General features: G+C 71.5%; 52 protein-coding genes, 4 tRNA genes and 1 pseudogene (1 of these 57 only partly in view). 21 read left to right on the forward strand and 36 right to left on the reverse strand.

What is annotated here, in order from left to right; all coding sequences use genetic code 11:
- The first annotated feature begins 137 nt into the window (after nt 1-137).
- From AQJ66_RS14190 to AQJ66_RS14245, 12 genes are all read left to right on the forward strand, one after another.
- Nucleotides 138-974: a hypothetical protein gene (locus AQJ66_RS14190; protein ID WP_061920772.1), complete on the forward strand. Its 837-nt coding sequence runs from the start codon at nt 138-140 to the stop codon at nt 972-974.
- Nucleotides 975-995: 21 nt separating this feature from the next.
- A complete protein-coding gene (locus tag AQJ66_RS14195) occupies nt 996-2,186 on the forward strand; it encodes a hypothetical protein (protein WP_061920774.1) in 1,191 nt (396 codons plus the stop codon).
- On the forward strand, nt 2,183-3,466 hold the full coding sequence (locus AQJ66_RS14200; RefSeq protein ID WP_061920776.1) for a hypothetical protein: 1,284 nt from the start codon (nt 2,183-2,185) through the stop codon (nt 3,464-3,466). Before AQJ66_RS14195 ends, AQJ66_RS14200 begins: the two co-directional genes overlap by 4 nt.
- An 18-nt stretch (nt 3,467-3,484) precedes the next feature.
- Complete coding sequence (locus AQJ66_RS14205; protein WP_061920778.1) at nt 3,485-4,405, forward strand: phage distal tail protein; 921 nt, start codon at nt 3,485-3,487, stop codon at nt 4,403-4,405.
- Nucleotides 4,406-4,481: 76 nt separating this feature from the next.
- A complete protein-coding gene (locus AQJ66_RS14210) occupies nt 4,482-5,669 on the forward strand; it encodes a hypothetical protein (protein ID WP_061920780.1) in 1,188 nt (395 codons plus the stop codon).
- A 27-nt stretch (nt 5,670-5,696) separates the two neighbouring features.
- Nucleotides 5,697-6,716: a hypothetical protein gene (locus AQJ66_RS14215; RefSeq protein WP_061920782.1), complete on the forward strand. Its 1,020-nt coding sequence runs from the start codon at nt 5,697-5,699 to the stop codon at nt 6,714-6,716.
- A gap of 27 nt (nt 6,717-6,743) precedes the next feature.
- Nucleotides 6,744-7,868, forward strand: coding sequence for a hypothetical protein (locus AQJ66_RS14220; protein WP_061920783.1), 1,125 nt, complete (start codon nt 6,744-6,746; stop codon nt 7,866-7,868).
- Nucleotides 7,865-8,569, forward strand: coding sequence for a hypothetical protein (locus tag AQJ66_RS14225; protein WP_061920785.1), 705 nt, complete (start codon nt 7,865-7,867; stop codon nt 8,567-8,569). Before AQJ66_RS14220 ends, AQJ66_RS14225 begins: the two co-directional genes overlap by 4 nt.
- 32 nt (nt 8,570-8,601) lie before the next feature.
- Nucleotides 8,602-8,988 (forward strand): hypothetical protein, encoded by a 387-nt coding sequence (locus tag AQJ66_RS14230; protein WP_061920787.1) that lies wholly within the window; start codon nt 8,602-8,604, stop codon nt 8,986-8,988.
- Between the two features lie 98 nt (nt 8,989-9,086).
- Nucleotides 9,087-9,995 (forward strand): peptidoglycan-binding protein, encoded by a 909-nt coding sequence (locus tag AQJ66_RS14235; protein ID WP_061920789.1) that lies wholly within the window; start codon nt 9,087-9,089, stop codon nt 9,993-9,995.
- Between the two features lie 23 nt (nt 9,996-10,018).
- On the forward strand, nt 10,019-10,306 hold the full coding sequence (locus AQJ66_RS14240; RefSeq protein ID WP_061920791.1) for a hypothetical protein: 288 nt from the start codon (nt 10,019-10,021) through the stop codon (nt 10,304-10,306).
- Entirely contained in the window at nt 10,303-10,578 is a 276-nt protein-coding gene (locus AQJ66_RS14245; RefSeq protein WP_244162822.1) for a hypothetical protein, read from the forward strand. The genes AQJ66_RS14240 and AQJ66_RS14245 overlap by 4 nt, the downstream gene beginning before the upstream one ends.
- Nucleotides 10,579-10,655: 77 nt before the next feature.
- Here the strand turns inward: AQJ66_RS14245 and AQJ66_RS14250 are convergent, their stop codons facing one another.
- The 10 genes from AQJ66_RS14250 to AQJ66_RS14295 form a co-directional block, all read right to left on the reverse strand.
- Nucleotides 10,656-14,555: a DNA-directed RNA polymerase subunit beta' gene (locus AQJ66_RS14250; protein ID WP_061920793.1), complete on the reverse strand. Its 3,900-nt coding sequence runs from the start codon at nt 14,553-14,555 to the stop codon at nt 10,656-10,658.
- A 102-nt stretch (nt 14,556-14,657) separates the two neighbouring features.
- Nucleotides 14,658-18,143 (reverse strand): DNA-directed RNA polymerase subunit beta, encoded by a 3,486-nt coding sequence (gene rpoB / locus AQJ66_RS14255; protein WP_061920795.1) that lies wholly within the window; start codon nt 18,141-18,143, stop codon nt 14,658-14,660.
- A 567-nt stretch (nt 18,144-18,710) separates the two neighbouring features.
- On the reverse strand, nt 18,711-19,100 hold the full coding sequence (gene rplL / locus AQJ66_RS14260) for a 50S ribosomal protein L7/L12 (protein WP_061920797.1): 390 nt from the start codon (nt 19,098-19,100) through the stop codon (nt 18,711-18,713).
- Nucleotides 19,101-19,216: 116 nt separating this feature from the next.
- A complete protein-coding gene (gene rplJ / locus AQJ66_RS14265; RefSeq protein ID WP_053762845.1) occupies nt 19,217-19,747 on the reverse strand; it encodes a 50S ribosomal protein L10 in 531 nt (176 codons plus the stop codon).
- A 321-nt stretch (nt 19,748-20,068) separates the two neighbouring features.
- The gene (locus AQJ66_RS14270; RefSeq protein WP_061920800.1) at nt 20,069-20,974 is read right to left on the reverse strand and encodes an SCO4651 family lipoprotein; all 906 of its coding nucleotides are present in this window, start codon (nt 20,972-20,974) and stop codon (nt 20,069-20,071) included.
- A gap of 197 nt (nt 20,975-21,171) precedes the next feature.
- Nucleotides 21,172-21,897: a 50S ribosomal protein L1 gene (gene rplA, locus AQJ66_RS14275; RefSeq protein WP_061920801.1), complete on the reverse strand. Its 726-nt coding sequence runs from the start codon at nt 21,895-21,897 to the stop codon at nt 21,172-21,174.
- A 97-nt stretch (nt 21,898-21,994) separates the two neighbouring features.
- Complete coding sequence (gene rplK / locus AQJ66_RS14280) at nt 21,995-22,429, reverse strand: 50S ribosomal protein L11 (RefSeq protein WP_061920803.1); 435 nt, start codon at nt 22,427-22,429, stop codon at nt 21,995-21,997.
- Between the two features lie 167 nt (nt 22,430-22,596).
- A complete protein-coding gene (nusG, locus tag AQJ66_RS14285) occupies nt 22,597-23,454 on the reverse strand; it encodes a transcription termination/antitermination protein NusG (protein ID WP_061920805.1) in 858 nt (285 codons plus the stop codon).
- Nucleotides 23,455-23,534: 80 nt separating this feature from the next.
- On the reverse strand, nt 23,535-23,819 hold the full coding sequence (gene secE, locus AQJ66_RS14290) for a preprotein translocase subunit SecE (RefSeq protein ID WP_061920807.1): 285 nt from the start codon (nt 23,817-23,819) through the stop codon (nt 23,535-23,537).
- Between the two features lie 107 nt (nt 23,820-23,926).
- Nucleotides 23,927-23,999: transfer RNA gene (locus AQJ66_RS14295), tRNA-Trp, on the reverse strand.
- A 646-nt stretch (nt 24,000-24,645) separates the two neighbouring features.
- On the opposite strand from AQJ66_RS14295, the gene AQJ66_RS14300 reads away from it, so the two are divergent.
- Together AQJ66_RS14300 and AQJ66_RS14305 are read left to right on the forward strand one after the other, a co-directional pair.
- A complete protein-coding gene (locus AQJ66_RS14300) occupies nt 24,646-25,872 on the forward strand; it encodes a pyridoxal phosphate-dependent aminotransferase (RefSeq protein WP_061920809.1) in 1,227 nt (408 codons plus the stop codon).
- A 145-nt stretch (nt 25,873-26,017) separates the two neighbouring features.
- Nucleotides 26,018-27,058 carry an adenosine deaminase gene (locus AQJ66_RS14305; RefSeq protein ID WP_061920811.1) on the forward strand — a complete coding sequence of 347 codons (1,041 nt, stop codon included), beginning with the start codon at nt 26,018-26,020 and terminating at the stop codon, nt 27,056-27,058.
- 25 nt (nt 27,059-27,083) lie between these two features.
- Here AQJ66_RS14305 and AQJ66_RS14310 read toward each other — a convergent pair whose 3' ends face one another.
- The 7 genes and pseudogenes from AQJ66_RS14310 to AQJ66_RS14335 all read right to left on the reverse strand — a co-directional run bounded on the left by AQJ66_RS14310 (nt 27,084) and on the right by AQJ66_RS14335 (nt 29,863).
- Entirely contained in the window at nt 27,084-28,139 is a 1,056-nt protein-coding gene (locus tag AQJ66_RS14310; protein WP_061920812.1) for a UDP-N-acetylmuramate dehydrogenase, read from the reverse strand.
- Nucleotides 28,140-28,162: 23 nt separating this feature from the next.
- Nucleotides 28,163-28,256 (reverse strand): annotated as a pseudogene (locus tag AQJ66_RS38860).
- A gap of 156 nt (nt 28,257-28,412) precedes the next feature.
- Nucleotides 28,413-28,841 (reverse strand): MaoC family dehydratase, encoded by a 429-nt coding sequence (locus AQJ66_RS14315; RefSeq protein WP_061920814.1) that lies wholly within the window; start codon nt 28,839-28,841, stop codon nt 28,413-28,415.
- 7 nt (nt 28,842-28,848) lie between these two features.
- A complete protein-coding gene (locus AQJ66_RS14320) occupies nt 28,849-29,301 on the reverse strand; it encodes a MaoC family dehydratase N-terminal domain-containing protein (protein WP_061920816.1) in 453 nt (150 codons plus the stop codon).
- A 115-nt stretch (nt 29,302-29,416) separates the two neighbouring features.
- Nucleotides 29,417-29,581, reverse strand: a complete 165-nt coding sequence (rpmG, locus tag AQJ66_RS14325) for a 50S ribosomal protein L33 (RefSeq protein ID WP_003948671.1) — start codon at nt 29,579-29,581, stop codon at nt 29,417-29,419.
- Between the two features lie 90 nt (nt 29,582-29,671).
- Nucleotides 29,672-29,744: transfer RNA gene (locus AQJ66_RS14330), tRNA-Met, on the reverse strand.
- A 46-nt stretch (nt 29,745-29,790) separates the two neighbouring features.
- Nucleotides 29,791-29,863, reverse strand: a tRNA-Thr gene (locus AQJ66_RS14335).
- A gap of 224 nt (nt 29,864-30,087) precedes the next feature.
- Between AQJ66_RS14335 and AQJ66_RS14340 the strand changes: the two genes are divergently transcribed.
- A complete protein-coding gene (locus AQJ66_RS14340; RefSeq protein WP_061920818.1) occupies nt 30,088-31,356 on the forward strand; it encodes an amidohydrolase family protein in 1,269 nt (422 codons plus the stop codon).
- A gap of 54 nt (nt 31,357-31,410) precedes the next feature.
- Entirely contained in the window at nt 31,411-32,067 is a 657-nt protein-coding gene (locus AQJ66_RS14345; protein ID WP_061920820.1) for an SDR family oxidoreductase, read from the forward strand.
- A gap of 10 nt (nt 32,068-32,077) precedes the next feature.
- On the opposite strand, the gene AQJ66_RS14350 is transcribed toward AQJ66_RS14345, so the two are convergent.
- Both AQJ66_RS14350 and AQJ66_RS14355 read right to left on the reverse strand, forming a co-directional pair.
- Entirely contained in the window at nt 32,078-32,290 is a 213-nt protein-coding gene (locus AQJ66_RS14350; protein ID WP_061920926.1) for a hypothetical protein, read from the reverse strand.
- A 93-nt stretch (nt 32,291-32,383) separates the two neighbouring features.
- Nucleotides 32,384-32,465, reverse strand: a tRNA-Tyr gene (locus AQJ66_RS14355).
- A gap of 238 nt (nt 32,466-32,703) precedes the next feature.
- Between AQJ66_RS14355 and AQJ66_RS14360 the strand changes: the two genes are divergently transcribed.
- Complete coding sequence (locus tag AQJ66_RS14360; RefSeq protein ID WP_030174428.1) at nt 32,704-33,192, forward strand: YajQ family cyclic di-GMP-binding protein; 489 nt, start codon at nt 32,704-32,706, stop codon at nt 33,190-33,192.
- A gap of 55 nt (nt 33,193-33,247) precedes the next feature.
- On the opposite strand, the gene AQJ66_RS14365 is transcribed toward AQJ66_RS14360, so the two are convergent.
- Nucleotides 33,248-33,514, reverse strand: a complete 267-nt coding sequence (locus AQJ66_RS14365) for a GlsB/YeaQ/YmgE family stress response membrane protein (RefSeq protein WP_061920823.1) — start codon at nt 33,512-33,514, stop codon at nt 33,248-33,250.
- Between the two features lie 155 nt (nt 33,515-33,669).
- Between AQJ66_RS14365 and AQJ66_RS14370 the strand changes: the two genes are divergently transcribed.
- Complete coding sequence (locus AQJ66_RS14370; protein WP_061920824.1) at nt 33,670-34,923, forward strand: APC family permease; 1,254 nt, start codon at nt 33,670-33,672, stop codon at nt 34,921-34,923.
- A gap of 37 nt (nt 34,924-34,960) precedes the next feature.
- Here AQJ66_RS14370 and AQJ66_RS14375 read toward each other — a convergent pair whose 3' ends face one another.
- The 5 genes from AQJ66_RS14375 to AQJ66_RS14395 all read right to left on the reverse strand — a co-directional run bounded on the left by AQJ66_RS14375 (nt 34,961) and on the right by AQJ66_RS14395 (nt 41,457).
- Nucleotides 34,961-36,220: an MFS transporter gene (locus AQJ66_RS14375; protein WP_061920826.1), complete on the reverse strand. Its 1,260-nt coding sequence runs from the start codon at nt 36,218-36,220 to the stop codon at nt 34,961-34,963.
- Nucleotides 36,221-36,311: 91 nt separating this feature from the next.
- On the reverse strand, nt 36,312-37,298 hold the full coding sequence (locus AQJ66_RS14380) for an aspartyl/asparaginyl beta-hydroxylase domain-containing protein (protein ID WP_061920828.1): 987 nt from the start codon (nt 37,296-37,298) through the stop codon (nt 36,312-36,314).
- Nucleotides 37,299-37,326: 28 nt separating this feature from the next.
- Nucleotides 37,327-39,129, reverse strand: a complete 1,803-nt coding sequence (locus AQJ66_RS14385) for a S9 family peptidase (RefSeq protein ID WP_061920830.1) — start codon at nt 39,127-39,129, stop codon at nt 37,327-37,329.
- Nucleotides 39,126-40,289 carry a cytochrome P450 gene (locus AQJ66_RS14390; RefSeq protein ID WP_061920832.1) on the reverse strand — a complete coding sequence of 388 codons (1,164 nt, stop codon included), beginning with the start codon at nt 40,287-40,289 and terminating at the stop codon, nt 39,126-39,128. Before AQJ66_RS14390 ends, AQJ66_RS14385 begins: the two co-directional genes overlap by 4 nt.
- Nucleotides 40,282-41,457: a cytochrome P450 gene (locus tag AQJ66_RS14395; RefSeq protein ID WP_061920834.1), complete on the reverse strand. Its 1,176-nt coding sequence runs from the start codon at nt 41,455-41,457 to the stop codon at nt 40,282-40,284. Before AQJ66_RS14395 ends, AQJ66_RS14390 begins: the two co-directional genes overlap by 8 nt.
- A 759-nt stretch (nt 41,458-42,216) precedes the next feature.
- Here AQJ66_RS14395 and AQJ66_RS14400 point away from each other — a divergent pair.
- Nucleotides 42,217-42,618, forward strand: a complete 402-nt coding sequence (locus AQJ66_RS14400; RefSeq protein ID WP_061920836.1) for a YccF domain-containing protein — start codon at nt 42,217-42,219, stop codon at nt 42,616-42,618.
- Nucleotides 42,619-42,642: 24 nt separating this feature from the next.
- On the opposite strand, the gene htpX is transcribed toward AQJ66_RS14400, so the two are convergent.
- The 11 genes from htpX to AQJ66_RS14455 form a co-directional block, all read right to left on the reverse strand.
- On the reverse strand, nt 42,643-43,506 hold the full coding sequence (htpX, locus tag AQJ66_RS14405; protein WP_061920838.1) for a zinc metalloprotease HtpX: 864 nt from the start codon (nt 43,504-43,506) through the stop codon (nt 42,643-42,645).
- Nucleotides 43,507-43,720: 214 nt separating this feature from the next.
- Nucleotides 43,721-45,238: an NADH-quinone oxidoreductase subunit N gene (locus AQJ66_RS14410; RefSeq protein WP_061920840.1), complete on the reverse strand. Its 1,518-nt coding sequence runs from the start codon at nt 45,236-45,238 to the stop codon at nt 43,721-43,723.
- Nucleotides 45,235-46,809, reverse strand: a complete 1,575-nt coding sequence (locus AQJ66_RS14415) for an NADH-quinone oxidoreductase subunit M (protein WP_061920842.1) — start codon at nt 46,807-46,809, stop codon at nt 45,235-45,237. Before AQJ66_RS14415 ends, AQJ66_RS14410 begins: the two co-directional genes overlap by 4 nt.
- A gap of 6 nt (nt 46,810-46,815) precedes the next feature.
- Nucleotides 46,816-48,810 (reverse strand): NADH-quinone oxidoreductase subunit 5 family protein, encoded by a 1,995-nt coding sequence (locus tag AQJ66_RS14420; protein WP_061920844.1) that lies wholly within the window; start codon nt 48,808-48,810, stop codon nt 46,816-46,818.
- Entirely contained in the window at nt 48,807-49,187 is a 381-nt protein-coding gene (nuoK, locus tag AQJ66_RS14425) for an NADH-quinone oxidoreductase subunit NuoK (RefSeq protein ID WP_061920846.1), read from the reverse strand. The genes AQJ66_RS14420 and nuoK overlap by 4 nt, the downstream gene beginning before the upstream one ends.
- Nucleotides 49,187-49,765: an NADH-quinone oxidoreductase subunit J family protein gene (locus AQJ66_RS14430; RefSeq protein WP_061920848.1), complete on the reverse strand. Its 579-nt coding sequence runs from the start codon at nt 49,763-49,765 to the stop codon at nt 49,187-49,189. Before AQJ66_RS14430 ends, nuoK begins: the two co-directional genes overlap by 1 nt.
- Nucleotides 49,762-50,256: a 4Fe-4S binding protein gene (locus AQJ66_RS14435; RefSeq protein ID WP_061920928.1), complete on the reverse strand. Its 495-nt coding sequence runs from the start codon at nt 50,254-50,256 to the stop codon at nt 49,762-49,764. The genes AQJ66_RS14430 and AQJ66_RS14435 overlap by 4 nt, the downstream gene beginning before the upstream one ends.
- 113 nt (nt 50,257-50,369) lie before the next feature.
- Complete coding sequence (locus AQJ66_RS14440) at nt 50,370-51,338, reverse strand: complex I subunit 1/NuoH family protein (protein ID WP_061920850.1); 969 nt, start codon at nt 51,336-51,338, stop codon at nt 50,370-50,372.
- Nucleotides 51,335-52,720, reverse strand: coding sequence for an NADH-quinone oxidoreductase subunit C (locus AQJ66_RS14445; RefSeq protein WP_061920852.1), 1,386 nt, complete (start codon nt 52,718-52,720; stop codon nt 51,335-51,337). The genes AQJ66_RS14440 and AQJ66_RS14445 overlap by 4 nt, the downstream gene beginning before the upstream one ends.
- Nucleotides 52,717-53,337 (reverse strand): NADH-quinone oxidoreductase subunit B, encoded by a 621-nt coding sequence (locus AQJ66_RS14450; protein WP_061920854.1) that lies wholly within the window; start codon nt 53,335-53,337, stop codon nt 52,717-52,719. The genes AQJ66_RS14445 and AQJ66_RS14450 overlap by 4 nt, the downstream gene beginning before the upstream one ends.
- Entirely contained in the window at nt 53,328-53,744 is a 417-nt protein-coding gene (locus tag AQJ66_RS14455; protein ID WP_061920856.1) for an NADH-quinone oxidoreductase subunit A, read from the reverse strand. The genes AQJ66_RS14450 and AQJ66_RS14455 overlap by 10 nt, the downstream gene beginning before the upstream one ends.
- Nucleotides 53,745-53,986: 242 nt before the next feature.
- On the opposite strand from AQJ66_RS14455, the gene AQJ66_RS14460 reads away from it, so the two are divergent.
- Together AQJ66_RS14460 and AQJ66_RS14465 are read left to right on the forward strand one after the other, a co-directional pair.
- Nucleotides 53,987-55,177: a sensor histidine kinase gene (locus tag AQJ66_RS14460; protein ID WP_061920858.1), complete on the forward strand. Its 1,191-nt coding sequence runs from the start codon at nt 53,987-53,989 to the stop codon at nt 55,175-55,177.
- A gap of 129 nt (nt 55,178-55,306) precedes the next feature.
- Nucleotides 55,307-55,875, forward strand: partial view of a sensor histidine kinase gene (locus AQJ66_RS14465; RefSeq protein ID WP_061920860.1) — the beginning only. It continues 796 nt past the right edge of the window; 569 of the gene's 1,365 nt are visible here — the first part of the coding sequence; it begins with the start codon at nt 55,307-55,309; its stop codon lies beyond the right edge, outside the window.

Raw genomic sequence — 55,875 nt, forward strand, 5'->3', positions numbered from 1 at the left:
TTACCTCCAGAACCCCGCCCTGACGAAGAGGGTTCTCCCCCTCCCCCGTCCCTGTAGTCACATGAGGCTACCGGCGGCACGCAACCAGAGCAAGAGTGGGATCACGGCAGTGGCCGATTTCGACGAGGAGTCGACGCATGGCAAACCACACCACGAACGAGGTCTACGACGAGCTGAAAGAAGTCAGGCAACAGCTTGACAAGAATACCCAGCAAGAGGTCACGGCCAAGCACTTCGATGACAAAATCGCCGAGCTCAAGCAGGCGATCGAGAAGGGCGGGAAGGGGAAGGGGGAAGGGGAGAAAAAAGAAGAGGAGAAGAAGAAGGAACCGCAGGGCGTTTGGGACCTGATCAAGGACAAGACCCCCATAAAGGAGACCCTGCAGGTCTTCAAGCAGTTCAAAGACGCCATGAGCGGTGGGGACCTCGTGTCGAAGGTGGTCCTGTTCGCCGGTGCGGTTTCCGGCGCCGTGGCTCTCGTCGGTGTCGTCAAGAAGCTGATCGCCGGCTGGTGGACATCGGTCAAGAACATCATGCTCACCTTCACCGGACGTAAGCGGGAGAGGCTCATTCCCGGGATCGGTGGTGCGACGTACACCGACGAAGAGCGCAAACAGAAGCGAAAGTACTACGGCCGAAAGAACGGCCAGTGGGGTTGGCACCAGGAGGAGTCCGAAAACGGCGAGCAGCCGGAGGGCGGGGGCGCCGAGGGTGAGAACTCCCAGCGCCCGAATCTTCCCTCCGTGGAGGAGATCACGCGCGTCAAGGATGCCATGGCCGGCCTCAACACCGAGATGGACACCTACCGCGGCAAAGTGCGCGGTATTGCCACCCCCCGCGCCATGAAGCAGATGGCTTCCGCCGCCAAAAAGCTGGAGAGCGCGGCGAAGAAGGCCCGGAACATCGACAACCTCTCCGAATCGATTGGTCGTCTCGAGACCGCGTTCCGTGGCCTGGCCACGGCGTCGAACTGACCAACCCCTAGGAGACGAAACATGAGCCTCGTCAGTTCACTGAAGAAGGTTTCCGGTTCCCTTCAGGAGTTCAAGGAGAAGGCCTCCGGTGCCGCCACCGCCGCGAAGGGGGTCGGCAGCGCCGGCCAGAAGGGCGCCGGTCAGCTCAAGGGTTTCAAGACGGCCTCCAAGGACGCGGAAAAGGAGCTGAAGGACCTCAGATCGGCGTCCGACAAGGCCGAGAAGTCCATCGGCAAGGCCGGGAAGACCGGCTCCAGTGCCGGTAAGAACCTCGGCAAGTACGAGTCCGGGGCGAGCAAGGCGGCCAAGGGCCAGGACAAGATGAACAAGTCGATGAAGGGCAACTTCTTCGGCCTGCTCATGCAGTTGCTGCAGCCGCTCATCGACAAGGTCATCGACATGGTGACCAACTCGAAGACCATGCAGAAGGTCCTGAAGCAGGCCTTCACCGTCATCAAGACCGTGATCAGCAGCGTCATGAAGGCCATCGGCCCGATCATGAAGAACGCCGGAAAGCTGATCAAGTCGGTCTGGTCCGGCGTCAAGTCGTCGGTCTCGTCCATCTTCAAGGCGATCGTCGGCGTCGTCCGGTCCAGCGTCAACGCCTGGAAGTCCGTCATCAGCGGCACGCTGAAGGCGATCAGGGCGGTCGTCTCCGGTGTCTGGAACGGCATCAAGGCCGTCATCTCACCGGTCGTCGGCTGGATCAAGTCCGCGATCCCGAGCGCCTTCCGGGCCGTCAAGGACCGGCTCTCCAGCATCTGGGGAGGCCTGAAGGGCATCGCGGGCAACGCCTTCAACGGCATCAAGAGCGCGGTGACGGGCCCGATCAACGGTGTCATCGGCATCATCAACCGCGCCATCAGCGCGCTGAACGGCATCCACGTGTCGATCCCGGGCTGGGTCCCGATGGTCGGCGGCAAGACGTTCGGCGTCAGCCTGCCGCACATCCCCGCGCTCGCCACCGGCGGTGTCGTCATGCCCCGCTCCGGCGGTGTCCCGGCGCTCCTCGCCGAGGCCGGTGAGGCCGAGGCCGTCCTGCCGCTCAGCAAGCTCGACCGGCTGCTCCGCAGAGCAGCCGCGCAGGGCCGGGCGCACCACGGTGGCCCCGGCGGGGGCGCACTGCACATCGAGCACTACTACGCGGCCGAGCAGAGCAGCCCGCAGCGGACGGCCGACGCCCTGATGTTCCTGGCGAAGGCACGCGGATGAGTTCCGCGGCGGCGGGCGGCGTTCCGTCCAACCTCCTCGCGGGCTTCACCTCCACCATCCGCTCCCTGCAGTCCCGGGCCAAGGAGAGCGTCACCGCGGCGAAGACGCTCAGCGGCACATTCAAGGACGCCACGACCGGCGTGGACCGTCTGCGCGCGGACCTCGACCAGGCCAAGGGCGCCGTCAGCAGGTCCAAGGCGGGTGCCGAGGCGGCAGCCCGGTCCGTCACCAGGACCGGCAAGACCGCCACCACCGCGGCGAGCGGTGTGAAGTCGGTCGGTGGCCGGACCAGAACGGCCGGCAAGATCCTCGGGAAGCTGCTGGCCGGTCTCGGCGGGACACTGTCGGTGATCCTCGGTCTCATCGACGTCGCAGGCCCCCTCGGCGATCTCCTGGACAAGTTCGGCACCGCCATGATCATCGGCTCCGGCGTGATGACGCTGATCAACCTGGTGACCAAGGCCAACCCCATCGGCTTCGTCACCGGCATCCTGCTCCCGGTCGCCGGCTGGCTGCTGGACCTCGCGATGAACTCCGAGACGGGACAGCGGCTGATGGACCAGCTCGCCAAGCTCGTCCTGAAGTACGTCGAGAGCGTCCTGACCGTCCTCGCGCCCGTGCTCAAGGTCATCGCGAGCGTGGTCGGCACCTACGTGTCCGGCTACCTGCACCTCATCGTCGGCACCCTCAAGGTCCTCAGCGCGCTGATCGGCACCGGCTTCGCCGTGCTCAAGGCGCTCACCACCGGCGACACCCGCGCCCTCGGCGGGAGGACGTCGGCGATCTGGAACGGCTTGAGGAACGCCGTGCAACCCGTGCTCGACTGGCTCGGCAAGCGCGTCCCCCAGATGTTCCAGCGGGTCAAGGACGCCCTCTCGGGCACCCTGCGCGGGATGGGCCGGTTCGTCACCACCGGCGCACAGACCGTCGCCGGCGTCGTCAAGGGCCCGATCCAGGGCCTGGTCGCCTTCGCCAACTGGATCATCGACGGGCTCAACAGCCTCAGCTTCAGCTTCTTCGGCAAGAAGTTCGGCGTCCACCTGAACAAGATCCCGATGCTCGCGGAAGGCGGCATCGCGGTCTCCGGCGCCCACTCCCACACCGGGCGGGTACTTCCCCTCACCGCCCTGGACCGGCAGCGCGCGCTCGCCGCACGGCACCGGAGTGCCGCCGCCCAAAACCCCCACCGCATCAAGGAGTTCCACGAGCGCCAGGGCGCCGGTGCCTTCGGCACGGCGGAGGACCTCCTCTTCCTGGCGACCGCCCACGCCCGCCCCTGACAGCGAGGTGAAGGCCAGATGGCCGAGACGATCACAACCGCATCCACCGACGACCTCCCACCCGGCTCACTCATCACCCGCGACGGGCAGATGCAGTGGGCCGGACTGCTGCTGGGCCCCGGCACCACGTACGAGATCGACAGCGGCGGACTCACCGGCTGGGAGGACCTGCCCGACTACGACACCTCCGACGCCGACCACCCCACCGCGCACGGCGCCTGGCCGGGCGCCCGCTACGCCAAGCCCCGCAAGGTCGGCGGCACGGTGTGGACCGTGCCGCCGCAGGACGACGCGCCGTCCTCGCTCGCCGCGATGCGCGCCCTGCGCCAGGCGCTGCTCCTCGGTGACGAGGAACGCTGGCTCGCGGTGCGGCTGCACGGCGAGACGCTGGCCGTGCGCGCCCGGGTCAGCCAGCGGGTGCTCACCGTCGACCGGACGTACACCACGCAGGGCGTCTCCAAGGCGTCCGTGCAGTGGTACGCCACCGACCCGCGCCGGTACGCGGTCGCCGAGCAGACCACGGTGACCGGTCCGCCGCAGCCGGAGAGCGGGCTCAACTGGCCGCTGACCTGGCCGCTGTACTGGGGGCAGGCGTCCTCCACCGGCGACGTGGCGGTGGACAACGACGGCTCCGCGCCCACCCACCCGGTGCTGATCTTCACCGGGCCGTGCGTCAACCCGACCGTCACCGACCGGGCCTCGGGCCGCCGGCTGCGCTACGAGATCCCGCTCGCCGCCGACGACGAGCTGGCCGTCGACACCGCGGCCGGCACGGTCACCCTCAACGGCAGCGCCTCGCGCCGCCACACCGCCGCGGCCGACAGCAGCCCGGAGGAGCTGTTCGCCGTCGAGCCGGGCGCCGCCCGGCTGGCGTTCCGCCCGGACGGCCACGACGACGGCGCCCGGATGACCGTCCGCTGGCGCGCCGCCGACTGGTGAGCCGGGGCCGTACCCGCCGGCCCCGGCCGACCGGGCCGACCCGCCCGAAGACACCGTCGTACGAAAGGACCCGCGTATGAACACCCGCTCCGCCTGGCTGCCGCTGACCGGCCAGACCCGCGAGGACACCCGGCTGACCGCGCTCGGCGCCCTCACCCCGACCTCGCCCGCGAGCACCCGCTCCGGCGTCCTGCCCGGCTCGTACGACGGCAGGTTCCGGATCTCCGGTTTCTGGCTCGCCGGGAACAAGGGCGCGATGACCGCCGTCGTCAGCTCGGGCCGCGCCGTCGTCCAGGGCGCGGAGAGCCGGGGCGCCTACCCGGTGACCGTCGTGGACGAGCCCACCCTCACCTTCGCCGACGGCGACGCCACGAACGACCGCGTCGACCTGGTCGTCCTGCGGGTCTACGACGACGCCTACGACGGCTCCGGCCGCACCGAGGCCGCCGTCGAGATCGTGCGGGGCGCCCCGGGCTCCCCGGCGACCCCGCCCACCGCGCAGGGCCTCGCCCTGCCGCTGTTCCAGGTCAAGGTCCCGGCCGGGGCCAGCGCCGGACACGGCGGCATCAACTGGGACACCGCCCTGACCGACCTGCGCACCCCCACCGTGTCCCTCGGCGGCATCCTGCCGGCCACCGCCGGCGACACCGTGGCCGGCGCCTACCCGGGCCAGTTCCGGGACCTCGACGGCACGCTGCAGCGCTGGGACGGCACCGACTGGACCGCCTATCCCAAGGGCGTCGGCGGCATCGCCCCGGCCGGCGTCACCACCGGCGGCTACGCCGGCCAGTACCGCGACGCACCGAACGGCGTGCTGCAGCGCTGGAACGGCTCGGCGTGGACGTCGGCCGTGACGACGTCCGCGTTCACCTCGTCCCTGGACGCCGGCACCACCACGTCGACGGCCTACACGCCCACGCTGTCGGGCACCGCCGTCACCTCGCTGAACCTCAACTTCACCGCCCCGCCCACCGGCGCCGTGCTGCTCCACTTCGGCGCGCGCATGTGGACCACCGGCAGCACCACCGCGGGCGCGTACATGGTCCCGAAGATCACACAGGGCAGCACCGTGTACTTCAACCCCAACGACGAGTACGCCGCCATGTACGGCGGTCCCGTGGCCGGCTCGGTCTCCACCATGTGGCGGCTGTACGGGCTGACCCCCGGCGCCACCTACACGATGACCGCCCTGTACCGCTCCACCGACGCCGCGGTCACCTGCGGGTTCGACAACCTGTTCATGCGCGTCGACCCGGCCAACTGACCACCCCTCCCCCCGAAAGGAGCCGACATGCCCGTACGCTCCGGCTGGCTCTCCCCCGACAGTCAGACCCGGGAGGACACCCGGCTCGTGTCGCTCGGCGCCCTCACCCCGGTCTCGCCGGTCGCCACCCGCTCCGGGATCCTGCCGGGTTCCGCCGACGGCCAGACCCGCCTCTCCGGCTTCACCGTCCAGGGCGTCGCCAACTCGATGTCCGCCACCGTCTCCCCCGGCCGGGCGATCGTCCAGGGCACCGACGCGCAGGGCGCCTACCCGGTCGCGCTCACCGAGAGCCTGACGCTCACCTTCGCCGACGGCGACGCCCAGTACGACCGGATCGACCTGGTCGTCCTGCGGATCTACGACGACCCCTACGACGCGTCCGGCCGTACCGAGGGCGCCGTCGAGATCGTCCGCGGCACACCGGCGGCCACCCCCGCCGCGCCGGCCACGCCCGCCCTCGCGCTGCCCCTGTACGAGGCCCGCGTACCGAAGGGGGCGAGCGCCGCCCAGGCGCCGAACTGGACCACGGCCCTCACCGGCCGCCGTACCACCACCGTCGCGCTCGGCGGCATCCTGCCGGTCACCACCGACACGGCGAACGGCGCCCACCCGGGCCAGTACCGGGACCTGAGCGGCGTGCTGCAGCGCTGGACCGGCAGCGCCTGGGCCGACTACCAGCCGCCGGTCGCCGTGGACAGCACCACCACGGGGGCCACCGCGGGCACCGACTGGTCGGTGAACGCGTACGCCGCCCGCCGCACCCACGGCGTGTGCTCCTTCACCCTCGGGCTCACCCGCACCGGCGCCACCATCACCGCCACCGCCGCCGGCACCACCAACCCGGGCAACGTGAACGACGTGCTCATCGCCACCCTGCCGGCGGGCTGGCGGCCCGCCGGCGAGACCTACGCGATCGCCACCGACGGCTTCGCCGACGGAGCCGTCCGCATCGTCCCCGACGGCTCGGTCTACCTGATCACGTGGTCCACCAGCGGTGTCATCCAGACCGGCAACAGCCTGCGGCTCTCCGCCTGCTTCGTGCTGTGACGACCGCGCCGAGGAGCTGACCGCCGCATGACCACGAACGTTCCCTACCGCGCGATCTTCTGCGATCTGCGCACCGACACCACGATCGACATCCTGCCGCTGCGCGACGTCACCGTGGACGACTACATCGGCAAGCCCGGATCCCTCTCCGGCACCGTCCCCGTGCCCGACGCGGACGTGGCCGCCCGGGTCCGCCGCATCGAGGAGGGCCGCACCTCGGTCTACCTCCAGCGCGGCACCGACCTGTGGTGGGGCGGCATCGTCTGGACGGCCACCCTGCAGAGCGACGACCGGGGTGTGCTCACCCTCGGCATCCAGGCGGCGACCTTCGAGTCGTACGCCGGCCGCCGCCGCATCCGCGCGGACCTGTCGTACCCCGCACGGCCGTCGGACCCGCCGCCGGACCAGCTCCAGATCGCCCGCGACCTGTGGCAGCACCTGCAGACCTCGCTGCCCGGCGGGGACATCGGCGTCACCTACGGCACCGAGACCTCGGGGCAGTACCGCTACGTCTCCTACCGGGACGGCGACGAGACCGTCTACCAGGAGGCCATCGAGGCGCTCGCCGCCGTGGACGGCGGCTTCGAACAGCGCATCTCCGTCTACCGCGACCCGGCCACCGGCCGGCGGGTGCGGCGGCTCCAGCTCGGCAGCCCCACGATCCGGATCGGCACCACCGACCTGGTCCTGGACCGCCCGGGCACGATCCTGTCGTACTCCTTCCCGCGCGACGCGACCCGCGGCGGCACCACCGCCCGCACGCGGGGTGCCTCCGTCAACGACAACCAGGCCGCCGAGTCCCGGCCCCAGTGCTCCGACACGCAGGTCGCCACGAACCTGATCGACGCCGGATACCCGCGCATCGACCTGTCCTCCGACCACACCGACGTCACCGACAAGCCCACCCTGAACTCCCTGGCCAGGGCGGACCTGGCCGAGGCGACCGGAGCGGTGGTGGTCCCCGAGATCACCATCCGCCTCGACGACCTGGTGCCGCCCGCGCTGCTCGGCCGGACCGTCCGGCTGCGCATCACCGACGAGTGGTGGACCGAGGGCCTCGACACCCGCTACCGGATCGTCGGCGTCAAGGTCAGCCCCGCCCAGCGCGGCCGCCCGGACACCGCCGACCTGTACCTGGAGGAGCTCCGATGACCCAGCTTCCCGAGGACATCATCGACCGGCTGACCCGGATGGAACGCCGCATCCAGCAGCTGTCCACCGCCGTCAACGGCCTGCCGGCCCTCAACAAGGGCTCCGGCGACAGCGGCTACCTCTCCGTCCGGGCGCCGAACAACGGGCCCGAGGTGTTCCGGGTCGGCAAGTGGAGCGGGAGCGAGTTCGGCCTCGCGATCCGCCGCCAGACCGGCTCCTACGCCCTCAGCCTCTACAACGGCGACGGCACCAGCACCTCGCAGCAGCCGCTGCGGCTCTACGACTCCGCGAGCCGGGAGATCTTCTCCGACGACATCTCCACCGGCGGCCTCGCCCGGCCCTGGCTGAGCATGCTGCCCCCGCAGAACACCGACTACACGCGCTGGCCGCAGACCGGCGCGACCACGTGGACCACGATCGCGATGTCCTACAACGTGGTCTGGCAGCCGTACATGCGGCTGCTGGTGAACACCCGGGCGAGCTCCGGCGCCGCCGGCTACGTCCGGGTGCTCGTCAACGGCGTCCCGTGGGGCAACACCGTCACCGTCCCGGCGGACTTCAACTACACCGGACCGGTCGCAGCCGACTTCGCCTCCGTCTTCAGCACGCAGATCAAGGTCGAGGTCCAGGCGTACGTCTCCAGCACCTCCGGGACCGTCTACGCCAACCCCGTGCTGATGCACGGCCGCCAGACGACCTGACCACCCCAAGACCCGAGGAAGGCAGCGCATCCATGGACATCGACACCAGTCAGCCCTGGGGTCTCGTCATCGACTACGCCGGCCGCGCCACCATCACCGAGGCCGGCCACACCATCCACGTCAACGTCGCCGACACCAGCCTGAGCAGCGTCATCGGGCCGGACTCGATCACCGGCACCTACTCCCCCGTCACCGTCGACGCCCAGTTCACCGAGGACGGCGCGGCCGGTGCCGTCCTGCGCGGCTGGGGGCGCGTGACGGTGATGCCGGTCGGCACCGACCCGGTCGTGCCGGACCAGACGGCCGTCCAGCGCGCGGTCGCCGCCGCCCTGGACGACTTCGCCGCCCACACCGCCGCCTACGCCGACCTGTGCGCCCGGTGGGCGCCCGCGGGAGGCGACCCCGGCACCGGCACCTGACCTCCGCCCCGTCCCCTCGTCCTCCGCTCCCCCTCCGTCCCCCTCAACAGTCCGCCCCGCGGCCACCGGCCCGGGGTTTTCCCATGTCTGGAGTCCCCATGGCCACACCCCTGTCCGCCGACGCCCTCGTCTCCGCCCTGCGGGCCGAGGGCGTCACCGTCGTCGAGGAGCCCGGCTGGCGCGCCAACAACCGTAATCAGCACGGGAGCTGGGGGCCGGTCCACGGCGTCGTCGTGCACCACACCGTCAGCTCCGGCACCGGCTCCAGCGTCAGCCTGTGCTTCCGGGGCGACGCCGCCCTGCCCGGCCCGCTCTGCCACGGCGTGATCGCCAAGGACGGCACCGTCCACCTCGTCGGCAACGGCCGCGCCAACCACGCCGGCGGAGGCGACCCGTCGGTCCTGCAGGCCGTGATCACCGAGACGTACGGCGACCGCCCCCCGGTCCCGCACGAGCACGAGGGCAGCCCGGGCGCCGTCGACGGCAACGCCCGCTTCTACGGCTTCGAGTGCGTCAACCTCGGCGACGGCCACGACCCCTGGCCCGACGCCCAGCTCGACGCCGTCGAGCGGGTCGCGGCGGCCCTGTGCCGGGCCCACGGCTGGGGAGCGAGGTCCGTCATCGGCCACCTGGAGTGGTCGGACTGGAAGAGCGACCCGCGCGGCTTCTCCATGACCGGCATGCGCCGCCGGATCCAGACCCGGCTGTCCGCCGCCACCGGTGGCGGGCACACCCCCGAGCCACCCCGGCCGCCCCGCTACCAGCCGTTCCCCGGCGTCTCCTTCTTCACGGACGGGACCGACTCCCCGATCGTCACGGCGATGGGCCGGCGCCTGGTGGCCGAGGGCTGCGGCCGCTACCGCGTGGGCCCCGGGCCGCGCTGGTCGGAGGCCGACCGCGAGTCCTACGCCGCCTGGCAGCGCAAGCTCGGCTACCACGGCCCGGACGCCGACGGCCTGCCCGGCCCGGCGTCCTGGGCCGCACTGAAGGTCCCCTACGGCTCCTGAACCACCGACAAGCGAGGTCCACCATGTCAGAGGCCGCCAAGCGCACCCTCCGTACCGCCGTGCAGACCGCCGTCGGCCTGTGCGTCCTGCTGCCGGCGGTCGTCGACGCCGCCCGCATCCCCCGCGCCCTGCCCTGGGCCGCCGGGGCGCTGGCCGCCGCCGCGGCCGTGGCCCGGGTCATGGCCGTACCGGGCGTCCAGGCCCTGCTCCCGTCCTGGCTGCGGACGGACGGTTCCGCCACCCGGGACGCCGAGCTGCTCTCCCTGGCCACGGGGCGCCCGGCGTCGCGCACCGAGCGGAGGGACCCGTGACCGAACCCCCTTCCGTCTCCTCCCTGCCCGATCCGACCGCGGTCGCCGTGCAGCTCGAACGGCTGCGCGGGACCGTCGAGGCCGGCTTCGCCCGGGCCGACGGTTCCCTCGCGCTGCTGGTCCAGCGCAGCGACCAGACCGACAAGCAGCTGGCCGACCACGAGCAGCGGCTCGACGCCCTGGAGCGCTCCCGCTGGCCGCTGGCCAGCGTCGGCGCCCTCGCCGCCCTGGCGACCGCCGCCGTCACGGCCTGGCAGCTGACCGCACGCTGAGCACGCCCGCCGGACACGCCGAAGGGCGGCCACCCCGTGCCCGGGGTGGCCGCCCTTCGGATCAGGCGGACGCTCGCTTACTGGTTGTACGGACCGTAGTCGTAGTCCTCCAGCGGAACGGCCTGGCCGGAGCCGGTGCCGAACGGCGAGTAGTCGATGTCGTCGTAGCCGACGGCCGAGTACATCGCGGCCTTGGCCTCCTCGGTGGGCTCCACCCGGATGTTGCGGTAGCGGGACAGGCCCGTACCGGCCGGGATGAGCTTACCGATGATGACGTTCTCCTTCAGGCCGATGAGGCTGTCGGACTTGGCGTTGATCGCCGCGTCCGTCAGGACTCGGGTCGTCTCCTGGAAGGAGGCGGCCGACAGCCAGGACTCCGTGGCCAGCGAGGCCTTGGTGATACCCATCAGCTGCGGACGGCCGGAGGCCGGGTGACCGCCCTCCTGGACCACACGACGGTTCTCGGTCTCGAACTTCGAGCGCTCGACCAGCTCGCCGGGCAGCAGCTCGGCGTCGCCGGACTCGATGATCGTCACGCGGCGCAGCATCTGCCGGATGATGATCTCGATGTGCTTGTCGTGGATCGACACACCCTGCGAGTTGTAGACCTTCTGGACCTCGCCGACCAGGTGGACCTGGACGGCACGCTGACCCAGGATGCGCAGCACGTCGTGCGGGTTGGTGGCACCCACGGTGAGCTGCTGGCCCACCTCGACGTGCTCGCCCTCGCGGACCAGGACCTTGGCACGCTTCGAGATCGGGTACGCCGTCTCGTCGCTGCCGTCGTCCGGGGTGACGACGAGCTTCTTGGTCTTCTCGGTCTCCTCGATCCGCACGCGGCCGGAGGCCTCGGAGATCGGGGCGACACCCTTCGGGGTACGAGCCTCGAAGAGCTCGACGACACGGGGCAGACCCTGGGTGATGTCGTCACCGGCCACACCACCGGTGTGGAAGGTACGCATCGTCAGCTGGGTACCGGGCTCACCGATGGACTGGGCGGCGATGATGCCGACCGCCTCACCGATGTCGACCAGCTTGCCGGTGGCCAGCGAACGGCCGTAGCACATCGCGCAGGTACCGACGGCGGACTCGCAGGTCAGGACCGAGCGGGTCTTGACCTCCTCGACGCCGCGGCCGACGAGCTCCTCGATGAGGACGTCGCCCAGGTCGGTGCCGGCCGGGGCCAGCACCTGGCCGTCGACCACGATGTCCTCGGCGAGGCAGCGCGCGTACACGGACGTCTCGACGTCGTCCGCCTTGCGCAGCACGCCGTCCGCGCCCCGCTCCGCGATCTTGAGCTTGAGGCCGCGGTCGGTGCCGCAGTCCTCCTCGCGGATGATGACGTCCTGGGAGACGTCGACCAGACGACGGGTGAGGTAACCCGAGTCGGCGGTACGCAGGGCGGTGTCCGCCAGACCCTTACGGGCACCGTGCGTGGAGATGAAGTACTCCAGCACGGACAGGCCCTCGCGGAAGGACGCCTTGATCGGACGCGGGATGGTCTCGTTCTTCGCGTTCGACACCAGACCGCGCATACCCGCGATCTGCCGCATCTGCATCATGTTTCCTCGGGCACCCGAGTCGACCATCATGAAGATGGGGTTGGTCTTGGGGAAGTTCTCGTTCATCGCCTCGGCGACCTCGTTGGTCGCCTTGGTCCAGATCGCGATGAGCTCCTGCGTGCGCTCTTCCTTGGTGATCAGACCGCGCTCGTACTGCTTCTGGACCTTCTCGTCCTGCGCCTCGTAGCCCTTGACGATCTCCTTCTTCGCCTCGGGAACGACGACGTCGGAGATGGCCACGGTGACGCCGGAACGGGTCGCCCAGTAGAAGCCGGCCGCCTTCAGGTTGTCGAGCGTCGCCGCCACGATGACCTTGGGGTAGCGCTCGGCCAGGTCGTTGACGATCTCGGAGAGCTGCTTCTTGCCCACCGAGTAGTCGACGAACGGGTAGTCCTCGGGCAGCAGCTCGTTGAAGAGCGCGCGGCCCAGGGTGGTGCGCAGGCGGAACGAGTCACCCTGCTGCCACTCGGGCTCGCCCTCCTCGCGGGCCGGCGGGGTCCAGCCGCGCGGCGGGATGGTGCCCACCGGGAAGCGGATGTCGATCTGCGACTGCAGCGCGAGCTCGCCGGCGTCGAACGCCATGATCGCCTCGGCCGTGGAGCCGAACGCGCGGCCCTCGCCCTTGGTGTCACGCAGCTCGCCGTCGGTGGTGAGGAAGAACAGACCGAGGACCATGTCCTGGGTCGGCATCGTCACCGGACGGCCGTCGGCCGGCTTGAGGATGTTGTTCGAGGACAGCATCAGGATGCGGGCCTCGGCCTGCGCCTCCGCGGACAGCGGCAGGTGCACGGCCATCTGGTCACCGTCGAAGTCCGCGTTGAACGCGGTGCAGACGAGCGGGTGGATCTGGATGGCCTTGCCCTCGACCAGCTGCGGCTCGAAGGCCTGGATGCCGAGGCGGTGCAGGGTGGGCGCACGGTTCAGCAGCACCGGGTGCTCGGCGATGACCTCTTCGAGGACGTCGTACACGACGGTGCGGCCGCGCTCGACCATGCGCTTGGCCGACTTGATGTTCTGCGCGTGGTTCAGGTCGACCAGGCGCTTCATCACGAACGGCTTGAACAGCTCCAGCGCCATCGCCTTCGGCAGACCGCACTGGTGCAGCTTGAGCTGCGGACCGACGACGATCACGGAACGCGCCGAGTAGTCGACTCGCTTGCCGAGCAGGTTCTGGCGGAAGCGGCCCTGCTTGCCCTTGAGCATGTCGGACAGCGACTTCAGCGGACGGTTGCCGGGGCCCGTGACCGGGCGGCCGCGGCGGCCGTTGTCGAAGAGCGCGTCGACGGCCTCCTGGAGCATGCGCTTCTCGTTGTTCACGATGATCTCGGGCGCGCCGAGGTCGAGAAGCCGCTTCAGGCGGTTGTTGCGGTTGATGACACGGCGGTACAGGTCGTTCAGGTCGGAGGTCGCGAAGCGGCCACCGTCCAGCTGCACCATCGGACGCAGGTCCGGCGGGATGACCGGGACGCAGTCCAGGACCATGCCCTTGGGGCTGTTGGAGGTCTGCAGGAACGCGGAGACGACCTTCAGCCGCTTCAGGGCGCGGGTCTTCTTCTGGCCCTTGCCGGTGCGGATGATCTCGCGGAGGCGCTCGGCCTCCTCGTCGAGGTCGAAGGACTCCAGGCGCTTCTGCAGCGCCGCGGCACCCATCGAGCCGTCGAAGTACGTGCCGAAGCGGTCACGCAGCTCGCGGTAGAGCAGCTCGTCGCCCTCGAGGTCCTGGACCTTGAGGTTCTTGAACCGGGTCCACACCTCGTCCAGGCGGTCGATCTCGCGCTGCGCGCGGTCGCGCAGCTGCTTCATCTCGCGCTCGGCACCCTCGCGCACCTTGCGGCGCACGTCGGCCTTGGCGCCCTCGGCCTCGAGCTCGGCCAGGTCGGACTCGAGCTTCTTGGCGCGGGCCTCCAGGTCGGCGTCGCGGCGGTTCTCGATCTGCTGGCGCTCGACCGAGACGTGCGCCTCCAGGGAGGGCAGGTCGCGGGTGCGGCGCTCCTCGTCGACGTACGTGATCATGTACGCCGCGAAGTAGATGACCTTCTCGAGGTCCTTGGGAGCCAGGTCGAGCAGGTAGCCCAGCCGGCTCGGGACACCCTTGAAGTACCAGATGTGCGTGACGGGCGCGGCCAGTTCGATGTGGCCCATCCGCTCACGGCGCACCTTGGCGCGGGTGACCTCGACGCCACAGCGCTCGCAGATGATGCCCTTGAAGCGGACACGCTTGTACTTGCCGCAGTAGCACTCCCAGTCCCGGGTCGGACCGAAGATCTTCTCGCAGAAGAGCCCGTCCTTTTCCGGCTTGAGGGTGCGGTAGTTGATGGTCTCGGGCTTCTTGACCTCGCCGTGGCTCCACTGACGGATGTCGTCAGCGGTGGCCAGGCCGATCCGGAGCTCGTCGAAGAAGTTGACGTCGAGCACTATGCGTCAATCCCTCTCAGGGTCGTAAGTCTGTGGTCTGAAACGGGGGCCTGGGGGTCGGCGGGGGCCTCACACGGTGGCGAGGCCCCTACCGGACTCCCGTCAGACCTCTTCGACGCTGCTCGGCTCGCGCCGGGACAGGTCGATGCCGAGCTCCTCCGCAGCGCGGAAGACATCCTCGTCGGTGTCGCGCATCTCGATGGACATACCGTCGCTGGACAGCACCTCCACGTTCAGGCAGAGCGACTGCATCTCCTTGATGAGCACCTTGAAGGACTCGGGGATGCCGGGCTCCGGGATGTTCTCGCCCTTGACGATGGCCTCGTAGACCTTCACGCGGCCGGTGACGTCGTCGGACTTGATGGTCAGCAGCTCCTGGAGGGCATAGGCGGCGCCGTACGCCTCGAGTGCCCACACCTCCATCTCGCCGAACCGCTGGCCACCGAACTGGGCCTTACCACCCAGCGGCTGCTGGGTGATCATCGAGTACGGGCCGGTCGAACGGGCGTGCAGCTTGTCGTCGACCAGGTGGTGCAGCTTCAGGATGTACATGTAGCCGACCGAGATCGGGTCCGGGAACGGCTCACCGCTACGGCCGTCGAACAGCCGCGCCTTGCCGGTCGGGAGCACCATGCGCTCGCCGTCCCGGTTCGGGATGGTGTGCTGCAGCAGACCCGCCAGCTCGTCCTCGCGGGCACCGTCGAACACCGGGGTGGCGACGTTGGTGCCGGGGGCGACCTGGTCGGCGCCGATGGCCTGCAGGCGCTGCGCCCACTCGTCCGCCAGGCCGGAGACGTCCCAGCCGCGGCTGGCGAGCCAGCCGAGGTGGATCTCCAGGACCTGTCCCGGGTTCATTCGGGACGGGACACCCAGCGGGTTGAGGATGATGTCGACCGGGGTGCCGTCCTCCAGGAACGGCATGTCCTCGATCGGCAGGATCTTGGAGATGACGCCCTTGTTGCCGTGGCGGCCGGCGAGCTTGTCACCGTCGGTGATCTTGCGCTTCTGCGCCACGTAGACGCGCACCAGCTGGTTCACGCCGGGCGGCAGCTCGTCGCCCTCCTCACGGTCGAAGAGGCGGACGCCGATGACCTTGCCGATCTCACCGTGCGGCACCTTCAGCGAGGTGTCGCGCACCTCGCGCGCCTTCTCACCGAAGATCGCGCGGAGCAGGCGCTCCTCGGGGGTCAGCTCGGTCTCACCCTTGGGCGTGACCTTGCCGACGAGGATGTCACCGGCGACGACCTCGGCACCGATGCGGATGATGCCGCGCTCGTCGAGGTCGGCGAGGACCTCCTCGGAGACGTTCGGGATGTCCCGGGTGATCTCCTCGGGGCCGAGCTTGGTGTCACGGGCGTCGACCTCGTGCTCCTCGATGTGGATCGAGGAGAGGACGTCGTCCTGCACGAGGCGCTGCGACAGGATGATCGCGTCCTCGTAGTTGTGACCCTCCCACGGCATGAACGCCACGAGCAGGTTCTTGCCGAGGGCCATCTCGCCGTTCTGGGTGGCCGGGCCGTCGGCGAGGACCTGGCCCTCGACGACGCGGTCGCCCTCGTTGACGATGACCTTCTGGTTGACCGAGGTGCCCTGGTTGGAGCGGGCGAACTTGTGCAGGCGGTACGTGATGTACGTGCCGTCGTCGTTCGCGGTGGTGATGTAGTCCGCGGAGACCTCCTGGACCACACCCGCCTTCTCGGCCTTGACCACGTCGCCGGCGTCGACGGCGGAGCGGTACTCCATGCCGGTGCCGACGAGCGGGGACTCGGACTTGATGAGCGGAACGGCCTGCCGCATCATGTTCGCGCCCATGAGGGCACGGTTGGCGTCGTCGTGCTCGAGGAACGGGATCATGGCCGTCGCGACCGACACCATCTGGCGCGGCGAGACGTCCATGTAGTCCACGTCCTCGCCACCGACGTAGTCGACCTCGCCGCCACGGCGGCGGACGAGCACGCGGCTCTCCTCGAAGCGGAGGTCGCTGGTCAGCGGCGCGTTGGCCTGCGCGATGACGAAGCGGTCCTCCTCGTCGGCGGTGAGGTAGTCGACCTCGTCGGTGACCTGGCCGTCGATGACCTTGCGGTACGGGGTCTCGACGAAACCGAACGCGTTGACCCGGCCGTACGAGGCGAGCGAGCCGATCAGGCCGATGTTCGGGCCTTCGGGGGTCTCGATCGGGCACATGCGGCCGTAGTGCGACGGGTGCACGTCACGGACCTCGAAGCCGGCCCGCTCACGGGAGAGGCCACCCGGGCCGAGCGCCGACAGACGGCGCTTGTGGGTGAGACCCGACAGCGGGTTGTTCTGGTCCATGAACTGCGACAGCTGGCTGGTGCCGAAGAACTCCTTGATGGAGGCGACGACCGGCCGGATGTTGATCAGGGTCTGCGGCGTGATCGCCTCGACGTCCTGGGTGGTCATGCGCTCGCGCACGACGCGCTCCATACGGGCGAGACCCGTACGGACCTGGTTCTGGATCAGCTCGCCGACGCTGCGCAGACGACGGTTTCCGAAGTGGTCGATGTCGTCCGTCTCGACGACGATCGTGTCGCCGTTGGCGCCGGTGGTCTCGGTCTCGCCGGCGTGCAGCTGCACCAGGTACTTGATCGTCGAGATGATGTCCTCGACGGTCAGGATGCCCGCGTCCAGCGGAGCGTCGGCACCGAGCTTCTTGTTGACCTTGTAGCGGCCGACCTTGGCGAGGTCGTAGCGCTTGGGGTTGAAGTAGAGGTTCTCCAGCAGCGTCTGCGCGGCCTCACGCGTGGGGGGCTCGCCCGGGCGCAGCTTGCGGTAGATGTCGAGCAGCGCGTCGTCCTGGCCCTGGGTGTGGTCCTTCTCCAGGGTGGCGCGCATCGACTCGTAGTCGCCGAACTCCTCGAGGATCTGCTCGGTGGTCCAGCCGAGGGCCTTCAGCAGTACGGTGACCGACTGCTTGCGCTTGCGGTCGATGCGGACACCGACCATGTCGCGCTTGTCGATCTCCATCTCCAGCCAGGCACCCCGGGACGGGATGATCTTGGCGGAGAAGATGTCCTTGTCGGACGTCTTGTCGATGGAGGAGTCGAAGTAGACACCGGGGGAACGGACCAGCTGCGACACCACGACACGCTCGGTGCCGTTGATGACGAAAGTGCCCTTGTTCGTCATGAGCGGGAAGTCGCCCATGAAGACCGTCTGGGACTTGATCTCACCGGTCTCGTTGTTGGTGAACTCGGCGGTGACGAAGAGCGGGGCGGCGTACGTGAAGTCGCGCTCCTTGCACTCGTCGATCGAGTTCTTCGGCGGCTCGAAGCGGTGGTCCCGGAACGTCAGCGACATCGACCCGGAGAAGTCCTCGATCGGGGAGATCTCCTCGAAGATCTCCTCCAGACCGGACTTGGTGGGGACGTCCTGACCGTTCTCAAGAGCCTCCTCGACCCGACTCTGCCAGGCGGTGTTGCCGAGCAGCCAGTCGAAGCTCTCGGTCTGCAGCGCGAGCAGGTTCGGAACCTCGAGAGGCTCCTTGATCTTTGCAAAGGAGATGCGCAGCGGGGCGGTGCTGGCGCCGTTGTTCATATTCGCGGTCGAGGCATTGCGCGAGGCGGCCAAGAGGGGGTCCTTCCGAGGGCTCGGACTCACTACGCGCGTACCGGCCCCTCCCCCGCACACAGAGACGGAAACCCCAGGTCAGAGGAGCTCGGTCATCGGTGCTCGAGTGAGGGCAGACCCCTGGTGACGGGCAGGGGACAGCTAACAGGCAGCGCAAAGGGTCAGTGTAGCCACTTGGCACACTGATGTCCAGTGCGGGTAAATCGAGACCCTCGCTGTGCTCACCGCTCTTGTCAACGCCCTCGGCATGCTGCCCTTCAACGCACGTTGATACTGCCCTCTTCGCCGTCGATCCATGCCTCGGATTCGGATCCTTGTGACGACGCGTCCTGAGAATTGCGCGCTGCGTGCGGTTCGTCAAGGCCCCGCAGCCCAAACGAGGCCGTCCGGAGACACGACGAAGATCACCATACCCCTCGCCGTCGCGAGTGCAAGGCAACCGCGGTCCCGCCCCGGATACGCCGAAGAGCGACCACCCGGATGGATGATCGCTCTTCGCGGCGTTCGCGTTACAACCCCAGGGGGATGTTCTCGCCACGCGTCCGGGCCTCGGCGGCCCGGAGGGTGTTACTTGACCTCGACGGAGGCGCCGGCGCCCTTGAGGGACTCGGCGGCCTTCTCGGCGGCGTCCTTGGCGACCTTCTCGAGGACCGGCTTCGGGGCGCCGTCCACGAGGTCCTTGGCCTCCTTCAGACCCAGGGAGGTCAGCTCACGCACGACCTTGATGACCTGGATCTTCTTGTCGCCGGCACCGGTGAGGATGACGTCGAACTCGTCCTTCTCCTCCTCGGCCTCGGCAGCGGCGCCACCGGCGACACCGCCGGCCATGACGACCGGGGCGGCGGCGGCAGCGGTGACGTCGAACTTGTCCTCGAAGGCCTTCACGAACTCGGAGAGCTCGATGAGGGTCATCTCCTCGAACTGGGCAAGCAGCTCGTCCTGGGTGAGCTTCGCCATGATGGCGGTCCTTCCACTCAATCGGCAGGTGCCGGATGTACTGGGTGAGGCGGGCGTACGTCGGCCCGCTGCGATCCGTGCCGCCTCATGCGGCGCGGATCAGAAAGCGAGCCGAGTTACTCGGCACCGCCCTGCTCGGCCTGCTTGGCGCGCAGCGCGTCCACGGTGCGGACGAGCTTCGACGGCAGCGCCTGGAAGACGGAGGCAGCCTGGGACTGCTTCGCCTTGAAGGCACCGGCCAGCTTGCTGAGCAGAACCTCGCGGGACTCGAGGTCCGCAAGCTTCTTGATCTCATCGGCGGACAGCGCCTTGCCGTCAAGGACACCGCCCTTGATGATGAGGTTCGGGTTGTCCTTGGCGAAGTCACGGAGACCCTTCGCCGACTCCACCGGGTCACCGGTGACGAAGGCGACCGCCGTCGGACCAGCGAAGAGCTGGTCGTCCAGCGTGATCCCGGCCTCGTTGGCCGCAATCTTGGTCAGCGTGTTCTTCACCACGGCGTACTGGGCGTTCTCACCGAGCGACCGGCGCAGCGTCTTGAGCTGCGCCACGGTGAGACCGCGGTACTCGGTCAGCACGGCGGCGTTGGAGCTGCGGAACTTGTCCGTCAGCTCGGCAACCGCGGCAGCCTTGTCGGGCCTCGCCATAGAGCCTCGGCCTCCTTCCGGGTGATTCTGACCGCGCGGACCCGAAGGAGGACTGGGTAAAACGAAACGCCCCGGCGCAGGCGCACGGGGCGGACTCGACCGGCTGCACACGCGTCGAGGCGCGCGCTCCGGGAGTTCTTCCACAGTCACCTGCGCGGGTCGCCCACTTTTCAGCGGATCCTTCGGCCACCGCACCCTTGGAAGAGCGCGGCAACGACCAGCGGTCTTTGGCTTCTGGTTGAGAGTACGGGACCGGGGCGCCGTCGAGCAAATCGGGCCTCGCGGCCCGTCCCCGGTCCCGTCGGGACGGGTCCTCCGGGCTCAGGAACTGATGCCGGAGCCGCTCGACGAGCCGGCGCCGGAGGACTTCATCAGGTCCTTGAAGTCCTTGGTGTCGCTCGCCGGGGGCGCCACGGCGGTGACCTGCACGCCGTAGTCGCTGTAGTAGGCCGTGCTGGTCATGGCGCCGGTCGCCATCTGCGCCTTCTCGACCTTCTTGACCAGCAGGCTCTGGTCGTTGATCCAGATGTCGACGGTCTCGGTGGTGACGCCGGCCTGGCTGAGCTGCTTCTTCAGGTCGGCCAGCTGGCCCGCGCTGAGGTTGCCGTTCTTGCCGGCGAGGTCCGCGACGTCGACCGTGCCGGAGTAGTGGGTGGTGTGGACGCCGGAGACCGTCTCCTCGCCCGCCTTCTTCACGTCCCCGGACGCCAGCAGCAGCTTCACCGACTGGTTCGGCGTGGTGTTCTGCATCTGGTCCTTCATGTACGCCCCGGATCCGCCGCCGAGCTTGGCGAGGTCGTCGTAGGCGTAGCGGATCCAGTGCTTGCCGCCCGACTGCTGGGCGAACTGCTCGCTCATCTTCGCGTAGTACGCGTCCGGCAGGTACCGGGCCTGCATCGACGCCGTGCCGGCCTTGCGCATCGCCTCGGCCAGCTTGCCGCCGGTGTAGGTGATGGTGAGGTTGCCCTTGAGGCCGTCACCCCAGGTGAGGGCGCCGTTCGCCGTCATGGACATGGTGTCGCCGAGGGTCGTGCTGGAGCGGACCTTGGCGGACTCGGCCTTGTCGGTGGACTTCTCGGCCGAGCGCAGGGCGGCGAGGGGGGTCAGGTGCGTGACGCTCTTGCCGACCGCCTTGTCCGCCTTCTGAGAGCCGCAGGCTGCCACCCCGGTCAGCGCGGCCACCAGCGCGACGGAAAGGGCCACCTGGCGTGCGGTCGTGCTCTTCATTCGTCATACCCCCATGCGAAGTCCTGTGCCTGCACCGTAGCCCAGGCCACTGACAGTCGTGCGAAATCCCGTACGGAGGAAGGCAGTACGGCGGAAAAAGGTCGCACAGGGAAAAGGACGGGCCCCGCACCGTGAAGGTTGCGGGGCCCGTCCTCTGCTTTGCGCGCAGGACGCGGCTACCGGGGTGAGCGCGGGGCTCAGACGGCGGCCGGGTCCTCCTCGACGAGGAGGTTGCGGGTGCGGTTCGGGTCGACCGGGATGCCGGGGCCCATGGTGGTGCTGATGGCGGCCTTCTTGATGTAGCGGCCCTTCGCGGCGGACGGCTTGAGGCGGGTGATCTCCTCGAGCGCCGCGGCGTAGTTCTCCACCAGCTGGGCGTCCTCGAAGGACGTCTTGCCGATGATGAAGTGCAGGTTCGAGTGCTTGTCGACGCGGAACTCGATCTTGCCGCCCTTGATCTCGGTGACGGCCTTGGCGACGTCGGGGGTGACGGTGCCGGTCTTCGGGTTCGGCATCAGACCACGCGGGCCGAGGACGCGGCCGAGGCGGCCGACCTTGCCCATGAGGTCCGGGGTGGCGACGACGGCGTCGAAGTCGAGACGGCCCTTGGAGACCTCGTCGATCAGCTCGTCGGCACCGACGATGTCGGCGCCCGCGGCACGCGCGGCCTCGGCACGGTCACCGGTCGCGAAGACCAGGACCCGGGCGGTCTTACCGGTGCCGTGCGGAAGGTTCACGGTGCCACGGACCATCTGGTCGGCCTTGCGCGGGTCGACACCCAGGCGGAAGGCGACCTCGACGGTGCCGTCGAACTTGGTCGTGGAGGTCTCCTTGGCGAGACGGACGGCCTCGAGCGGGGCGTACTGCTTCTCCCGGTCGATCTTGGCGTCCGCAGCGCGGAGAGCCTTGCTGCGCTTGCTCACAACTGCTCCTGTGTGGTCTGAAAGGAGTCGTGGTACGGGCCGAGCAGGCCCTGCCACGTGCGGCTTTTCACGGCCGCATGACTACGGGGTGGGAGGATCAGCCCTCGACCGTGATGCCCATGGAACGGGCGGTGCCGGCGATGATCTTCGACGCGGCGTCCAGGTCGTTGGCGTTGAGGTCGGGCATCTTCGTCTGGGCGATCTCGCGGACCTGCGCCTCGGTGATCTTGGCGACCTTGGTCTTGTGCGGCTCGCCGGAGCCCTTCTCCACGCCCGCGGCCTTGAGGATCATCTTCGCGGCCGGCGGCGTCTTGGTGATGAAGGTGAAGGAGCGGTCCTCGTAGACCGTGATCTCCACCGGGATCACCCAGCCACGCTGCGACTCGGTCGCGGCGTTGTAGGCCTTGCAGAACTCCATGATGTTGACGCCGTGCTGACCCAGCGCCGGGCCGACCGGCGGGGCCGGGTTCGCCGCACCGGCGTTGATCTGGAGCTTGATGAGCCCCGTGACCTTCTTCTTCTTGGGAGGCATAGCTCTCCGGGTCCTTTCGGTTCGGGTCCTGCCCGCATCCGGGGACCACCCGGACGCAGGCATACCGCACAACGATAACGGGTATAGATGCGCGGCCAAAAACCGTGCAGGTCAGACGGACGCTCGCGCGCCTGCCTGACCTGCACGGAAGCGGTGGTCCGGAAGAATCAGTTCTTCTGGATCTGGTCGAAGGACAGCTCGACCGGCGTCTCCCGGCCGAAGATCTCCACCAGGCCCTTGACCTTCTTCGAGTCGGGGTTGATCTCGTTGATGGTCGCCTGGAGCGTGGCGAACGGGCCGTCGGTGACGGTGACCGAGTCGCCGACCTCGAAGTCCAGCACCTGGACCTCGACCTTGCGCTGCGGGGCGGGCTTGCCCTCGGCCTCGGCGGCCTCGCGGGCGGCCTTCTCCTCGGCCTCCGGGGCGAGCATCTTGACGATCTCGTCCAGGGTCAGCGGGTACGGGTCGTAGGCGTTGCCCACGAAGCCGGTGACGCCGGGGGTGTTGCGGACGACGCCCCAGGACTCGTTCGTCAGGTCCATGCGGACCAGGACGTAACCCGGCAGCTTGTTCTGCTTGATCGTCTTGCGGTCGCCGTTCTTGATCTGGACGACCTCTTCCTGCGGCACCTCGGCCTGGAAGATGTAGTCCTCGACGTTCAGCGAGACGGCGCGCTGCTCCAGGTTGGTCTTCACGCGGTTCTCGTAGCCGGCGTAGGTGTGGATGACGTACCACTCACCGGGCAGCGCGCGCAGCTCGTCACGCAGGGCCTGGACCGGGTCGACGGGCTCGGCGGGCTCCTCCTCGGCGGCTTCCTCCGCCTCGGCGGCCTCGTCCTCGGGGCCCTCGGTGTCCTCGTCCTCGACGTGCAGGGCGGCCTCCTCGGCCGGCTCCCCCGCCTCGGCCTCGGCAGCCTCGAACTCGTCCTGCTCGTCCGCGCCCTCGACGATGTCGAGCTCGTCGTCCACCGTCTCGGCGGCATTCTCGCGAGGCTCGGTGGCGTCGTTCAGGTTCGGGTCAGACACGATGGCTGCTTCTTCCTGGATACATAGGGGTGGAACATGCGAAAAGGGGCGCCGGTACCACGGCGCCCTTCGCTCTTGGCTCAGCCGAAGACGTACTTGGCCGCGTGGTTGAGCCCATAGTCAATCACGGTCACCACAGCGATCATGATGGCCACGAAGAAGATCACCACGGTGGTGTACGACGTCAGCTGGTTGCGGGTCGGCCAGACGACCTTGCGGAGCTCCGCGATGATCTGGCGGTAGAAGATGGCGAGGCGCTTCAGCGGGCCCTTCTTGGCGCGCTTGCCGCCCTTGCGGGCCTTCTTCGGCTCGGACACCTCGTCCTGGGCGTCAGGCGTGTCGATGGAGCCCACGGCGTCCGTCATTCGTCCTCACCTGGTCCCGGGTCGTGGCCGTGCCGCGCCCGGTTTCTGAGCCGCACGGCGGTGCATTGCTGTACGTACATGCGCACACATCCTGGCGGTGTGTGTAGCAGGGCCGGAGGGACTTGAACCCCCAACCGCTGGTTTTGGAGACCAGTGCTCTACCAATTGAGCTACGACCCTTTGTGTGTCCCCAACGTACCGCATCCGGCCGGGTGCTCGGTGTGCACCGGCCGTGCGCGGCCGCTGAAGGCCAACGAGGTGAGAGTGTACGTGGTCCGGGGCCCGGCGTCGAACAGAAAGTGCCCGCACGGGACGACGGGACCGAAGATCGTCCTGGCGGGAGGCGCTATTCGGACACACGTCCACGCCCCGCCCCCGGCTGCCCGCTCAGCCGCCTCCCGCCCCCCGGACCAGCCTCTTCGCACGCCCTGCCACGCCCCCCTGTCACCGCCGGCCGCGCGGCCGAGACGGCGTCCGCCCCTGCTCAGCGCGGGACCGGGCGTCCGGCCGGCAGCGGCTCCGCCCGTGGATCGTCCCGACCGGGACGAATTCGGACACCCGTCCACCCCCGCCCCCCGACCACGGCCATGACCGGCCCCTCCGCCCGCCCCGGCCGCCCTGCCCCGCCGCGCTCCCATGCCACCGCCGGTCGCGCCGCCGAGACGGCGCCCGTCCCTGCTCAGCGGGGGAGCGGGCGTCCGGCCGTTGCCGGCACCGCCCCTGTCCCCGGGCCGGCCGGGTCGTGGCGCCGAGGGCGTGCGGACGGGCGGGACCGGCATGTGAAACCGGCGTGCCGTTCCGGTTTCCGGTCTGAAACGATGGGCGCATGAGCGCTGCAACCCCTCCCACCGAGCGCCGGGTCTCCGCCCGAGTCGGCGCGATCTCCGAGTCCGCCACCCTCGCCGTGGACGCCAAGGCCAAGGCCCTCAAGGCCGCCGGGCGTCCGGTGATCGGCTTCGGCGCCGGTGAGCCCGACTTCCCAACCCCGGACTACATCGTCGAGGCGGCCGTCGAGGCCTGCAGGAACCCCAAGTACCACCGCTACACGCCGGCCGGCGGCCTGCCCGAGCTGAAGGCCGCGATCGCCGCCAAGACGCTGCGCGACTCCGGCTGGGAGCCGGACGTCTCGCAGATCCTGGTCACCAACGGCGGCAAGCAGGCCATCTACGAGGCGTTCGCCGCGATCCTCGACCCCGGCGACGAGGTCATCGTCCCTGCGCCGTACTGGACGACGTACCCGGAGTCGATCCGGCTGGCCGGCGGCGTCCCGGTGGAGGTCGTCGCCGACGAGACGACCGGCTACCGGGTGTCCGTGGAGCAGCTGGAGGCGGCGCGCACGGAGAAGACCAAGGTCGTCCTCTTCGTCTCCCCGTCCAACCCGACCGGCGCGGTGTACTCCGAGGCCGAGACCGAGGCCATCGGCCGCTGGGCCGTGGAGCACGGCCTGTGGGTGCTCACCGACGAGATCTACGAGCACCTGGTCTACGGCGACGCCTCCGCCGTCTCCCTGCCGGCGCTGCTGCCCGAACTGCGCGACAAGTGCGTCGTGGTCAACGGCGTCGCGAAGACGTACGCGATGACCGGCTGGCGCGTGGGCTGGGTCATCGGCCCGAAGGACGTCGTCAAGGCCGCCACGAACCTGCAGTCGCACGCCACGTCGAACGTCTCCAACGTGGCCCAGGTGGCCGCGCTCGCCGCCGTCTCCGGTGGTCTCGAAGCCGTGGCGAAGATGCGCGAGGCGTTCGACCGGCGCCGCAGGACCATCGTGCGGATGCTCAACGAGATCGACGGCGTGGTCTGCCCGGAGCCGGAGGGCGCCTTCTACGCCTACCCGTCGGTGAAGGCCCTGCTCGGCAAGGAGATCCGCGGCAGGCGCCCGCAGGACACGGTCGAGCTGGCCGCGCTGATCCTGGAGGAGGTCGAGGTCGCGGTCGTCCCGGGCGAGGCCTTCGGCACTCCCGGCTACCTGCGGCTGTCGTACGCCCTCGGTGACGAGGACCTCGTCGAGGGCGTGAGCCGGATCCAGAAGCTTCTGGCGGAGGCCCGGGACTGAGCCTCCGGTTCCCCTCTCCCGCGCTCCACGCGCGCGTGCGGGCCGTCTCCCTTCTCAAGGGAGGCGGCCCGTTCGCGTGTGCGAGCAAGACCACGTTCGGGGAAAGAGCTTCCGGGACGCGGGGCCGTTGCGGCAGGATCCTGGGATGGAGCCTGTACGTGATCTCTCCGAGCTGCCGAAAGCACATCTGCACCTGCACTTCACCGGCTCGATGCGGCCGGCGACCGTCCTGGAACTGGCCGACAAGTACGGCGTGCGCCTGCCCGAGGCGCTGACGGACGCGCTGACCAGTGGGGAACCGCCCAAGCTGCGGGCCACGGACGAGCGGGGCTGGTTCCGCTTCCAGCGGCTCTACGACGCGGCGCGCTCCTGCCTCAGAGAGGCGGAGGACATCCAGCGGCTGGTCCGGGAGGCCGCCGAGGAGGACCTGCGGGACGGTTCGGGCTGGCTGGAGATCCAGGTCGACCCGACGTCGTACGCGCCGCGTCTGGGCGGTCTGATCCCGGCTCTGGAGATCATCCTGGACGCGGTCGAGACGACCTCCCGGGACACCGGCCTCGGCATGCGCGTGCTGGTGGCCGCGAACCGGATGAAGCACCCCCTGGACGCGCGCACGCTGGCCCGGCTCGCGGTGCGCTACGCCGACCGGGGCGTGGTCGGTTTCGGGCTGTCAAACGACGAACGCCGGGGCATGGCGCGGGACTTCGACCGCGCCTTCCACATCGCCCGCGAGGGCGGCCTGCTGTCGGCCCCGCACGGCGGCGAGCTGACCGGCCCGACGTCGGTGCGGGACTGCCTGGACGACCTGCACGCCTCCCGGATCGGGCACGGCGTGCGCGCGGCGGAGGACCCGCGGCTGCTGAAGCGGCTGGCCGACCGGGGGGTGACCTGCGAGGTGTGCCCGGCGTCCAACGTCGCGCTCGGCGTGTACGAGAAGCCCGAGGACGTCCCGCTGCGCACCCTCTTCGAGGCGGGCGTGCCGATGGCGCTCGGGGCGGACGACCCGCTGCTGTTCGGTTCCCGGCTGGCCGCGCAGTACGAGATCGCCCGCCAGGAGCACGACTTCACGGACGCGGAACTGGCCGAGCTGGCCCGGCAGTCGGTGCGGGCGTCGGCGGCGCCGGCGGAGGTCACGGCGCGGCTGCTGGCCGGCATCGACGCGTGGCTGGCCCGCCCGGCCGCCTGACGCGCCCGGCCGTCCGGCGCGCCCGCTACAGGCTGACGCCGACCGTCACCGGTTCGTTGACCAGGGTGACGCCGAAGGCCTCGCGGACCCCGGCGACGACCTCGCGGGCCAGGGCGAGCAGGTCCTCGGTGGTGGCCTCGCCACGGTTGGTGAGGGCGAGGGTGTGCTTGGTGGAGATGCGGGCGGGTCCGGTGCCGTAGCCCTTGGCGAAGCCCGCCTTGTCGATGAGCCAGGCGGCCGAGGTCTTCGTGCGGCCCTCCCCCGCCGGGTAGGCGGGCGGTTCGGCGGCCTCGCCGAGGCGTTCCCGCACGCGGGCGCGGAAGGCGGCGAACTGCTCGTCGGTGAGGATCGGGTTGGTGAAGAAGGATCCGGCGGACCAGGTGTCGTGGTCCTCGGGGTCCAGGACCATGCCCTTCCCGGCACGCAGCTTCAGCACGGTCTCGCGGGCGACGGCGAGCGGCACCCTGTCGCCCGGCTCGACGCCGAGCGCGCGGGCGGCCTCGGCGTACTTGACGGGCGCCGACAGGCCGCCCGCGTCCTCCAGCCCGAAGCGGACGCGCAGGACGACGTAGCGCTCGGGGTCGGCCTTGAAGCGGCTGTGCCGGTAGGAGAAGGCGCACTCCTCGTTCGTCAGCGTGACGGTCTCGCCGGCCCGGCGGTCGTAGGCGGTCACCTCGGTGATCGTGGCCGAGACCTCCTGGCCGTAGGCGCCGACGTTCTGGATCGGGGTGGCGCCCGCGGAGCCGGGGATGCCGGCCAGGCACTCGATCCCGGCGAGGCCGGCCTCGACGGTGCGGGCGACGGCGTCCGTCCACACCTCGCCGGCCGCCAGCTCCAGCGTGGTGCCGCGCAGTTCGGCGCCGCGGGTGGCGATGCGCAGGGCGGTGCCGTCGAAGCCCTTGTCGCCGATGACCAGGTTCGAGCCGCCGCCGACGACCAGCAGCGGCGTGCCGCCGGCGTCCGCCTCGCGGACGGTGTCGATCACCTCGGCGTCGGTCGTGGCGGTGACCAGCCGGGTCGCGGGTCCGCCCAGCCGGAAGGTGGTCAGCGGGGCGAGGGGGGCGTCGTGGAGTACCTGCACGGGCCCAAGACTACGAGACCGAGCGGAGAGGGCAGGATTCGAACCTGCGTGGGCCGCATGGGCCCGACCTCGAGGCGTGCTCGCCGGTCCCCGATCAACCACTCCGGGCACCTCTCCCTGTTCCCGGCTCCGGTTTCCCGTGCCGTTCACATGCATCACTGTGGCAGCACCCGCTGACAGCGCGCTGACGGCCGGCCGGCGGCTCGCGGCACGGACGAGGGGCGCCCCCGCGACGGTGGCGCCCCTGTGCTGATCCGTTGCCCGGCCGCGCTCTCAGGCCAGTCGTACGACCGCGCGGGACATGCCGAGCACCTTCTGGCCGCCGCTCGTCGCCGTCAGGTCCACGCGCACCGTGTTGTCGTCGAGCTTGGCCGCGACCTTGCCGCTGACCTGGATCTCGGCGCCCTGGTCGTCGTTGGGCACGACGACCGGCTTGGTGAAGCGGACGCCGTACTCGACGACGGCGCCCGGGTCGCCGGTCCAGTCGGTGACCACGCGGATCGCCTCGGCCATCGTGAACATGCCGTGCGCGATGACGTCCGGCAGGCCCACCTCCTTGGCGAACCTCTCGTTCCAGTGGATCGGGTTGAAGTCCCCGGAGGCGCCCGCGTACCGCACCAGCGTGGCGCGGGTCACGGGGAAGGTGCGGGCCGGGAGCTCGGTGCCGACCTCGACCTCGTCGTATGTGATCTTCGCGGTCATCGGTCGCTCACGCCTCCCCGGCCGCACGGGCCACGAGCTTGGTCCAGGCGGTGACCACGTGTTCGCCCGCCTCGTCGTGCACCTCACCGCGGATGTCCAGGATGTCGTTGCCCGCGAGGGACTTGATGCCCTCGATGGTGGAGGTGACGGTGAGCCGGTCGCCGGCGCGCACCGGGCGGGTGTAGGCGAACTTCTGGTCGCCGTGCACCACGCGGCTGTAGTCGAGGCCGAGCTGCGGGTCCTCGACGACCTGGCCGGCGGCCCGGAAGGTGATGGAGAACACGAAGGTCGGCGGGGCGATCACGTCGGAGTGACCGAACTCCTTCGCGGCCTCCGGGTCCGTGTACACCGGGTTGGCGTCGCCGATCGCCTCGGCGAACTCGCGGATCTTCTCCCGGCCCACCTCGTAGGGCGCGGTGGGCGGATAGCTCCGCCCCACGAAGGACTGGTCGAGCGCCATGCCCGGCACCTCCTGGTCTCAGCGGCGTGTCTGGTCAGCAGCGTGTGCGGCGGCTGGTGAAACGACGTGAGGCCGCCCCCCGGTTGGCGGGGGCGGCCTCACGTACGAGCCTGATTTATCGCGTTTCGCGGTGCGCGGTGTGCGCGTTGCAACGCGGGCAGTGCTTCTTCATCTCAAGACGGTCCGGGTTGTTACGCCGGTTCTTCTTGGTGATGTAGTTCCGCTCCTTGCACTCCACGCAGGCCAGCGTGATCTTCGGGCGGACGTCGGTGGCAGCCACGTGAGTGCTCCTAAGACGAACGGATGGACTGATTCAACGCAAGAAAGAGTAGCCGATCGAAGGACCGACCCCGCAATCGGCTACTGTCAGTAGCGGTGACCGGACTTGAACCGGTGACACAGCGATTATGAGCCGCTTGCTCTACCGACTGAGCTACACCGCTGTGATGCGATCGGGCCCCGCCTTGCGGCGGGAACCTCTCACACCAGAGCCCCAATACGGAATCGAACCGTAGACCTTCTCCTTACCATGGAGACGCTCTGCCGACTGAGCTATTGGGGCGAGCGATGAAGACATTACACGGTCCGCCGCCCTTCGCCCAAATCCTTTGGCGCGGGCCCTCCGGACCCGGATCCCGGGGCGGGCCACGCCGGTACGACTATTGCGCTCCTGCGCGTCCCGCACGGCTCGCCGTCCTAGGCTCGAGTCACTCTGCGTGATCTTGGGTCCGTCGCCGTCCGGGCCGCTCACGCCGTCCCCCGTGCCGGCCCGACCCCTGGAGTCCGATGCCCGACAGCCAGTCGCAGCCGTCCCCGTGGCCGCCGCACTCGTCGGGGCCCTCCGGGCAGCCCGACCCGGCCCCCCTGCTGCTGTGCGGGGCGCGGCTCACCGACGGCCGGACGGTGGACGTGCGGGTGGGCGGCGGGCGCATCGAGGCGGTCGGCACGGCCGGCAGCCTGACCCCCGGTCCGGCGCGCACGAGCGCCGCGCGCGTGGACCTCGGCGGCTACCTGCTCCTGCCGGCCCCGGCCGAACCGCACGCCCACGGCGACACCACCCTGTCCGCCGAGCACCCCGGACCGGTGTCGTACGCCCCGGAGGTCGTGCAGCGCCGGGCCACGGAGGCGGCGTTGCTCCAGCTCGGCCACGGGGCGACGGCGGTACGCGCGCACGTGCGCGTGGGGGATGTGCAGGGTCTGGGGGCGCTCGGCGCCGTCCTGCAGGCCCGGCGCTCCCTGCGGGGGCTCGCCGAGCTGACCGCGGTGGCGATGCCGCGCCTGCTGACGGGGGTGGCCGGGGCCGACGGGCTAGCGATGCTGCGGGACGCGCTGAGGATGGGTGCCTCCGTGGTGGGCGGCTGCCCGGACCTGGACCCGGATCCCACCGGGTACGTGGAGGCGGTCCTGGAGGTGGCCTCGGAGCACGGCTGCCCGGTGGACCTGCACACCGACGCCGCCGACCCGGCCCGGCTGTCCCGGCTCGCGGCGATGGCCGGCGGTCTGCGCCCCGGTGTGACGGTCGGCCCGTGCGCCGGTCTGGCCCGGCTGCCCGGCGAGGCGGCCGCCCGGCTCGCGGAGCAGCTCGCGGCGGCCGGGGTGGCGGTGGTGTGCCTGCCCCAGGGCGGCTGCGGGGCCGCCGACCGGCGGGGCGCGGCCCCGGTCCGGCTGCTGCGCGCGGCCGGGGTGCGGGTGGCGGCCGGAAGCGGCGCGCTGCGGGACGTCGCGAACCCGGTCGGCCGAGGCGACCCGCTGGAGGCCGCCTACCTCCTCGCCTCGGCCCACGGCCTGCGGCCCGAGGACGCCTACGACGCGGTGAGCGGCTCAGCGCGCGCGGCCCTGGGCCTGCCCGAGGTCCGCGTGGAGGCCGGGTTCCCCGCCGAGCTCCTCGCCGTGCGCGGCGACCGCCTCTCCGGGGCCCTGTCCCTCGCCTACAGCCGTGTCGTGGTGCACCGGGGGCGCGTGGTGGCCCGTACGAGCGCGGTCCGCGAGTACTGCAACTCGGCGGCCGCGGCCGAGCCGGGGCTCCCGCGCCAGGGGCGGGGCGAGTTGTCCTGAGGGTCGTCCCGAGCCGTGCGGCGGATACGCCCGTTCGGGCGTACGGTCGGAATCATGCGCATTGTCATCGCTGGTGGTCATGGTCAGATAGCGCTGCACCTGGAGCGGCTGCTCTCCGCGCGGGGGGACGAGGTCGCGGGGATCATCCGCGACGCCGGGCAGGGCGACGACCTGCGCGCGGCCGGCGCCGAACCGGTCCTGCTCGACCTGGAGTCCGCCTCGGTGGAGGGCGTCGCGGCGTACCTGCAGGGCGCCGACGCGGCGGTCTTCGCGGCGGGCGCGGGCCCCGGCAGCGGTGCGGGCCGCAAGGACACGGTGGACCGGGGCGCGGCGGTGCTGTTCGCCGACGCGGCCGTACGCGCGGGCGTGCGCCGTTTCGTGGTGGTGTCCTCGATGGGCGCGGACCCCGCGCACCGGGGCGACGACGTGTTCGACGTGTACCTGCGCGCCAAGGGCGAGGCCGACGCGTACGTCGCCCGGCAGCAGAACCTGGACTGGACGATCCTGCGCCCCGGCGCGCTCACGAACGACGAGGGCACCGGCCTGGTCCGCATGGAGGCCCACACCGGGCGCGGCTCGATCCCGCGCGCGGACGTGGCGGCCGTCCTGGCGGAACTGGTGGACACCCCGGCGACGGCGGGCCTGACGCTGGAGCTGATCAGCGGTTCGACGCCGGTGTCGGTGGCGTTGAAGTCGGTGGCGGGCAACTGAGCGGACCCGCTCAGAAGAGCGGCAGCTGGCCGGGGAAGTCCGGCAGGACGTAGCCGTCCAACCCCGGCTGGACCGCTTCGAGTTGCGCCGGCCGCCGCGACCCGGAGCAGGAGACCAGCTCCCCGCTCTCCCGCCCCGCGGGCGGATCGTGCCGCGCGAACCGCCCGGCGACGACGGCGATCTCACGCCGGCACACAGGACACCTTCTACGACGAGACCCCATGCGGCCAGTGTGCCCCGGCGGCATCCCCCCGGAAGCACGAAGAGACCCCCTCCGTTCTGCGACTTGGCAGATCGAAGGGGGTCTTCCCCAGTGTGGCGGCGCCAGGATTCGAACCTGGGAAGGCTGAGCCGGCAGATTTACAGTCTGCTCCCTTTGGCCGCTCGGGCACACCGCCGGGGTTTTGCTGCCGCTCGCACCCCCTTTCGGCGGTGCTCCGTGGCAACGACGTAAACAATACCCGATACCGGGGGGTGGTTCGCCACCCGGTTGATCTCCACCTCCCGGGGCGTGGGGTGGCTAGGCTGGTGCGGATACGGCCCGGCGGCACGCCGGGCACGGCGGCCGCCGCCTCACACGCCGGCGCGCTCCCGATTCGCACCTATTTCGCACCCCGATACAAGGAGCCACAGGACATGGCCGACTCCAGTTTCGACATCGTCTCGAAGGTCGAGCGGCAGGAGGTCGACAACGCCCTCAACCAGGCCGCCAAGGAGATCTCGCAGCGCTACGACTTCAAGGGCGTGGGTGCCTCGATCTCATGGTCCGGGGAGAAGATCCTCATGGAGGCGAACTCCGAGGACCGGGTGAAGGCCGTCCTCGACGTCTTCCAGTCCAAGCTGATCAAGCGCGGCATCTCACTCAAGGCGCTGGACGCGGGCGAGCCGCAGCTGTCCGGCAAGGAGTACAAGATCTTCGCGTCGATCGAGGAGGGCATCTCCCAGGAGAACGCGAAGAAGGTGGCGAAGATCATCCGCGACGAGGGCCCCAAGGGCGTGAAGGCCCAGGTCCAGGGCGACGAGCTGCGGGTGAGCTCCAAGAGCCGTGACGACCTGCAGGCCGTGATCGCCCTGCTGAAGGGCAAGGACTTCGACTTCGCGCTGCAGTTCGTGAACTACCGGTAGGAGGACGCGTGGGCACCCGTCCGGGTGCCCACCCTGCCGTTCCGCCGGCGGCCGGTCAGTCCCGGGAGTTGCCGAACAGGATGCGGTAGACGATCAGCAGGACGAGCGAGCCGCCGATCGCGGCGGCCCAGGTCGCGCCGTCGTAGAAGTGCTTGCTGACCGGGTGGTCCAGCCAGCGGGACGAGATCCAGCCGCCGATGAACGCGCCCGCGATGCCGATGAGGGTCGTGCCGATGAAGCCGCCCGGGTCCCGGCCCGGCAGCAGGAACTTGGCGATGGCTCCGGCCAGAAGCCCCAGGATGATCCAACCGATGATGCTCATGCCGTGAACCTGCCCTTCCGCGCTGTGTCCGCACTGTCCGGCCCCTGAGAATCCGGTGAGGACCGGCTGTCCGCCGCGCGCGTGTTCGTGCCGTGTCGATGGAGGGGACGCCTGCGGTCCACCGCGCGGTTGCGTCGCTCAGTAGGGTGCGGCGCATGACCTCCACCGGCACCGGCCTGCGGCGCACCCTGGGCGTGCGGGACGCCGTGGTCGTCGGCCTCGGCTCCATGATCGGGGCCGGTGTGTTCTCCGCCCTGGGCCCCGCCGCCCGCGCCGCCGGCACCGGGCTGCTGCTCGGGCTGGCCGTCGCCGCCGCGGTGGCCTACTGCAACGCCATGTCCTCGGCCCGGCTGGCCGCCCGCTACCCGGCGTCGGGCGGCACGTACGTGTACGGCAGGGAGCGGCTCGGCCCGTTCTGGGGGTATCTCGCCGGCTGGGCGTTCGTGGTCGGCAAGACGGCCTCCTGCGCGGCCATGGCGCTGACGGTCGGCTCGTACGTGTGGCCGGGGCACGAGCACGTGGTGGCGGTGGCGGCCGTGGTGGTGCTGACCGCCGTGAACTACGGCGGCATCCAGAAGTCGGCGTGGCTGACCCGGGTGATCGTGGCCGTGGTGCTGGCCGTCCTCGCGGCCGTGGTGGTCCTCTGCCTGGCCTCCGGGCGGGCCGACGCCGGGCGGCTGGACGTCGGGCTGCCGTCGGGCGTGGGTGGCGTGCTGCAGGCGGCCGGTCTGCTGTTCTTCGCGTTCGCCGGGTACGCGCGCATCGCGACCCTCGGCGAGGAGGTGCGGGACCCGGCGCGCACCATCCCCCGCGCCATCCCGCTCGCCCTCGGCATCACCCTGGTGGTGTACGTGGCGGTGGCCGTGGCCGCTCTGGGCGTGCTCGGCGCCGGCCGGCTGGGGCACGCGGCGGCGCCGCTCGCCGACGCGGTGCGGGCGGCGGGGGTGCCGTCGCTCGTGCCCGTGGTGCGGGCGGGGGCCGCGGTGGCCGCGCTCGGGTCGCTGCTCGCGCTGATCCTCGGGGTGTCCCGGACGACGCTCGCCATGGCCCGCGACCGCCATCTCCCCGCGGCGCTGGCCGCCGTGCATCCGCGGTTCCAGGTGCCGCACCGGGCGGAACTGGCGGTGGGCGCCGTGGTCGCCGTGCTGGCCGCGACGGTGGACCTGCGCGGCGCCATCGGCTTCTCCTCCTTCGGCGTCCTGGCCTACTACGCCGTGGCCAACGCCTCCGCCTGGACGCTGGACCCGGCCCCGCGGGCCCGGCTCGTACCGGCCGTGGGCCTGCTGGGCTGCGCCACGCTGGCGTTCGCCCTCCCGGCGCTCTCGGTCGCCACGGGCGCGGGCGTGCTGGCCGTCGGCGTGGCGGCCTACGGCGTACGGCGGTGGTGGGGAGGCCGGAACGCCGCGTGACGTCACCGGGGCTGCGGCCACGTGCGGTCCGGGCCGGTCAGCCCTCCACCAGGTGCTCCTCGGCGGAGTCCGCGGGCCGGTCCGGGCCGGCGGGCGGGGCCGGGACCCGGACGGCGCACAGCAGCAGGCCGGGGACGACGGTGACGCCCGCCATGACCAGCACGGTCGCGGTGTAGCGGTGGGCGGCGAGCAGCGGGCCCGCGACCAGGGAGCCGAGGGGGATGGCGCCCAGCATCAGGGTCCGCATCAACGTCATGGTGCGGGCGAGGAGTTCCGGTGGCGTCCGGGCGTACCGGACCACCTGGGAGGAGACCGTGGCGAGGGCACTGCCCGCCCCGAACACCAGCTGGCCGGCGAGGACGGCGGGCAGGTGGCCGCCCAGGAGCAGCAGCAGGCCGGTGCCGGCGAGCAGCTGGCAGGCGCCGATGCGCAGCATCGGGCGGGTCGCCGCGTCGAGGGTGCCGCCGGCGAACGAGCCGATCAGCTCGGCCGCGGCGAGGCCGGCCACCAGCAGGCCCAGGACGCCCGCGCCGTCCCGGAGCCGGTCGTGGGCCAGCCACGGCTGGACCACCATGAGCATGCCGGCGGCGGTGTTGAGTGCGCTGAAGGCGACGGTGATGGCGAGCAGGGGCCGGTCCCGCAGCACCAGCCGGACGACCGGGAGCCAGCTGCTGCGGGAGCCGTCGGCGCGCGCGCCTGCGGGCCCTGACGGCCGGGGCAGCCGATGGTCCATCCGCAGCACGAACAGCGGGAAGGCGAGGAACGTCGCCGCGTCCAGGGTGAGCACGGCCTGGGCGCCGAGCAGGGGGATCAGCGCGCCGCCGATCGCCGGTCCGACGAGACTGGCCACGCCCTGCGCGATCGTCTCCAGGGCGGTGCCCGCCGCGAACCGGTCGCGCGGCACGAGTTCGGGGACGACGGCGGGGGTGATGGCGATCGGCAGGATCTTGAAGAGGCCGCAGACGGCGGCGGCCGCGTAGAGCTGCCAGAGGTGGAAGAGTCCGGCGAGTGCGAGCAGCGGAACGGCTCCCATGGCGCCGCCGCGGCACAGCGAGTCGACGATGAGCAGCATCCGGCGGGAGTAGCGGTCGACGACCACGCCGCCGAGCACTCCGCCGACCAGAATGGGTGCCGTGTAGCACAGCCCGAGCAGGGAGAGCGAGGCCGCGCCGCCGTGCGTGACGGCGAGCCAGGCCATCGCGGTCCAGCTCGCCCCGTCGCCGAGCAGGCTCAGGGTGGAGCCGGTCCACAGTCGCCGGAAGTCGGCGATCCGCAGCACGTCGAGGTACTTCCGCATGCCCCTCCTCAGGACGGCGGGCACCGCGGGGGCACCGCCTCCATGAGCCGCTTCGTCCACGGACAGTTCGAGAGAATCTAACCCGTGGCCGTCAACTCGCGTGCACCGGATCGGAGTTGACGATCAGTTCGCGCACGGTCCGGCCGGTGCGGGTACGCAGCGCGACGCGGGGCCGGGGTCCGTCCAGGAGCTGGAGGGTCCGCTCCTGGCTCCAGCCCGCGAAGCGGAACTCGGCGTCGTCGACGTGGACGAGGGGGAAGCTCTGGTCGGGGGCGACGCGGAGTTCCACGCCGTCGGGCGTGACGGTGATCTCGGCCGGGACGCGTTCCGGGGTGTCCGGGAACAGCCCGTCCTCCTCCCAGTCGGCGAAGGGCGGCGGCACCTCGAAACGGCGTGCCAGCCGGCCGGGGTCGCCGGTGAAGGGGGTCTCCGGGCGGTTGAACAGCACCTCGCCGTGGGCGAGGTAGTCCTGCCACTCGGCGGGGAACACCTTCGCCAGTTCCGGCACCACCAGGCAGTCGACGACCATGTGCACCCGTGACTGCGCGCCCGTGTTCTCGACCTTGTGCATGCGGGAGAAGTCGCCGAACCAGAACTCGCCGGGCTGCCACCGGTGCGTCACGCCGTCCAGCACCAGGGTGGCGTCGTGGTGGGTGGTGATCGGCACGTGCAGGCGGGCCACGCCCCAGGCCGGGCCGTACTTGGTGTCGTTGTGCACGTCGCTCACGGCGCCCGGTCCGAGGGCCATCAGCCGGACCGCGCGCAGCGGTGCGGGAACCGAGGCGAGCACCTGACGCAGGTAGGGGGTGCGGGCCAGCCATTCCGTGTCCGCGCAATCCGCGCTTCCCGGCCCGCCCGGGTCGGTGCGCGAGGAGTCGCCGCCGGGGCTGCGCAGCGGCAGGATGCGCCAGTCGACCTCGGTCTGGGCGCCCACCCCGTCGCCGAAGTAGCGCTGGAGCTTCCATTGGTGGGTGCGGACGGCGTCGAGGTCGGCCAGGAGCCGCGCGGTGTCGAAGCCGGCCGCCAGCCGTGCCGCCTCCGCGGGCATCGTGGGGGCGGCGTTGTCGGTCACGGTCATGCGGTGTCTCCAGATCGGTGCGTGCGGGTCAGACGTGCTTGCGGGCGAACCCGATGGTGGCGGCGATCTGACGGATGCGTTCCTCGGCGACGAGGGAGCCGTGGCCCGCGTCGTAGCGGTAGACCTCGTGCGCGAGACCGAGGCCGGCGACGCGTGCGACGTAGTTGTCGATCTGCCGGATGGGGCAGCGGGGGTCGTTCTCCCCGGCGATGACCAGGAGGGGGGCGGTGACCCGGTCGGCGTAGGTGAGCGGGGAGGAGGCGCGGTAGCGTTCCGGGACCTCCTCGGGTGAGCCGCCGAACAGGGAGCGGTCGTAGGCCCGCAGCTCCTCCGTCTCGTCCTCGTAGGCGGCCAGGTAGTCGGCCACCGGCATGGCGGCGACGCCGACGGCCCAGTGCGCGGGGCGGGTGCCGAGGCCGAGCAGCGTCAGGTAGCCGCCCCAGGAGCGGCCGGCCAGGACCAGCCGGCGGGGGTCGGCGAGGCCGGACGCCACGGCCCAGGCGCGGACGGCGTCGATGTCCTCCAGCTCGGTCAGTCCCGGGCGTCCCTCGATGGCGTCGCGCCACGGGGCGCCGTACCCCGTGGAGCCGCGGTAGTTGACCTGCACGACAGCGAAACCGTGGTCGACCCACGCGGCGACGGAGGGGTCGAAGATGTCGGCGTCGAAGCCGATGGGACCGCCGTGCACCTCGAAGACGCAGGCGCCGGGGGCGGACCAGCCGGGCGGCCGGGACACCAGGGCGTGCACCGGGCCGCCGGGGCCGTCCACCCAGACGTCCTCGACCGGTACGGAGGGCGGACAGGGCGGTCCGGGCGGGGTCAGGAGGACGCCGGTCGCCGTGGAGCGCACCACGGGGGGTTCCGCCGCCGACGACCAGGCGTACTCGACGGATCCGTCCGGGCGCGCCGCGGCGGCGTCGGAGATCCGGTCCAGGGGGACGCCGACGGAGCCGGGCGGGGTGGGGATCCGGGTGAGGTCTCCCGACCGCACGTCGTAGCGGTACAGCTCGTCGCGGGCGTGCCGGGTGTGCGAGACGAGGAGGGCGGAGCCGTCCGGGTACCAGTCGGCGGCCGTCTCCCCCGGCAGGCCGAGCGCGATCTCCCGTACCTCTCCGGTGCGTACGTCCCACAGCAGGGGCTCGGTCCGGCCGTGGCGCTCGTGCTCCACCAGGAGGCGGCCGTCCCCGGGGGCGGGGCCGAACGCGCCGGCGGTGAGTCCGAGGCCGGGGCCGTCCCAGAGGTCGGCGACCGTGGTCCCGTCGGTGCGCAGCACCCGCAGTGCGGGGTGGCGGCTGTCGCCGTGCTCGTCGTGGGCGACGGCGATCAGGGTGCCGTCGCGGGAGAGCGCGGCCACCCGGGCGTCCCCCGGATGCTCGGAGACGGTCACGGGGTCGGCGCCGGGGCGGCAGAGGTGGACCGAGGTGCCGTCGGCGGTGGCGCGACCGACGACGGCGAGCCCGCCGGTGCCGAGGGCGAGGCCGGCGGGGTAGGCCGGGCCCAGCGGGGTGGCGGGCTCGTCGGGGCCGCCGTCGAACGGCTGGCGCGTCCACACGCCGAACTCGCCGCCGTCGCGGTCGGCGAACCACCAGATCCAGGCGCCCTCGGGGTCCACCGCGCCGGTCCAGGTGCCGTGCGGGCGGCGGGTGACCTGGCGGTGGGTGCCGGCGGTCCGGTTCCAGGCGTACAGCTCCCAGGTGCCCGAGGCGTTGGACCGGTAGAGGCAGCGGTCCGGGGCGTCGCGGGCCCACCGGGGCAGGGTGACGCGCGGGGCGCGGACCCGGGCCTGCCAGCGTTCCTCGCCGGGTCCTGCCGCGGGTGGGGTGCCGGTCACCGGACGACTTCCGCCGGGAGTTCGGCGAGCGTGCGGACGGTCGCCAGGCGCTTGTGCACGGCGGGGCCGGTCAGCCGGATCTCCATGCCCCGTTCGGCGAGGACGGTGAGGAGTTCCCGCAGCAGCAAATGGGCGAGCATGGATCCGGTGCAGGCGTGGGCGCCGTATCCGAAGGAGAGGTGGTGATTCGCCTTTCGTTTGAAATCCAGCCGGTCGGGGTCGCTGAATTGCGCCGGATCCCGGTTGGCCGCGGCGAACAGCATGAGCATTCCCTGACCGCGCCGCACGGGAACTCCGGAGAATTCGGTGTCGGCGACGGCGAGCCGGGTCGTGCCCTGAATGGGAGCCTCGTACCGGAAGAACTCGTGCGGTGCCTTTTCCAGGGTCTCCGGGGCGTCGAACAGCTCTTTCGGCGGTGCTTCCAGGCGGGCCAGGGCGTTCAGGGCGTTGCCGAGCGATGCCGGGACCGCGGTGAAGCCGTTGACGACCAGGGTGCGCAGCGAGTTCATGGTGAGCTGGTGCGGGACGCCCGCCTCGCCGGCCCGGTCGACGAGGTCCCGGATCGGTTCGCCGGGGGACATGGCGGCGACCCAGCCGTCGATGAGGGCGGCCAGTTTGCGCTGGGCGGCGACGCCGGGCTCGCGGGCCTCGGGTACGAGCCCGGAGTCCATGGCGCGGGTGATCGCCTCGGCGACGGGCCGGATCTCGGTGAGGTCGAAGTGCGGCAGGCCGACGGCCTCGGGGATGAACCAGCGGGCGAGCGGCTCGGTGAAGGTGGTGATCAGGTCCACCGGGCCGGGCGGCAGCGCGTCGAGCCGGTCGGAGACGTGGGCCCGGACCCGGGCGGCCAGGGCGGGGGACGTCATGTCGCGCAGCGCCTCGGCGAGCACGCCGTAGATCGCCGTGTGCTCGGGCGGGTCGACCGTGTGGACGTCCAGGGCGGGCTCGGGCACGGTCTCGCCGGCCCGCCGCCAGTCGGCGGCGAAGCGCTCGTGGTCGAGGAGCACCTGCCGGCAGTCGTCGTAGGAGGTGAGGACCCAGCTGTCCAGCCGTTCGCTCCACAGCGGGGTCCCGGCCGCACGGAGTTCCGCGTACACCCGGTAGGGGTCGTCCAGGGTGGCGGGGTCGAGGGGGTTGTACTCCGTGGTCAGCTCAGGCATGGACGGCGCTCCCAGCGGGTCGGAGGGTGACGGGAAGGGTGTCGGGGTAGCGGAGGGTGGCCCGCGGGGCGCGGGTCGGCGCGGCGGCGAGCCGCATCGGCGCGGGCGCCTTCAGCAGGGCGGCCACCAGGGCGCGGATGATCAGGCGGGCCAATATCGCCCCGGAGCAGGCGTGCGGGCCCCAGCCGAGCGACAGGTGCCGGTTCGGGGTCCGGTCTAGGACCAGGGCGTCCGGGTCGGGGAAGCGCTCGGGATCGCGGTTCGCGGCGGCGAAGAGCGCCAGCACGACCTGGCCGCGCTCGATCACGGCTCCGCCGAGCTCCGTGCGGGTCACACAGGCGCGGCTCGTGCCCTGCACCGGTCCGTCGTAGCGCAGCAGCTCGTCCACGCCGGTGGCGAGGAGCGCGGGGTCCCGCATGCGTTCGAGGGCCTCGGGGTGCTCCAGCAGGGCGAGGACGGCGTTGGCCGCGGCACCCACGGTGGTGCTGAACCCGGCGAGGAACAGGACCCGGACGCTGTTCCACACCGCCTCCTCGGACACCCCGGCCGGTCCGGCGCCCGCCAGGACCTCGCGCAGCAGGCCGGGGCGGGGCGCCTCGGTGTGCCAGGAGGCGATCAGCTCGTTGATCTGCCGGCGGGCGGCGAGGGCCGGTTCGAGCACCTCGGGCAGCAGGCCGGCGTCCATCCCGCGCACCAGCGCGTCCGACAGGGCCGCGAAGGAGGAGACGGGCGGCTCCTGGACGCCGATCAGGCGGCAGACCGCGGACAGCGCGACCGGACGGGCCACCTCCGCGGTGAAGTCGAACGACGTCCGGTCGGCGCATCGTTCGAGCGCGGCGATCGCTTCGGCGGCCGCGCGCTCCCCGATGGCGTCGAGGTCCTGGTCGCGGAACGCCGTGGTGAACAGGCGGCGCAGCGGGGTGTGCTCCGGCGGGTCGAGTTCCTGCATGCTGGCGACGGAGGCGGGGCCTCCGTCGTGCCCGGCGCGACGCCAGTCCGCGGCGAACCCCTCGGTGTCGCCGAGCACCCGGTGGCAGTCGGCGTAGCGGGTCAGCACCCACGCGTCGAGCCGCTCGCTGAAGAAGACGGGGGTGTTCTCGCGCAGCCGGCGGTACACCGGGTGGGGGTCGGCGACAGTCGCCGGGTCGAGCGGGTCGTATCCGTCCATACCGTGGCCCCATGAATTCGTTTGACATACCGGGTGGGTATTGCGTATCGCCGGCACTCGGAAGAGCAGCGGCCCGGGTCGGAAAAAGACCCGGGCCGCCGGCAGCTTTTATCAGTAGGCGTAGCGCATGGCGGCACCTCCAGACGACTTTCGGTTCACACCGGGACCCGCCGAGCAGCGAGCCGAAGTGAATGTAAGTAGCCGCCATGGCCCCGTCAACGACACTCGGTTGTTTTCGGCAGGCCCGGATTAACGGAGTTTGTCCGCTTGCCAATGACGCCCGGACAGCCATGGTCCCGGTGATTGCCCTCGGGCGGGATGTGGCCGAAAGAGGCGGCACGTGAATGTTTGACCATCCGTCCGGGGCAGCTGCCCCGGGCACTTGCCGCGGTCTTCTCCCGCTGGCAGTGCAGGAGGGACGCGGGTGCGCGGACGGGTGGGACGGCATCGACGGCTCCAGCGGTGCCGGCAGTCAAGGGTGAGGAGTGGCCGCTTCGCCGCCACGCCCGGGACGTGCGTGACGGCGCGTGCCGCCTGCGCCCATCGGCGCGGACGCCTCTGCGGCGTCCGTACCCGGATTCCCCGGTTCCGGCAGGTCCGGCGGGCCCGGCCGGGCCTCATGCGTCCGGTGCCGGACAGGTGGTGTCCGAATATGCATGCCCTCGGCCCGCGGAGACACTGCGTTCGGCCCCGCGCCCCTCGTCAGCCGATACTGGGGCAGCAGGCATGCCGGCGGAGCGACCCCGAGAGGTAGCGATCATGAAGGTGTTCAACCTGCTGCTCAACGTGCTGTGGCTCGTCTTCTGCGGCCTCTGGATGGCGATCGGTTACCTGATCGCCGCGCTGATCTGCTTCATCCTGATCATCACCATCCCGTTCGGCATCGCGTCGCTGCGCATCGCCGGGTTCGTGCTGTGGCCGTTCGGCCGGACCACCGTGGACCGGCCGGGCGCCGGGGCGGGGTCGTTCCTCGGGAACGTGATCTGGGTGATCTTCGCCGGGTGGTGGCTGGCGCTGGCCCACCTGGTGACGAGCATTCCGCTGTTCGTGTCGATCATCGGGATCCCCTTCGGGTGGGCCAACCTGAAGCTCATCCCCATCTCGCTCATGCCGCTCGGGCGGGAGATCGTCCCCACGGACCAGCGCTTCGGGGCCCGCTGACACACCGTCCGGGAGGTGGGCGGCTCAGCGGTGGCGACCCGCCATCGCCTCGAGCCGGGCGATGCGCTCCGCCATCGGCGGGTGCGTGGAGAACATCTTCGACAGGCCCCGGCCGGGACGGAACGGGTTCGCGATCATCATGTGGCTCGCGGTCTCGATCCGGGGCTCGGGGGGCAGCGGGAGCTGCTGGGTGCCCGTCTCCAGCTTGCGCAGGGCGCTCGCCAGGGCGAGGGGGTCGCCGGTGAGCTGGGCGCCGGAGGCGTCCGCCTCGTACTCCCGGGAGCGGCTGATGGCGAGCTGGATGAGGCTGGCGGCCAGCGGGCCCAGGATCATGACCAGGAGCATGCCGAGCAGGCCGGGGCCGTCGTCGTCGTCCGAGCGGCCGACCGGGATGAGCCAGGCGAAGTTGACCAGGAACATGATCACGGAGGCGAGGGCGCCGGCCACGGAGGAGATCAGGATGTCCCGGTTGTAGACGTGGCTCAGCTCGTGGCCGATGACACCGCGCAGCTCGCGCTCGTCGAGCAGGCGCAGGATGCCCTCCGTGCAGCACACCGCCGCGTTGCGCGGATTGCGGCCCGTCGCGAAGGCGTTGGGGGCCTCGGTCGGGGAGATGTACAGGCGGGGCATGGGCTGGCGGGCCTGCGTGGACAGCTCGCGGACCATCCGGTACAGCCCGGGGGCCTCGAACTCGCTCACCGGGCGGGCGCGCATCGCGCGCAGCGCCAGCTTGTCGCTGTTCCAGTACGCGTAGGCGTTCGTGCCGAGCGCGATCAGGACGGCGACGATCAGCCCGGTGCGGCCGAAGAAGCTGCCGATGACGATGATGAGTGCGGACAGTCCCCCGAGGAGTACTGCGGTCCTTAGCCCGTTGTGCCGGCGGTGCACGGTACGCCCTCCAAGTCGTGCAGCAGGGGAACGCTTTCGGTCCAGTGGACCCTCCCGCTCTGGTCAACGCCAGGCGGCCGCCGCGAGTTCCCTGGTCCGGGCGGCGGCGCGCGTCGGCCGTCCGGGTGACGTGCTCCCACGGCCTCTCGCGCGCGTGGGAGCACGGGTGCCCCGCGCGGGCGGGGCGAGTCCTCCGGCGGGCTGCCGCGGGGGCTCAGAACAGCCCGGTGGCGGCGAAGCGCAGGACCAGCTGGGGGGCGCCGGACAGGGCCACGCCGAGGACGCCGGTGAGGGCGAGCGCGGCGGTGAGGGGCGCGGGGACGCGGTGCCGGGCGGGTTCGCCCTCGGGAGCGCGGAACAGCAGCGCGGTCCACTGCAGGTAGTAGAAGAGGGCGATCACCACGTTGACGGCCATGACGACGGCGAGCCAGCCGAGGCCCGCGTCCACGGCCGCCGAGAACACGGTGACCTTGGCGAACAGCCCGATGACACCGGGCGGGAGGCCGGCGAGGCACAGCAGGAAGAAGGCCAGGAGGAGGGCGGCCGCCGGGTTCGCGGCGTACAGGCCCCGGTAGTCGCTGATCCGGTTGGCGGTCCGGGTGCGGCCCACGAGGGCGGCCACCGCGAAGGCGCCGAGGTTCACGGCGGCGTACATGAGGGCGTAGGCGACCGTGGAGCCGATGGCCTTCCGCGGGTCGTCGGCGTACCCGGCGGCGGCGATCGGCACGAGGAGGTAGCCGGCCTGGCCGACGGAGGACCAGGCGAGCAGGCGTACGGCGCTGTACGCGCGCGTGGCCTGCTGGCGCAGGGCGCCGACGTTGCCGACGGTCATGGTCAGGGCCGCCAGTGCGGCGAGCGCCGGGCCCCACACCCCCGCGTACGACGGGAAGGCGACGACGGTGACCAGGATCAAACCGGAGAAGCCGACCGCCTTGCCGACGACCGACAGGTAGGCGGCGACGGGCAGCGGCGCGCCCACGTAGGTGTCGGGCACCCAGAAGTGGAAGGGGACGGCGGCGGTCTTGAACGCGAAGCCGACCAGGGTGAGGACGACGCCGGTCTGGGCGAGGGTGGTCAGCTGCGCGCCGGTGTGCGGGAGGCGCTGGGCGACCTGGGTGAGGTAGAGGGTGCCGGTGGAGGCGTAGACGAAGCTGACGCCCATCAGGCTCACCGCGGTGGCGGTGACCGAGGACAGGAAGAACTTCAGCGCGGCCTCGGAGGACCGCTTGTCGCCGTGGCGGATGCCGACGAGCGCGAAGGCCGGCAGGGAGGCGACCTCCAGGGCGACGATCAGGGTGGCGAGGTCGCGGGAGGCGGGCAGCAGGGCGGCGCCGGCCGCCGAGGAGAGCAGCAGGAACCAGAACTCGCCCGCGGGGACGCGCTCGTGGTCGTCCTTGAGGTTCGTCACCGACAGCAGGGCCGCGAGGAGGGCGCCGCCCAGGACGAGGAACTGGATGACGAGGGTGAAGTGGTCGGCGGTGTAGCTGCACGCGCGCGCGTGGCCGGTCAGGCAGAAGGTGCTGCGGTCGCCGTCGAGCAGGGGCAGCAGCAGGACGGCGGCCGCGGCGAGCCCCGCGACCGAGACCCAGCCGAGGACGGCCTTCCTCGCCTCGGGGACGAACAGGTCGGCGACGAGGACGGCGAGGCCCACGACGGCGGTCAGGGTGGGCGGTGCGATCGCGAGCCAGTCGACGGACTGGACCAGCGACGCGGCAAGCGGCTGGGCGCTCATCGGGTCCCTCCTGCGAGGAGCTGCTGCACGGCCGGATCGGTGAGGCCGAGCAGGGCCCGGGGCCACAGTCCGGCGACGACGGTGAGGGCGACGAGCGGGGTCCAGGCCGCGAACTCGTACCCGCGCACGTCGGCGAGTCGCGGGACCTCCCGCTCGGCACCGCCCATGCAGACCCGGCGGACCACGACGAGCATGTACGCGGCCGTCAGCAGGGTGCCGAAGGCGCCGATCGCCATGAAGGTGAGGAACGCGGGCCGGCTGAGGTCGCCGGCGGGCCGGAAGGCGCCGAACAGGGCCAGCATCTCGCCCCAGAACCCGGCGAGGCCGGGCAGGCCGAGCGAGGCGACGGCGCCGAAGGCGAGCAGTCCGCCGAGCCGCGGTGCCCTGCCGTACAGCGCGGCGCCCGTCTTCTCGGACAGGGTGTCGAGGTCGGTGGTGCCGGTGCGGTCCTTGATCCCGCCGACCAGGAAGAACAGCAGGCCTGTGATGAGGCCGTGGGCGATGTTGGCGAACAGGGCGCCGTTCACGCCGGTCGGGGTCATGGTGGCGATGCCGAGCAGGACGAAGCCCATGTGGCCGACGGAGGAGTAGGCGATGAGCCGCTTGAGGTCGCCCTTCGCGCCCCGCCTGGCCAGGGCCAGGCAGGCCAGGGACCCGTAGATGATCCCGACGACGGCGAACGCGGCGAGATAGGGCGCGAAGGTGTGGAAGCCCTGCGGGGCGACCGGCAGCAGGATGCGCACGAACCCGTACGTGCCCATCTTCAGCAGGACGCCGGCCAGCAGCACGGAGCCGACGGTCGGGGCGGCGGTGTGCGCGTCGGGCAGCCAGCTGTGCAGCGGCCACATCGGTGTCTTGACCGCGAGCCCGATCCCGATCGCCAGTACGGCGACGACCTGCACGGACGTGGTCAGCGACCGGCCGTTGTCAGTGGCGAGTGCCACCATGTCGAACGTGCCCGCCTTGAGACCGATCAGGAGCAGGCCGAGCAGCATGACGACGGAGCCGAGCAGCGTGAAGAGGATGAACTTCCACGCGGCCCGGGTCCGGCCCTCGCCGCCCCAGCGGGCGATGAGGAAGTACATCGGGATGAGCACGGTCTCGAAGGCGAGGAAGAACAGCAGCAGGTCGAGGACGGCGAAGGTGGCGAGGGTGCCGGACTCGAGCAGGAGCAGCAGGGCGACGAACGCCTTCGGGGACGGGCCCGTGGGCGGCTTGAAGTACGAGTAGAGCGCGCAGAGGAAGGCCAGCAGCGCGGTCAGGACCAGGAGGGGGAGGGAGATGCCGTCGATGCCGAGGTGGATCCGCACGTCGAGTGCGGGGATCCAGCTGATGTCGGTCGTGGCCTGCATCCTCGACGGGTGGTCGTGGTCGAAGCCGAGCGCGAGGGCGATCGCGGCGACGAGGATCACGCCGGTCACGGTCACGCCGTGCCGCAGCACGGCCTGTTCGGGCGACTTCCCCTTCAGCCCGGGCGGAGCCGGGAGGAGGGCGGCGGCGGCACCGAGGAGCGGGCCGGCGACGACGAACGCCAGAAGGAACTGCATCACGGACTCGCTGATATCGATCACGCCTGCTCACGCTCCCGTGGCGACGAGGACGACGGCGACCGCCAGGACGACGGTGCCGGCGAGCAGCGCGCTCACATAGGTCTGCACATTGCCGGTCTGCGCGCGCCGCACGGCGGCCCCGAGCAGCCGGGGCAGGGCGGCCGCGCCGCGTACATAGGTGTCGACGACCTCGCGGTCCAGGAACCGGACGAGACTCGCTCCGCCCTGCACCGGGCGGACGAACAGGGCCGCGTACAGGGCGTCCAGGTGGAAGCCGGCGGCCGCGTGCCGGTGCAGCGGGCCGAGCAGCCGCCGTCCGGGGTCGGCGGGGTCGGGGGCGGAGGCGAGGCTTCCGTAGGCCGGCTCGTGGCTGGCGATGGCCTCGGCCTCGACCAGGCCGGCGTCGCCCTCCGGGTGGGCGGCGACCGCGCCGAGCGGTGTCCGGGCGGCGAACGCGGGGGTGCGCTGCCAGACGCCGTAGGTGAGCAGTCCACCGACGACGGCCAGGCCCGTGCCGAGGATGGAGGTGAGGAGGCTCGGGGTCAGGTCGCGGCCGTCGAACCAGCCGGGCAGGGCGCGGTAGGCGAGGCCGCCGAAGGCGAGCGACGGCACGGCGAGGACCCACAGCACCACGGTCATGGTGAGGGGCTGGCGGCCGTGGTCGGAGGCCTCGGCGCCCCGCCCGTAGAAGGCCAGCAGCCACAGGCGGGTGGCGTAGGCGGCGGTGAGCAGGGCCGTGAGCAGGCCGGCGACGAGGACGATCCAGCCGGCCGCGCCGGGGGCTTGGCCGGTGTGGCCGGAGGTGACGTGCTCGGCGGCGCCGAGGACGGACTCCTTGGAGAAGAAGCCGCTGAAGGGCGGGATCGCGGCGAGCGCGAGCAGGGCCACGGTCATCGTCCAGTAGGCGTCCGGGACGCGGTCGCGCAGGCCGTGCGTGCGGGACATGGCGGCGAGCGAGTTGGTGCCCGCGGCGTGGATGACCACGCCGGCAGCGAGGAACAGCAGCGCCTTGAAGGCGCCGTGGGACAGGAGGTGGAAGACGGCGGCGCCGCGGTCGCCGACGGCGAGGGCGCCGGTCATGTAGCCGAGCTGGCCGATCGTCGAGTAGGCGAGGACGCGCTTGATGTCGTCCTGGGCGAGCGCGGCGAGACCGGAGCCGGTCATGGTGACGGCGGCCATGACGGCGAGGACCACCATCGCGGCCGCGGAGGCCTCGAAGAGCGGGAGGAGACGGGCGGTGAAGTAGACGCCGGCGGCGACCATCGTCGCGGCGTGGATGAGCGCCGAGACGGGCGTGGGGCCCGCCATCGCGTCCGGGAGCCAGGTGTGCAGCGGGAACTGCGCCGACTTCCCGGCCACGCCCGCGAGCAGCAGCAGGGCGATGACGGTCGGGTGGTCGATGCCACCGCTCGCCACGGCACCGAGGACGCGGGTGATCTGGAACGACCCGGCCTCGGTGGCCAGGGCGAACAGGCCGATGAGGAACGGCACGTCGCCGAGCTTGGTGACCAGGAAGGCCTTCAGGGAGGCGGCGCGGGCCTCGGGGGTCTCCCAGTAGTGGCCGACCAGGAAGTAGGAGCAGATACCCATGACCTCCCAGCCGACCAGCAGCACGATCAGGTCGCCGGAGTAGACGACCAGGAGCATCGCGGAGGTGAACAGGGAGACGAGGGCGGCGTAGGAGGGGTAGCGCGGGTCGTCGCGCAGGTAGCCCGTCGAGTAGATCTGCACGCAGGAGGCGACGAAGGCGACCAGGACGGCGACGAGCGCGGCGAAGCCGTCGATGTGCAGGGCCAGTTCGATCGGCACGGAACCGGTGGGCGTCAGCTCGGTGTGGGCGTCGACGGCCTGGCCGCCGCCCTGGCGTACGGCGACCAGCGCGGCCAGGACGAGCGCGGCCAGCGGCGGCAGGACGGCGAGCGGGCGGACGAACCCGGGCGCGGTGCGGCCGAGCAGCAGCCCGGCCGCGGCGCCCAGGAACGGCAGCAGCGGGACGAGGACGGCGAGGGTGGTCGTGGTCACGCGGTGGCCTCGGCCTTCTCGGCCGCGGGGGTGCCGCCGTCGGGGCCGTCGCCGCCGTGGCCCTCGGCGGTGTCGCGGAGCCGGTCGATGTCGGAGGTGCCGCGGTTGCGGTACACGGCGAGCACGATCGCCAGGCCGATGCCGATCTCGGCGGCGGCGACGGCGACGGTGAACAGGGTCAGCGCCTGGCCGGAGTGCAGGGTGTCGCGGGCGGCCCGGCTGAGCCAGACGTCGAAGGCGACGAGGTTGAGGTTGACGGCGTTGAGCATCAGCTCGACCGACATCAGGACCAGGATCGCGTTGCGCCGGGCGAGGACGCCGTACAGGCCGGTGCAGAAGAGCAGGGCGGAGAGGACGGCGGGGTAGGCGAGGTGCATCAGCGGGCGCCTTCCTTGGCACCGGGGGCGCCGGCCGTGTCCGCCTTCGCCTTGCGGGACAGGACGATCGCGCCGACGAGGGCCGCGAGGAGCAGGACGGAGAGGGCCTCGAAGGGCAGGACCCAGTTGCGGAAGAGGCTCTCGCCGGTGACGCGGGTGGTGCCGGCGGGCGGGCCGTCGAGGTCGATCCAGGTGGTGCGGAAGGCGTCGACGACCACCCAGACCAGGGCGCCCGCGGCGGCGGCCGCCACGGTCAGGGCGACCCAGCGGTTGCCGGAGTCGGCGTCCGGGGAGCGGCCGATGGGGGCCTTGGTGAGCATCAGGCCGAACAGCAGGAGGACGACGACGGCGCCGACGTAGACGAGGACCTGCACCCAGGCGATGAACTCGGCCGTGAGCAGCAGGTACTCGACGGCGAGGCCGCCGAGCGCGACCACCAGCCACAGGGCGGCGTGCACCAGCTGCCGGGTGGTGACGGTGACGAGCGCGGCGCCGAAGGTGACGAGGCCGACGAGCAGGAAGGCGATCTCGACGCCGGTCGGGGACAGGAAGCCGTGGGGTGCTGCGGCGAGGTTCACGCGTCCGCCTCCCCGGCCTCGGCGCGGGCCGCGGCGAGCTTCTCGGCGCTCTTGCGGGCGGCGGCGATCTCCTTCGGCTCCTCCGCGCCCGGGTCGAGGGCGGGCGGGGCCGGGACGGTCCACATCCACTCGCGGAGCTTGTCGCGTTCGTGGGTGAGGTCGCGGATGTCGGTCTCGGCGTACTCGAACTCCGGGGACCAGAACAGGGCGTCGAACGGGCAGACCTCGATGCAGATGCCGCAGTACATGCACAGGGAGAAGTCGATGGCGAACCGGTCGAGGACGTTGCGGCTGCGTTCGCGGCCGCCGGGGGCCGCCGCCGGGACGGTCTCCTTGTGGGAGTCGATGTAGATGCACCAGTCCGGGCACTCGCGGGCGCACAGCATGCAGACCGTGCAGTTCTCCTCGAACAGGCCGATCACCCCGCGGCTGCGGGGCGGGAGCTCGGGGAGGGTGTCCGGGTACTGCTCCGTGACGGTCTTCTTCGTCATCGTGCGCAGGGTGACGGCCAGGCCCTTGGCCAGGCCGGAGCCGGGGAACGACGGGCGGGGCCGCCCGGAGGGCGTCGTCGAGGGGCGGTGGTCGGGCGACGGGCGGGACATGATTAGGAGATCACCACCTTGACGATGCCGGTGAGGGCGATCTGGGCGAGGGAGAGGGGGACGAGGAGGGTCCAGGAGAGCTTCTGGAGCTGGTCCTCGCGCAGCCGGGGGTAGGTGACGCGGAGCCAGATGACGACGAAGGCGAGGACCGCCGTCTTCAGCAGGGTCCACAGCCAGCCGAGGCCGTCGGCGCCCCACGGGCCGTGCCAGCCGCCCAGGAAGAGGACGGTGGTCAGGCCGCACAGGACGACGATGCCGGCGTACTCGGCGAGCAGGAAGAGCGCGAACCTGAGGCCGGTGTACTCGGTGTACGCGCCGAAGATGATCTCCGAGTCGGCGACGGGCATGTCGAAGGGGGGACGCTGCAGCTCGGCGAGGCCGGCCACGAAGAACACGACCGCGCCGACGATCTGCCAGGGCAGCCACCACCAGTGGAAGGCGTGCAGGATGCCGGGCAGCGAGACGGTTCCGGCGGCCATGGCGACGGAGGCGGCGGCGAGCAGCATCGGAAGCTCGTAGGCGAGCAGCTGGGCGGCCGTGCGCAGGCCGCCGAGCAGGGAGTACTTGTTGGCGCTGGCCCAGCCGGCCATCAGCGAGCCGAGGACGCCGACGCCCATCACCGCGAGCACGAAGAACACGCCCGCGTCCAGCACCTGCCCGACGGCGCCCTCGCCCGGCCCGATCGGGATGACGAGCAGGACGAGCAGGTACGGGAGCAGGGCCACGGCGGGGGCCAGCTGGAAGACGCGGCGGTCGGCGTCCGCCGGGACCACGTCCTCCTTCTGCGCGAACTTCACGCCGTCGGCGATGAGCTGGGCCCAGCCGTGGAAGCCGCCCGCGTACATCGGGCCGAGGCGGCCCTGCATGTGGGCCATCACCTTGTGCTCGGTCTGACCGACGATCAGGGGGAAGGTGAGGAAGACGACGAACACGGCGAGGAGTCGCAGGGCGACGTCCAGCACGTCGTTCACTGCGGGCCTCCTGAGGGGTCGTCCGAGGGGTCGTCCGGGGTGGTGGGCCGCGGGGCCGGCTCGGGCTCCGGGGCGGGGCTCGGCGGCGCCGGCTCCCCGGCTCCCTCCGGCTCCTGATCCGCTTCGGGTGTCCGGGGTGTCTCCGGGCGCGGCCCGGTCTTCTCCTCCGGCTCCTCGAACGCCGGGCGGGCGTGGTGCCAGGGGGCGTCCGAACCGCGGCGGGCCGTGGGAGGGGAGGCGGGGCGGGCGGTGCCGTCCGGCTCCGCCGCGTCGGCCGGCGCCGGCTCGGGGGCCTGGGACCGCTGAGTGGCCGACCCCTCCGAGGCGCTGCGCGCGCGACGGGGCCGTGCCGGCGCGGGCGCCGTACCGGGCTCGTGCGCGAGGGAGGCCTCACCGGGGGTCTTCGCCGCCTGGGAGGCGTCGCCCTCGGCCGCGTCCCCGCCCGGGGCCGCCGTCCGGCTCGCCGAGCCCTCGCTCGCACTCCGCGTCCGATGCGGACCGGCAGGGGCCTCCGCCGCCGTCTCGGCGGTCTCGCCGGCGGAGCCAGGGGCTCCGGCCGGACCGGGGGCCGGCGCCTGCGTCCCCTCGGCCGCGTCCCCACCGAGGGCCGCCGTCCGGCTCGCCGAGCCCTCGCTCGCACTCCGCGTCCGACGCGGACGGGCAGGAGCCTCCGGCCCCGCCGTGCCGGGGGTCTCGCCGGGGGCGGGGGTCTGGCTTGCCGAGCCCTCCGTGGCCGTGCGGGTCCGGCGTACCGGGCGCTCGCCGGGTGCGGCTCGTCCCGCGCCCCGGGCCGGGCGTGCGGGTGCGGCGGGGAGCCGGCCCTTCAGCGGGCCCCACTCGTTCGGGTCCGGAACGCCCGGTGGCAGCATCTGGCGGCGCTTCGGTCCGCCGTGGTCCGACTCGCCCGGTTCCTTCGCTCCGGGCCAGGCCTTGGCCACGCGGGCGGCGAGGACGAAGTCCTTGCGCAGCGGGTGGCCCTCGAAGGTCTCCGGGAGGAGGAGGTGGTCCAGGCCGGGGTGGCCCTCGAAGACGATCCCGAACATCTCGTGGGTCTCGCGCTCGTGCCAGCCGGCGCCCGCGTACACGCCGACGGCGGAGGGCAGCGCCGGCGCCTCGTGCGGGACCGTGGTGCGCAGGAGCAGCCGGCGCACCGGGCGCAGGGCGACGACGTGGGCGCAGACGCGCAGGCCCGTGCCGGGTTCGTCGACCGCGCTCAGCCAGTCGAAGTAGCTGCAGGACAGGGCCGTACGCGCGGTCTCGAGCGCGGTGAGCCAGGAGGACGGCGGGACGTCCACCGTCAGGACCTCGTACGCCTCCTCGACCGTGGCCTCCGCGCCGAAGAGCTCGTCGGCGGGGGCGGGCAGCCAGCCGGCCGTGCTCATCGCGCGTCCCCCTCGGGAGAGCCGGCGACGGGCGGGACCGGCGGCCGCACCAGGCCGCTCTGCAGGGCGGCGGCCGAGGGCCGGACCGGCGTGCCGTACCGCTCCCCCAGCGACTCGCGGGCGATCTTCTCCTGGAGCTTGAGGATGCCCTGGAGCAGGGCCTCGGGGCGCGGCGGGCAGCCGGGGACGTACACGTCGACCGGGATGATCTGGTCGACGCCCTTGGTGACGGAGTACGAGTCCCAGTAGGGGCCGCCGCAGTTGGAGCAGGCGCCGAAGGAGATGACGTACTTCGGCTCCGGCATCTGCTCGTACAGGCGCTTGACGGCCGGGGCCATCTTGTCCGTGACCGTGCCGGAGACGACCATCAGGTCGGCCTGGCGGGGGCCCGGGGCGAACGGGATGACGCCGAGGCGGATGAAGTCGTGGCGGGCCATCGACGCGGCGATGAACTCGATCGCGCAGCAGGCGAGACCGAAGTTGAAGACCCACAGCGAGTAGCGGCGGCCCCAGTTGAGGACCACCTTCATCGGCTCGGGGGCGAGCCGGGCGAGCGTCCCCAGCCGCCTGGGCTCGGGGAGCGGCAGGGGCTCGGGAGCGGACGGGTTCACGTCCATTCCAGGACCCCCTTCTTGTAGGCGTACAGCAGGCCGACGGCGAGGAAGCCGAGGAAGACGAACATCTCCACCAGGGTCGCCGCGCCGTAGCCGGGGGCGGCGAAGACGGTGGCCCACGGGAACAGGAAGACCGAGTCGACGGCGAAGATCACGTAGAGGAAGGCGTAGACGTAGTAGCGGACCTGGGTGTGGGCCCAGCCCTCGCCGACGGGGTCGACACCGCACTCGTAGGTCAGCAGCTTCTCGGGGGTCGGCACGACCGGCCGCAGCAGGCGGCCCGCGCCGAAGGCGACCGCGACGAACAGCACGCCGATCAGGGCGAGCAGTCCCACGGCCGAGTACGACCGGAAGTAGCCGGCCGCGACGTCCGCCGCGGCGATGGTCGAGTGCCCCAACGTCTCCCGCACCGTCCGCCCCTCGCTCCCTGACCTCGTGACGTGCCGAACTCTGTGATGCGACTGATTCGAGGATCTGTACGCACGGGAGTCTAGGCCCTCATAAAGACACGGTAAGCGGGCAGTCACACCGTGGGACTCGGGGGGCCCGCCGGGACGGGTGCCGCTTTCCCCGGACGGTGGGGTTTTCCCCCGTCCCACAGGGCGGTGAACCGCATGGCGCGACGGGTGCCGGGCACGGCAGGCTGACCCGTATGACCGCTCCCGCCTCCGTCGCCGACCGGGCCGACGGGTCCGACGACCGCCTGCCTCCCGCCCGGCTCGCCTACCCGGCGCACACCTGGAAGGAGATCGGGCACCTCCTGCTGAACCTGCCGGTGGCGGTGTTCGGCTTCGTCTACGTGATGACGGCGGTGTTCGTCAGCGGACTGCTCACCCTCACGGTGATCGGGCTTCCGCTGCTGGCCGCCGCTCTGCTCGGCGCCCGGCAGCTGGGCAAGCTGGAGCGGGCCCGGGCGCGGGCCCTGCTCGGGGTGCGCGTCGAGGAGCCGACGCCGCTGCCGCTGGTCAGGGGCGGCGGGCCGGTGCAGCGGCTGTGGCTGGCGCTGAAGGACCCGGTGGGCTGGCGGACGCTGCTGTACGACCTCGTCCGGCTGCCCTGGGGCATCCTCACCTTCTGCACGGTGCTGATCTCGCTGTTCGTGCTGTGGCCGGTCCTGCCGTTCGTCGCGCGGGGGCTGGCCAACGTGGACCGGGCGATGGTGCGGGGCCTGCTGTCCCCCTCCGACGAGCTGGAACGCCGTATCGCCGAACTGGAGTCCGACCGCGGGGTCGTGGTGGACACGGCCGCCGCCGACCTGCGCCGCATCGAGCGCGACCTGCACGACGGGGCGCAGGCCCGGCTGGTGAACCTGGCGATGGGGCTCGGTCTGGCCAAGGAGAAGCTGCTGGAGGGCCGGGCGGACGACGACGTCGCGGCGATGGTCGACGAGGCGCACGGCGAGGTGAAGCTCGCCCTGCAGGAGCTGCGCGACCTCGCGCGCGGCATCCATCCGGCCGTGCTGACCGACCGGGGCCTGGACGCGGCCCTGTCCTCCGTCGCCTCGCGCTGCACGGTGCCGGTGAAGGTGACGGCGGACCTGCCGGCCCGGCCTGCGGCGGCCATCGAGGGCATCGCCTACTTCACCGTCTCCGAGCTGCTGCAGAACATCAGCAAGCACAGCCAGGCGCGCACGGCGTCGGTCGAGGTGTGGCGCGCCAGGGACCGGCTGCTCGTCCAGGTCCGCGACGACGGCCGCGGCGGCGCCGATCCGGACGGCGGCAGCGGCATGCGGGGGCTCGCGGAGCGCCTCGGAGCGGTGGACGGCCTCTTCGTCGTCGACTCACCGCCCGGCGGCCCGACGGTGGTCACGGCGGAGCTGCCCTGGCGGGACCGCACCGAGTAGCGGGCCGGGGGTGGGGAAAACCCCCGCCCGAAGAGACCGACGGCCTCCATGGCCCGCCCGGCCGCCCGACACCACCCTGGGAGAGGACGGCGGCACCGCCGTCAGGACGAGGAGAACGGGACTTCACCCATGGCCACGGAGTACGGACAGGAGTACGGGCGGCGACCGGGGAACCCGGCCGGATCCGGCTTCCCCGACCACGACGGGGAACGGCACCACCTGCTGCCCGCCGCCCTGCGGGCCCCCGTCGAGCCGCGCGCCTGGCGCGAGCTCGGCTATGTGCTGCTCAGCCTGCCGATCGCCATCGCCCTGTTCACCTGGACGGTCACGATGGCGTCGCTCGGCGCCGGTCTGCTGGTGACCTTCCTCGGCATCCCGGTGCTGGCGGCGGCGCTGGCCGGCTGCCGGGGCTTCGGGGTGCTGGAGCGCATGCGGGCGCGCGCCCTGCTCGGCCTGGAGGTGGCCGACCCGGAGCCGCTGCGGACGGGCCGGTCCGGCCTGTTCGCGTGGATGGGCGCGGTGCTCAAGAGCGGTACGTCGTGGCGCCACCTGCTGTACGCGCTGCTGCAGTTCCCGTGGGCGGTCTTCTCGTTCGGCGTGTCGGTCGCGTTCTGGACCTCGGGCTGGTCGCTGCTGACGTACCCGCTGTGGCGCTGGGTGTTCCCGATGTACGCGGGCCAGGGCGGCCTGCAGCTGTA

Origin of the sequence: Streptomyces bungoensis (assembly GCF_001514215.1) — a bacterium.
In the GTDB taxonomy this organism is placed as follows: Bacteria; Actinomycetota; Actinomycetes; order Streptomycetales; family Streptomycetaceae; genus Streptomyces; species Streptomyces bungoensis.

Excerpts from the sequence above, each read along its gene's own strand:
- rplL (WP_061920797.1), bottom strand. The coding sequence starts at position 19,100 with ATGGCGAAGCTCACCCAGGACGAGCTGCTTGCCCAGTTCGAGGAGATG.
- AQJ66_RS14450 (WP_061920854.1), bottom strand. The coding sequence starts at position 53,337 with ATGGACGTGAACCCGTCCGCTCCCGAGCCCCTGCCGCTCCCCGAGCCC.
- AQJ66_RS14225 (WP_061920785.1), top strand. The coding sequence starts at position 7,865 with ATGACCCAGCTTCCCGAGGACATCATCGACCGGCTGACCCGGATGGAA.
- AQJ66_RS14235 (WP_061920789.1), top strand. The coding sequence starts at position 9,087 with ATGGCCACACCCCTGTCCGCCGACGCCCTCGTCTCCGCCCTGCGGGCC.
- AQJ66_RS14320 (WP_061920816.1), bottom strand. The coding sequence starts at position 29,301 with ATGGCGCTCGACCAGTCCTTCGTGGGGCGGAGCTATCCGCCCACCGCG.
- AQJ66_RS14305 (WP_061920811.1), top strand. The coding sequence starts at position 26,018 with ATGGAGCCTGTACGTGATCTCTCCGAGCTGCCGAAAGCACATCTGCAC.
- AQJ66_RS14395 (WP_061920834.1), bottom strand. The coding sequence starts at position 41,457 with ATGGACGGATACGACCCGCTCGACCCGGCGACTGTCGCCGACCCCCAC.
- AQJ66_RS14460 (WP_061920858.1), top strand. The coding sequence starts at position 53,987 with ATGACCGCTCCCGCCTCCGTCGCCGACCGGGCCGACGGGTCCGACGAC.
- AQJ66_RS14410 (WP_061920840.1), bottom strand. The coding sequence starts at position 45,238 with ATGAGCGCCCAGCCGCTTGCCGCGTCGCTGGTCCAGTCCGTCGACTGG.
- AQJ66_RS14390 (WP_061920832.1), bottom strand. The coding sequence starts at position 40,289 with ATGCCTGAGCTGACCACGGAGTACAACCCCCTCGACCCCGCCACCCTG.
- AQJ66_RS14210 (WP_061920780.1), top strand. The coding sequence starts at position 4,482 with ATGAACACCCGCTCCGCCTGGCTGCCGCTGACCGGCCAGACCCGCGAG.
- AQJ66_RS14400 (WP_061920836.1), top strand. The coding sequence starts at position 42,217 with ATGAAGGTGTTCAACCTGCTGCTCAACGTGCTGTGGCTCGTCTTCTGC.
- AQJ66_RS14380 (WP_061920828.1), bottom strand. The coding sequence starts at position 37,298 with ATGACCGTGACCGACAACGCCGCCCCCACGATGCCCGCGGAGGCGGCA.
- AQJ66_RS14445 (WP_061920852.1), bottom strand. The coding sequence starts at position 52,720 with ATGAGCACGGCCGGCTGGCTGCCCGCCCCCGCCGACGAGCTCTTCGGC.
- AQJ66_RS14435 (WP_061920928.1), bottom strand. The coding sequence starts at position 50,256 with ATGACGAAGAAGACCGTCACGGAGCAGTACCCGGACACCCTCCCCGAG.
- AQJ66_RS14300 (WP_061920809.1), top strand. The coding sequence starts at position 24,646 with ATGAGCGCTGCAACCCCTCCCACCGAGCGCCGGGTCTCCGCCCGAGTC.
- AQJ66_RS14350 (WP_061920926.1), bottom strand. The coding sequence starts at position 32,290 with ATGGGGTCTCGTCGTAGAAGGTGTCCTGTGTGCCGGCGTGAGATCGCC.
- AQJ66_RS14200 (WP_061920776.1), top strand. The coding sequence starts at position 2,183 with ATGAGTTCCGCGGCGGCGGGCGGCGTTCCGTCCAACCTCCTCGCGGGC.
- AQJ66_RS14360 (WP_030174428.1), top strand. The coding sequence starts at position 32,704 with ATGGCCGACTCCAGTTTCGACATCGTCTCGAAGGTCGAGCGGCAGGAG.
- rplK (WP_061920803.1), bottom strand. The coding sequence starts at position 22,429 with ATGCCTCCCAAGAAGAAGAAGGTCACGGGGCTCATCAAGCTCCAGATC.
- AQJ66_RS14220 (WP_061920783.1), top strand. The coding sequence starts at position 6,744 with ATGACCACGAACGTTCCCTACCGCGCGATCTTCTGCGATCTGCGCACC.
- AQJ66_RS14365 (WP_061920823.1), bottom strand. The coding sequence starts at position 33,514 with ATGAGCATCATCGGTTGGATCATCCTGGGGCTTCTGGCCGGAGCCATC.
- secE (WP_061920807.1), bottom strand. The coding sequence starts at position 23,819 with ATGACGGACGCCGTGGGCTCCATCGACACGCCTGACGCCCAGGACGAG.
- AQJ66_RS14190 (WP_061920772.1), top strand. The coding sequence starts at position 138 with ATGGCAAACCACACCACGAACGAGGTCTACGACGAGCTGAAAGAAGTC.
- AQJ66_RS14240 (WP_061920791.1), top strand. The coding sequence starts at position 10,019 with ATGTCAGAGGCCGCCAAGCGCACCCTCCGTACCGCCGTGCAGACCGCC.
- nuoK (WP_061920846.1), bottom strand. The coding sequence starts at position 49,187 with ATGCACCTCGCCTACCCCGCCGTCCTCTCCGCCCTGCTCTTCTGCACC.
- AQJ66_RS14315 (WP_061920814.1), bottom strand. The coding sequence starts at position 28,841 with ATGACCGCGAAGATCACATACGACGAGGTCGAGGTCGGCACCGAGCTC.
- AQJ66_RS14375 (WP_061920826.1), bottom strand. The coding sequence starts at position 36,220 with ATGCGGAAGTACCTCGACGTGCTGCGGATCGCCGACTTCCGGCGACTG.
- AQJ66_RS14195 (WP_061920774.1), top strand. The coding sequence starts at position 996 with ATGAGCCTCGTCAGTTCACTGAAGAAGGTTTCCGGTTCCCTTCAGGAG.
- AQJ66_RS14340 (WP_061920818.1), top strand. The coding sequence starts at position 30,088 with ATGCCCGACAGCCAGTCGCAGCCGTCCCCGTGGCCGCCGCACTCGTCG.
- AQJ66_RS14205 (WP_061920778.1), top strand. The coding sequence starts at position 3,485 with ATGGCCGAGACGATCACAACCGCATCCACCGACGACCTCCCACCCGGC.
- AQJ66_RS14270 (WP_061920800.1), bottom strand. The coding sequence starts at position 20,974 with ATGAAGAGCACGACCGCACGCCAGGTGGCCCTTTCCGTCGCGCTGGTG.
- AQJ66_RS14345 (WP_061920820.1), top strand. The coding sequence starts at position 31,411 with ATGCGCATTGTCATCGCTGGTGGTCATGGTCAGATAGCGCTGCACCTG.
- AQJ66_RS14230 (WP_061920787.1), top strand. The coding sequence starts at position 8,602 with ATGGACATCGACACCAGTCAGCCCTGGGGTCTCGTCATCGACTACGCC.
- rplJ (WP_053762845.1), bottom strand. The coding sequence starts at position 19,747 with ATGGCGAGGCCCGACAAGGCTGCCGCGGTTGCCGAGCTGACGGACAAG.
- AQJ66_RS14370 (WP_061920824.1), top strand. The coding sequence starts at position 33,670 with ATGACCTCCACCGGCACCGGCCTGCGGCGCACCCTGGGCGTGCGGGAC.
- AQJ66_RS14215 (WP_061920782.1), top strand. The coding sequence starts at position 5,697 with ATGCCCGTACGCTCCGGCTGGCTCTCCCCCGACAGTCAGACCCGGGAG.